Origin of the sequence: Facklamia sp. 7083-14-GEN3, from assembly GCF_024742075.1 — a bacterium.
In the GTDB taxonomy this organism is placed as follows: Bacteria; Bacillota; Bacilli; order Lactobacillales; family Aerococcaceae; genus Facklamia.
Window position 1 is genome coordinate 691,840 of record NZ_JANSGD010000001.1, and the last position, 57,671, is coordinate 749,510.

Below are 57,671 nucleotides of genomic sequence, written 5' to 3' on the forward strand. Positions count from 1 at the left end.
TCGATGGCAAACCTCAAAAAGTTTGGGTTTCAGCGCGAGCATTAAAATCAGGTAAAGTTGAACGTGCTTAATCAGTACATTAAAACCTCCTAGCTAATCATCATCAAGATGAAGTGCTAGGAGGCTTTTTTGTTTGGCTTAATTTTTTTCTTTTAACATAAATTGATTGCCCTTTTCGTCCACTAGATTACCGTCTTCATCGAGTTCAAAACTGAAAAGTTCTTTATCGACAAAAGAAATAGTTAATTTTTGATCTTTTATTCTGTAGGTCGGATTTTGCATCTGGACTCGAATGGCAAATGGTACTTCTCTAGAAAACCTCAAGAAAATTACTTCTTCATCACTCATATCTCTTTTTTCTTCTTCGCCATCAGTACTTACCATCATTAAACGGGAATCCTGACTGATTTCTTCGGTATATATTTTCTGAATTGCATCCGCATAGTCGGCTTCAAAAGCTTCATCACTAAAGTAATTTCGGTTTAAAGTGACTATCAGAGAGTCTTCTTCTATTTCAATGCCTATAATGTTTAAGTTTTCCTCATCCCAATAGCTTCCTTCAAAATCAGCTATCTCCTCTTGGGCTGATACAGTTAGCGGTAACATCAGAAACATAGTCATTATTATAGCGAAAAGCTTTTTCATCTCATCAACTTCCTCTCATAATAAAAAATTTGATTAAATAAACTTTAATCATCGTTTATTTAATCAAATTTTAGCATAATAATGAGAGCGCTTCAATTTATTTGTCATAGAAATCTAATGTTTTTATAATCAACTATTTATTTTCCTTTTCCCAAATAACCATCACTAAACCTTCAGTAAAAGAAAGATTTACTTTCTGCTGATCGATATACTCATTAGACACCAAGGCTCGAGGAAAAGTATAGTCTGTTCGACCTAGTTCATATTTGGCCTGCTTAATCTGAAGTTGCTTAACGGCCGTCATTGAAATAATCGATAAGTAGCGACAATTGTTTAAATCTTCTAGAAAGTAATTACCTGCTTTAAAAAATCGCACCACTTGATCTTTTTCAATAAAGCTTAATCGGGAGATAATTGAGGAATAGCGCTCTTGAAAGACCAGCCAAAGGTTAGCAATTAAATGATCTAAACGTCCCTCTCCATTACCTATTGCGCCATATACTTCCACCGGACTTTGACTGTCTTGTTTAAGAGCGATTTCAAGGCCCAACTCCATATCGGTGTCATCTTTGGCAGCTGGATACTTTAAAACTTGATGACTAGCCGCTTCAATCTTACTTAATTGGGCTGGAGTGACCGAGTCAAAGTCTCCAATTGCAACATTCAATCGGTAGCCTGCCTCCACCAATTGCAGGGCCCCTCCGTCTACTCCAATGAGATAAGTCTGGTCTGTCACCTCAGACAAATGGCTGAGGGCTGGATTAGGAGCCCCAGCACAAATAAGAATCTTATCAACCATACAATTGGCCTTAGGGTCTTAAGGAAGCGATAGCTGCAGCCAGATCTTCTTGCTTAAAGATATAGGAACCAGCGACTAAAACATCTGCACCAGCCGCTATACAGCTTTTAGCTGTTTGATCATTGACGCCTCCGTCTACTTCAATCTCATAGTGATAATGATCATTTTCTTGACGTAGTTTGGCTAGTTTATCTACCTTAGTCATAGTTGATTCGATAAAGGCCTGACCACCAAAGCCTGGATTAACAGTCATCACCAAGACTAAATCCGCTAAGTCTAATAAAGGATAGACCGCTTCAACTGGAGTCCCTGGATTAATAGCCACTCCTGCTTTTTTTCCTAAGGCCTTTATCTGTTGCATGGCTGAATGAATATGTTGGGTAGCTTCCACATGCACGGTGATAATATCTGCTCCCGCGTCAGCCACCATTTCCAGATAACGCTCCGGTTGATCTACCATCATATGACAATCAAAAACCATCTGGCTTTGAGATCTTAATCCTTTAAAAATCATCGGACCAAATGAAATATTAGGTACAAAGCTTCCATCCATAATATCAATATGTAGGTAATCCGCTCCACCCTTTTCGATGGTTTGGATATCCTCTAACAAGTGATTAAAGTTAGCGCTCAACATTGAAGGTGCAATTTTCATGATTATTCTCCTTTAGTAGTAGATTTTTTTGTTTTCAATTTTTTCTAAAATCTGCAGGTAATTCTGATAGCGACTGTTAGTAATTCCCCCACTTGCTACTAACTCTTTTACATGGCAATTGGGTTCGTTCTTATGGATACAAGATCTAAACCGACATTTCGCACCTGCTTGGTGAATTTCCGGGAAACAAGCGGCCAACTCTTCTTTTTCCAAATGATCAAAATCAATGGCTGAAAAACCTGGAGTATCCGCTAAAAGCCCTTGCCCAAAACGATAGAGGGTCACTTCTCGAGTGGTGTGTTTACCGCGGTTTAAATGGCTAGATATCTGATTAGTTTTTATATCAGCTTCGGGTAGCAGTTTGTTTAGGAGGGTGGATTTTCCCACTCCCGATTGTCCGGTCATTACATATATTCCTTCTTGAAAAATAGCTTGAATGGCTTGCATTTTGTCATCCGATTGGTCAAAGAGAAAGACTTCATAACCGATATTTTCATAGATTGTTCGAATTTCATCTACCAAGCTTTTGGCTTTATCCAGTCCTTTTTGATCCACTAATAGATCGTATTTACTTAAGATGATGATAGGTTGAATTCGATGAGATTCCACTGAAACCAAGAAATAATCCAATAAATTATAGGAGAATTCAGGTTCTACCAAGGACATTACGATAAGTGCGTAATCCACATTGGCAACAGCAGGCCGAATCAGGGAGTTCTCTCTTTCAAAAATTTCTTCTATTCTACCTACTTGACTCTCATCCTGTTGGTCCATGACGAACCTAACCCGATCACCCACTAAGGGGTTGGTCTTCAAGTGACGAAAGTTTCCTCTTGGTTTTGTTACAAAGGATTCTCCCTTTGACCATACATAATAGAAGCCGCTCACCGCTTGATAAATAATTCCTTCATGCGAAGTAATAAGCTGTTTCAAATAGTTTCCTCCTTTGGTCTTATATACTTAGAAAAAGAGTTAAGAGTCAGTGGTGCTGCTCTTAACTCTTCAATTTCTTAATTAGGATAGACAGCTGAAGACTGAGCGACAATCTCGCCATCTCTTAAGACACGATACTGCCCAGATCCCCCTTCAGGGATATAAAGGACGATCTGAATTTCACGCGATTCAGTTATTTCAATTTCACGCGCTACTTGAGTGATATTATTACGATCATCCCCTATAAAGACTTCTATTGTATTCGGTAGGGGTTTGCTTTGTTCATAATCATTTTCAGCGTATTTCGGCACGTAATCCAAAAAGATAGTTTCTGTTGCAGTGGAGACATCAGATTTTTCTTCTCCTTGGGAGACAGTCACCTGAATGGTGTCGCCTTGAACGATTGGTGAGCCAGAAAGTGGATTTTGGTCAATGACAATTCCTTCAGGTAAATAATCGTGATATTGATAAGCTTCTTCTACATATAGACCATAAGTATCTGCAAATTTATAAACCATATCAATCGATAAGTTAGCAAAATCTTGCATAGTGGTTTGCTCGGAGTACGATCCAATCACTAAAATAATCGAACTTTCACCAGGAACGACTTCTGTACCAGGTGCAATACTCTGCTCTAAAATTTTACCTGATTCTGACGGACTGGCTGCTAAATATCTTAAATCAACAATAAAACCTGCATCGATGAGTTTTCGACGGACTGGCTCATAATTTTGATTGAGATAATCACCAATTTTTACTCTTGGTTTGCCATCAGAAAAAGTTAGATTGACTTTAGATCCACGATTTATACGATCTCCTGATTGCGGATCGCTTTCAATAATTTGACCGCGCGGAACAAGGTCATCCCAAACAACTGTGCTTTCGCCAATCACTAGATCATTCTCTTCAAGCAATTCAATCGCTTCATTTTGGTCAAGACCAGATAATTCAGGAACAATGACGCTAGCTACGAATAAGCGATAGGCGAAAAAGACAGCTAAAGATAGTAAAGACAAGATGGCAGCAAAGAAAAGAACTTTAAAAATCTTTGAACCAAAACGGTCAGATTTTTTCTCTGGTAAGTCAAAGGTTGGAAACTTTTCTTCGTCTAAAGGCTCAGGTCCTTCGATTTTTTCTGTAAGCACACGGTCAGCAGCTGGAATAGGCTGAATGGATTTAAATTGTTCCGATTCATCTAATTGACTGCTAGGAACAAAAGGCTTTTCATCAATACGTCCAACACTTAGAGAAGAAGATAGATCATTAAACATATCTTGGGCAGAACGGTAACGATCTTTAGCTTGCTTAGACGTGGCTTTTAAGACCACATTCTCTAAACTCTGGGGGACATATTCTAATCGCTCACGGATCGTTGGAAAGGGCTCTTGAAAGTGTTTTAGTGCAATTGAGACGGCTGATTCCCCATCATGTGGAACAGAACCCGTGATTAACTCATATAAAACGACTCCCATAGCGTAAATATCTGATTTAGTAGTTGCGCTTTTACCTTTGGCTTGCTCAGGCGATAGGTAATGAACCGAACCTAGCAAGGTGTTAGTCTGGGTAATCGAAGTATCTGATAAAGCCACAGCAATCCCAAAGTCAGTAATCTTGACCACATTATTTTCAGTAATTAAAATATTTTGCGGTTTAATATCGCGGTGAATAATACGATTTTTGTGAGCAACATCAATAGCCGCTACAATTTGTCCCATTATTGAAACGACTAGTTCAAGCGGGACAGGAGCATTCTTTTTAATGAAGGTTTTAAGGTCTTGGCCTTTAACATATTCCATCACAATATATTGCTGTTTTTCATGTTCATCAACATCATAAACTTCTACAATATTTGGATGTAAGAGTTGACTGGCTGAAATAGCTTCTCTTTGAAAGCGACGAATGGCATCTTGATTATCCTGGAAGTCATAGCGTAAGACTTTGACAGCCACGTCTCGATCTAAGATTAAATCATGGGCTAAAAACACATTCGCCATGCCACCTTGACCAATGACAGAAGTCAGGACATAACGGTCGGATAGTTTATCCCCTATTTCCATGAATGTTTTCGCCCCCTTTGCCTTCCAAATTAAACTCGCTGGCTAGAATAATTGTAATATTATCTAAACCCCCAGCATCATTAGCCGCTGCAACTAACTCATCACCTAAGCGGTCTAAATCTTTATGATTACTTATTATTTGTTCAATTTCCTCATTTTTGATCATGCCATTTAAGCCATCTGAACAAAGTAAAAGAATTTCAACTTTATCTAGAGAAATTTCTGAAAAAGTTGGTTCTAGAACCATAGGTGTTCCGATGGATTGAGTCACCACATTACGACGCGGATGATCCATACTTTCTTCAACAGTAATTTCACCTGTACGAATTAACTCATTAACTAAAGAGTGGTCTTCTGTTAATTGTTTTAATTGGCCTGCTCCATAGGCATAGGCTCTCGAATCGCCAACATGACAAATAAGAATGGTGTTTTCAACAATCGTTGCAAGCACAATTGTCGTTCCCATTCCATCATATTCAGGATTAAGATCTGCTTGATTCAAAATGAAGGTGTTCACTTGATTGACCATTTGGGTCATCCAAGCATGAGCTTGGATTATCGTCATAGGATCATCAATTTTTTCAAAAGCCCGGCCAATAAACTCTGTTGTTTGTTGACTAGCAATATCTCCCGCCAAATTTCCTCCTACCCCATCACATAGAATAAAAAGGATTTGTTGATTTTGTGAATAAAAGTAATCCGCATAATCTTGGTTGGAACTTCTCTTTTTCCCTATGTTTGAATGTATAGTGATTTTCATAACTCACCTCAATCTAATTTTTTAAGAAAACGACTGATAAAAAAGCCATCTGTATCGTATTGTTGAGGCCAAATGCGAAGATATCCTTGGGAAGTTATTACATTGTCTGGTAAAACTTCTTCAGCTTGGATGGACTCAACTTGTAAATCACTATTTTCCTTTAAGATTTCTTCGATTAAATATTCATTTTCCTCATAAGTTAGCGTGCAGGTAGAATAAATTAACCGACCGCCAGCCTTGAGTAGTGAAAGCATGTGATTAAACAGTTGCTTTTGTAATTTTACCAATTCTTGAATATCGTCAGGTGTTTTCTGATATTTGATTTCAGGCTTACGACGCATCAAACCGATACCTGAACAGGGTGCATCTAAGTATATCACATCAAAAGCGATTTGAGAAAGTGGTTGGAAGTCTAATGCATCCGTTACTAGTAAATCCATTTTATCACTTAAAGATAGCCGCTCGGCATGGTCTTTTAAGATGTTTAACTTACGATCGGAGATATCTAAAGCTGTTAAATGCCCATCCGTAAGAAGTGAAGCAATGTGGGTAGCTTTCCCACCTGGTGCTGCACATGCGTCCAAAACATTTTCAGAACCTGTCAATTTCCCTAAAGGCGCTACCAGCATGGATGATTCATCCTGAATGGTAAACAAACCTTCTTGATAAGCTTGACTGTTAAAGACATCCCCTGATGTGATTTTTAGGCCAAAAGGCGAGACTTGACTGTTAGTGACCGTCAATTCTTGCGCTTTTAATTGATCCATAATTGGTGTTCGCATAGCGGCTGGTCCGTTGATCCTAGCGCTTAAATGAGGTACTTGGTTGAGACTAGAAAGGAAGTTTTTAAGATCAGTCTCTGGCAAATGCTGGTGGAAATATTTAACTAACCAAAGCGGAACAGAGTGCTCAATCGACAGTCTTTCCAAAGGATCTGTAATCACCGTCAATGACTTAAGTTCTTGGCGGAAGAAGTTCCGCAAAATAGCATTGACTAGTTTAGCGATTCCTTGATGACCATTTAATTTGGCTATCTCTACCGCTTCATTAACAATGGCGTGCTGAGGTACTCGGTCTAAATAAATAGCTTGATAGATTGATAATCGCAAAAGGCTGTGTACCCAATCTTCTAATTTACCTTTTATGAAATCTTTTAAATAAAAATCTAAGGTCAAGCGACGTTGTACGCTACCATAAACCACTTTTACGATTAAGTTTTTATCTTGACTGCTTCGATCACTGGAAGCCAGATAATTATCCATCACAAGATTAGAATATTGATTTTGATTATCAATCTGGTCAAGTAAAACCAACATGTCCCAACGTAGATTATTTTTCAATTTGGTTTGACTTCTTTGTTTAATTTTCATGATTTACTGGTCCTTTGCACTGTCGAATATCTTACCAATTAAACTATCTGCCGGTGTTCCTTTTAAATACTCTTTGACCTTCATCCGTTTTTTACCCGCCGGTTGGTATTCACTAACTGCTAAGTAGGAATCTTGACCACATCGAACGTAAAAGTGTTCCTCATCAGCAGCGACAATTTGGCCCGGACTTTCTTCTGTCAATTTTCTTTCAACATTAGTATCAAGCTCTTTTAAAGGTTGGGCTCGCCAGACTTTTACTCTTTGACCTTCTAGTAAAGTGTAAGTGGTTGGAAAAGGTCTAAAGGCCCGAATATGGCGGTCAATGACATACGCACTTTGTAACCAATTTAACTGTTCTTCATGCTTTTTAATGGTTGGAGAATATAACACTTGACTATATTCTTGTGGCGTTGCTTCGTACTCTCCGTTAAAAAATTTAGGTAAGAAGTTTAATAATAACTCTTTACCTACCACAGCCAGTTTTTCGAACAGTATACCTACATCATCCTTCTCAGAAATCGGTAAAGCGGTTTGGATAAGAATATCCCCCGCATCCATTTCTTCAACCATTTTCATAATTGTCACACCGGTCTCTTTTTCACCCCGCCAGAGAGCATAATGAATGGGTGCACCTCCACGGTATTTAGGTAAGAGCGAAGCGTGGACATTGATGGACCCATGACTAGGTGCTTCTAATAAATCAAGTGGTATTTTCTGTCCATAAGCAGCTGTTATGATTAAATCAGCTTCGGTATTCAAAAGAGTCTGATATTCCGTAGAACCGGCTAATTCTTCTGGTTGATAAACTGGTATATTAGCCTCTAATGCCGTTTCTTTAACAGGAGGTGGTGTTAAAATACGTTTACGTCCAACTGGTCGATCGGGTTGAGTTACTACAGCGATCACCTCATACTCAACTTGTTGGATTAATCCTTTCAAAATGGTTGCCGCAAAAGGAGGCGTTCCCATAAAAATTATTTTTTGCATTTAATAACCTCTTTCTAAATAAAATACTGGGGTTCATGGTCTATTTGAACAAAGACTCCCTTGGCTTGGCTTTCTTGACTAGAAACAAGAATGGTTTGTAGCTGGTCTTTAACTAAGTCTACTTCTTTATATTTTAAGAGTAAATGGAAATGATAATAATCGTTAATTCGTTCAATTCCCCCTGTTGAGGGACCTAAAATCATTAATTGAGTATTCACTTTGTTCATTAATTGCTCTTTGAGTTGATAAATCATTTTTTGAGCCTTCCCTCTATTTTTAGAAGACACCTTGATTAAAGTCGTATAAAAATAAGGTGGATAATGACTCAAATGGCGTCTTCGCATTTCATAATAAAAGAAATTTTCATAATCATGTTGTTTGGCTAGCTGAATCACATAGTGATTAGGATTATAAGTTTGAATCACCACTTCACCTTTTAACTTGCCACGCCCTGTCCTTCCAGCTACTTGAGTCAATAATTGAAAGGTTTTTTCAGCAGCTCTAAAGTCCGGTAAGTTTAAACCTGTATCTGCGTTTATCACTCCAACCAGAGTTACTTGTTCAAAATCAAGTCCTTTAGCAATCATCTGTGTCCCCAAAAGAATCGAGCCTGGTTGTTCAGCAAATGCTTTTAATAGCTTTTTGTGAGATCCTTTGCGCCGAGTGGTGTCATTATCCATACGGATGATTGGTGTTTGAGGAAAGCGCTGTTGCAAACTTTCGGCTACCTTTTGAGTGCCAATGCCTTGCTTTCTTAAATGTTCAGAGCCACATTGTGGACAATTGGCTGGCAGTCCGACTTGGTAATCACAATAGTGACATTTAAGTTTTTCACCAATTTTATGATAAGTTAAAGAAATGTCACAACGCGGACATTGAATGACATGACCACATGCTCGGCATAATACATAAGAGGCATAACCTCTTCGATTTAAAAGTAAAACCACTTGCTCTTTAGCGTCTAATTTTTCAGCAATCTTATCCTCTAAGAGTTGAGAAAGTTCTAGTGTTTCTTGGTCCAACAAATGCTGAGTCATATCGACAATGGTTACGGGAGGTAAGGACTGTTGATTGACGCGCTTGTCCAATCTTAACAACTGGTACTTACCAACTTCAGCACGAGCACGTGATTCTAAAGAAGGTGTCGCTGAGCCTAAAACTAAAGGACATTGATGATATTCTGAACGCCATTGGGCGACTTCTCGTGCGTGATAGCGCGGATTATCTCCTTGCTTATAGGTAGTTTCATGTTCTTCATCAATAATAATAATACCGATATTTTTTAAAGGAGCAAAGATAGAAGATCGAGCACCTACCACTACTTTAGCTTCTTGTCGAATGATTCTCCGCCATTCGTCATATTTTTCTGTCAGTGATAACGCAGAATGTAAAACAGCAACGCCCTTACCAAAACGTCCAATCACCTGGTCTACCATTTGTGGGGTTAAGGCGATCTCTGGTACTAAAAGAATGGCTGTCTTATCATCTTTAAGAGCCTCAGCTATTAATTGTAAATAAACTTCCGTCTTGCCTGATCCTGTGACTCCCTGTAGTAAAAAGGTCTGCGACTGTTCCTCAGTCATTTGTTTTTTGATTGTATCAAAAGCTTCTTGTTGTTGAGCTAATAAGGATTTGGCTGATGAAGGGAGTGCTTGATCCACTTGATAAGCAGGTCGGTAAACTTCCCTTTCTTCAAGAGTCAACCAACCTTTTTTAACCATGGTATTAATAGTGGCCTTGGAGACTTGGGCAAGATTTGCTAATTGATCGAACTCTATGGATTGCGTCAATTGGTGGTCAATGACGACTGCCAAAACTTGTCCTTGTTTGTAACTGCGTTTATCTAATTGGTCGAGTAAATCTTGGTATTCTTTCAACGAACGATTAAGTCGAACGTATTTGAGCGTCTTATGCGTTTTTTGATCGACCAATTGATAGGTTAATTGAATAATTTCTTCATCTAATAAGGAGCGAATTTGACTAGCTGTCAAACTTTCTTCCAACCATTGGCGAGTAACATTCAACTGCTTTAATTTAGCGGGTGCACAATCAAGCACCTCCGCTAATCTTTCTGGTTGTTTTATTTCCACCACAGTCTGGTACTTGACTCTTAAAATGCTCGGTAACATGGCTTGTAGAACCGAAATCCTAAAAGCGTAGAGACGGTCAGCAAGCACTTGAGAAAGTTCAACCAATTCCTGACTTAAAAAGGATTCATAGTCAATTAAACGTTTAATCGCCTTAAGTTCCCCCTGATAGTTACTACTGTCTTTCAAATTAACAACAAAAGCCATTAGGTTACGATAACCAAAAGGGACTTCCACTCGCATTCCGACTTTAATTAAAGCTTGCATTTTATCATCTACTTTGTAATCAAAAGTATGATTGACTTGTGCAGTGGGTATATCAATGATAACCTCAGCAATCATTCGCTCACCTCCTATTAAAAAGCTACTATGAAATCATTTAAAATGATCTGCATAGTAGCCTTCTTATTCGCCCTTTTATTTTTTAATAGATAATACTCCCGCAACAACTTCTTCTAAAGCCTTGCCTACAGGTTTATCTGATTTATAATCCTGTAATTGCATAATTTTATAATCTTCCATTTCTTTAGCACGTTTACTTGCTAATGTTATTAAAGAATACTTAGATGGTTCTTTTTTTAATAATTCATCAATTGATGGATATAGCATCATGATTGCTTAGCCTCCTCTTCAAAATATGCATTGATATCTGCTTGGATCGAATGCATGACTCTTTCGACCCTCAGATGTTCACTTTTAATTATAGCATTAATTTCATCAACCGCCTCAGAAATTTCATCATTAACTACTACATAATCATAATGACGCATTAATTCAATTTCTTCTTTTGCTTTATTCATACGGCGAGCGATTACTTCTTTGGAATCCGTTCCACGATCGGTTAGGCGTGACTCTAACTCATTCAGACTTGGAGGCGCTAAGAAAATAAAAATCCCCTCTGGAATCTTCTCTCTCACCTTGCGAGCACCCTGAACTTCAATTTCAAGAAATACATCGCGTCCTTGCGCTAAATTCTCTTCAATGGATGCTAGCGGAGTCCCATAGTAATTGCCAACATATTCTGCGTACTCTAACAAGGCTTCTTGAGCAATTAAGTCCTCAAATGATTCTCTACTCATAAAGAAATAGTCTACTCCTTCTAACTCACCTGGTCGACGCTCTCGAGTAGTTGCTGAAACAGAATAAACATAGTCACAATTTGTATCTTCAAAAATTGCGCTGCGAACCGTTCCTTTTCCGACACCCGAAGGGCCTGATAAAACGATTAATAATCCCCTTTGTTTTAACATGACTTCCCTCCATTACTTCATGTCCTCTATAGTACCACATTTAACTCTCTACATAAAGATAAGCTAACAAATAAATAAAATGAAAGGATTCAATGGATACGAAAATTTGTTCGTAAAACAATTGACAAAAAGAACCTTTGTTCGTATAATAAAATTACAAACACATGTTCGACATTAAAGGAGAGGTTATTATGGAATTACCAATCAAAAGACAAACTAACTGGCTTAGCCGTATAAGCCAATCCCTTTTTCAACCCTTTTTTCAACCCACTCCACTTATTAAAGAAAATATCGAAATGATGCCCCTTGCTCGAGTTGAAGGAATGCTTCATCAAGCTTATATCAAGCAAGTTCCCTTAAATATACTAATTGAATACTATTTACCCGATCAAACAATGGAAATGACCGAAATTGAAGCCTATGTCCTAGCTCCTATTGGTTCACAAAATATCGTTAACCTACAAGTAGGACCTAATCGCTTCCACCTAAATTTGAATCAAATTATTAATGTGACTGCCATCACAGAAACTTTAATTGCTTAAGTCCATTAATCGATTAAAGATTTGATTAATACAGCACAATCCCCGCTGTATTTTCAAAAAGCCCTCATCATTTTGATGAGGGCTTTTGTTTTATTCGGTTAATCATTTAACAAACTAGAAGTTTCTTTGCGTGAAAGATATTTACTGCGTTTAGGAATGATCGTCTGTGGCACAAAACGAGCAAGAAGTAATAAAACACCTGCTGATAGTAGCCAAGATATTAAGAGCCCTAGCCAATGGTTAAGATTATTGAACTCAAATAAAAGTTCCTCTCCCAAGGCAAAGGGTACAATCATTTGGCGAATAGCAATAAATAAAATTAATGCTAAAAGACTGCCAGTGAAAATATTCAAATAGGTGGAAGAATAGCGCTTATTGTTCAGAGTCTTTTGCGTATATTTCGCAAACAAGCCTGTAACGCCTACTGCCAACAGAGGAGCCACCCATTGACTAATTAAAACTAACCAATCACCTAATTCCCCATCAACCAAACCTTGGATAATTCCAACAAAGAATCCGCTGATGATAGTAGAGGGTGCACCATGGCGAAATCCTAGCCACATTAAAGGGATTAAGGCAATAATAATCTCAAGTCCAAAAAGATTAATAGCCACTTCATCAGATACGAAAAACAAAATAAGGGATAGGACAAGAGCAATCACTATGTCCCAAAACTGTCTCACACTGCGTTTGTTCATAATTACTTATCACCTTTTTTTACTTGATAATTTGAGGCTTCCATAATAATTGGTAAGATAACCGGACGACGTTTAGTCTCCTTATAAAGATATTTACCAATTTTTTCACGTAGGTCGCCCTTAAGATTGTTCCAATCAAAATCATCTGAAACAATGTGTTTTTCTAAAACATCGAGGGTAATATCTGAACAAGCCTCAATTAAATCAATGGAAGTTTTCATAAAGACGAAACCACGCGATGTAATTTGTGGACCAACTAGGATTTTCTTCAAACGACGTGAAATAGTCGCCACTACAATGAAAATTCCGTCTTCACTTAGAATACGACGGTCTCTTAAGACGACATTTCCAATATCGCCAACTCCAATTCCATCGACTAAAACATCCCCTGCTGTTACCTGACCTGCTTGGATAACTTTTCCATTTTCAAAACTTAATACGTCTCCAATAGATGGTATAATAATTTGATCTTCAGACATTCCCACTTGCAAGGCTAAATCACCGTGTGCTCTTAACATACGGTATTCTCCACTGACAGGAATTAAAAAGTCAGGTTGGATAAAGTTTAACATCAACTTTAAATCATTCGGTGTAGCATGACCCGATGTTTTAAAGTGGTCCGTTACACTCATTACCCGAGCGCCGGCTCGGTATATCATATCTTTTGTACGAGCTACCGTTTTTTCCATTGAAACGGATGGAGTAGTTGCGATATAAACTGTATCATGTTCCTTTAAAGTGACTGTTTTATGCTTGCCTTGAGCCATGGCTTGAATCGTTTGAATGGGTTCTCCAACATCGCCAGTAGCCAAAATAACAATTTGTTCATCTTGATACTTTTTGATATTTTTAAAATCCCCAAAAATATCACGACTTGGAATAGAAATTTTATCTAATTTTAAGGCCACATCCACAATTTCATAAAGATCTTTAGTTGGGAAGAAAATAGTCCGTCCCGATTGGTGAGCAGCTTCTAAGACTTGCTGGATGCGCATAATATTAGAGCCAATCGTTCCCACAATCACTCTACCGCGCGCATTACGGAAGACTTCTGTTATTTCTTCCGTAATCACTCGATCATTCACATTTTCCACTGGGGATTCTGCCTCAGCAGAGTCACTTAATAAAGCAAGAACCTTTTTCTTACCGAGGTCTGTCAACCTTCCAAAATCAGTACGGTAAGCTTGTGAAGCTGAAGGGTCAAAACGGAAATCGCCGGTGAAAACAATCGCTCCTTCTTTAGTATCAATCACGATACCGACTGAATCCGGAATGGTGTGAGTGGTACGGAAGAATGAAACATTCACATCACCAAATTCAATTTCTGTTTCTGAATCGATCACATGGAAATTTTCAATACGATCATCGTGCCCTTGTCTACGTGCAGAAAGTGATGCTAACTCAATCGTTAACTGAGTACCGAAAACGGGCGCATCAATCTTATCTAATAAATAAGGTAAGGCACCTACTGCATCGGCATGCCCATGTGACAAGAAAATCCCCACTACACGCTCAGCATTTTCTTCTAAATAGGTGAAGTCTGGAATCACCATATCAATCCCTAATAAATCATCTTGTGGATACAATAATCCACAATCTAATACAAAAATAGCTTGGTCCACTTCGACCAAATACATACTTTTTCCCTCTTCGCGAATACCACCTAAGGGAATAACTTTAATTTCACTCATAATACACCTCAATTATTATTTTTCATATTTTATTAAACGGCTAGCAGTTTGATCTCTTAACAGAAATCAAAATCTGTCTTATCTCAGCTATTATAACATAGACCACCCTAAATTAAAATTTGAGACGCATGTTATCTTCAATTATCAATGATTGATGAATTTATATAATAAAAAAGCCCTCCATTCTAGGAGGAGCTAAAAATTATTCTGGCTTTTGCATTAGCACTTTACGTGATAAATCAATACGACCTTTTTCATCGATACCAGTTACTTTAACCGTTACAGTATCACCAATGTCAAAGACATCTTCTACATTTTCAATTCGACGGTGATCAATTTGAGAGATATGAAGTAGACCAGATTTTCCAGGTAGGACTTCCACGAAGCAACCATACTTCTCGATTCTAATCACTTTACCTTCATAGATTTTGTTAACTTCAACATCTTCAACCAAGCTAAGCACAATCTCTTTAGCCTTTTGAATCATGGCTAAATCGGAAGAAGCAATGCTAACTTGTCCTTCTTGAGAAATATCAATCTTAACGCCTGTTTGATCAATAATGGAGTTAATGGTTTCGCCCCCCTTACCAATGACCACTTTGATTTTTTCAGGATCGATTTGAACCATTTCAATCTTTGGTGCATAAGGACTCAATTCTGGTCGTGGTTGCGCTAATTCGCTAGTGATATTATCTAAAATTTCAAGACGCGCTTTTTTAGCTTGGGCTAAGGCTTCTTCTAAAATAGCCTTAGTGATCCCTTTAATCTTAATATCCATTTGTAAGGCCGTTATACCTTCGGCAGTTCCCGCTACTTTAAAGTCCATATCCCCTAAATGGTCTTCTAAGCCTTGGATATCAGTTAATACGGTATAGTTATCACCGTCCATTACTAAGCCCATTGCAATTCCAGCTACGGGTGCTTTAATAGGGACACCGGCATCCATTAAAGCCAATGTGCCAGCACAAATTGATGCCTGTGAAGAAGAACCATTAGATTCTAATACTTCCGCCACCAAACGAATAACGTATGGGAATTCTTCTTCTGAAGGAATAACTTGCGTTAAAGCTTTCTCACCTAAAGCACCGTGTCCAATTTCACGACGACCTGGTGAACCCACTCGCCCGGTTTCTCCGACTGAGAAGTTAGGGAAATTATAGTGGTGCATGAAGCGTTTGCCTTCTTCTAAACCAAGACCATCGATAATTTGATGTTCGGATAGAGGAGCCAAAGTAGCAACTGATAAAGCTTGGGTTTGTCCACGGGTGAAGAGTCCGGAACCATGGGTACGAGGTAAGATACCAGCTAGTGATTCTAATGGGCGAATTTCATCAATTTGACGACCATCTGGACGAATACGATCATGGGTAATCAAACGACGAACGACTTCTTTTTCTAAGTCATGCATAGCTGAAGAAACATCTTTCAGCTTCTCTTCTAGATCTTCTGTTTCAGCGTACTTTTCACTAAAGTAAAATTCTGCTTCTTCAGTCAATTGAGTGACTGCTTCATCCCGCGCTTGTTTTTCCTGTGTTTTAACAGCTGTAACCATTTTTTCATTGTATAAGCTATTGACTTGTTCAGTAATTTCGTGATCGATTTTAACTAATTCAAATTCAAATTTTTCTTTACCCACTGCTTGGACAATCTCATTTTGGAAGGCCACTAATTCTTGGATATTGGCATGTCCAAATAATAAAGCTTCTAACATATCTTCTTCAGTCGCTTCTTTAGCTGAAGATTCTACCATGTTGATAGCTGTCGCTGTCCCCGCAACCGTTAAGTCAATCTCAGAAACTTCCTTTTGGCTTGGTGTTGGGTTGATAATAAACTCGCCATCTACACGTCCCACATCCACACCGGCAATCGGTCCGTCAAATGGTATATCTGAAATCGCAAGTGCTAAAGAAGAACCAAACATAGCTGCCATCCCTGGTGAGCAATCTTGTTCAACTGAAAGAACGGTATTGGTAATTTGAATTTCATTTCGCACACCATCTGGGAACATCGGACGGATTGGACGATCAATTAAACGGGCGGTTAAGGTAGCGTTGTCTGACGGTCTTCCTTCACGCTTTAAGAAACCACCTGGAACCTTACCTACCGCGTACATTTTTTCAATATAATGAACCGTTAATGGAAAGAAATTCATTGGTGAAGGATTTTTAGATGCTACAGCCGCCGTCAAGACCACTGTGTCTCCATAACGTACTAAAACCGCTCCATTCGCTTGTTTAGCCATTTGTCCTACTTCAACAATTAAAGGACGGCCTCCCCAATTCGTTTCAAACACTTGTTTAGTTGTCATAACATAACTCCTTTTAATTTTTTATCATTCGGAGTAGCACTAAACAAAAATCAATCGTCTAAAGTTTAAACGCCTCATTTTTGTATAGTGTGAAACTCCGAACAAATCTATTAGTAATATAACAAAAAGGATGGCTAAATGCCATCCTTTAGTTGAAAGGATTAACGACGTAATCCTAATCTTTGAATTAAATCACGGTAACGAGTAACGTCCTTGTTACGTAAGTATGCAAGTAAGTTACGACGATGACCAATTTTTTTCATTAAACCACGGTAAGAATGAAAATCTTTCTTATGTGTTTTAATATGGTCGTTTAAGTTGTTGATGTCTTCTGTTAAGACAGCAACCTGAACCTCAACAGAACCGGTATCACCTTCGTGACGTGCGTATTCCTTCATGATTTCAGTTTTACGTTCTGGAGTTAATGCCATATTATTCACCTCTTTCTCTATTATTTCCTCACGCTAAGTAAAGCGTTGGTGATGCGCTAAACCGAGCGAGGGCTTTGTTCTGAATTTTCATACAGAACAATAACTAATTATAGTTTAAAGCCGTCTGGTAATCAAGATTTTTTCTTAATTAATTGAAAATAAGGTTTAAATTCGGCTGGGGCTTGATCTTCTTCTAATAAGTGAACAGCTAATTCTGATTGAGCGCTCTTTTTTGTGAACCCTTGGAAGTAGTATCTAAAATCTATGTGATAATGAGACCCTTCCGCTTTTTGTGAATTAGCAGGAATGGCAAATAAATTAAGGTCTACCAATTCGGATCGAGTAAGGGAATCAAATTTTAAACCCGTTTCTTCATAGAGTTCACGCAAGGCTGTTGTTTGCGTGGTCTCCCCTATTTCTACATGCCCTGCGGGTAATAAAGTTTTATGCAAGTAAGGATGACGAATAAAAACTAAAGACTGGTCTTGAAAAACCAAAGCAGAAGCTGATAAGTGTAGTGAACTTTTGCGGTCCAAGAGATTACTTTCGGGATATTGGTTTATTATTTCTTGAATCCTCAAAAACTTCTGCTGATTAAAGAAGGGTGAGACTTTGATCAATTCCTCTGCACGATTCAAAATTTCTGCTGCGTTAATTTGTTGCAAACAAATCCCTCACTTTTTTTATCAGATGGAAGGACCCTACAACAATAATAGGACGGGCTTGGTCTTCCATCAATTGTTTTAGGCCTGCACGACTATCCGGATATGAAATCACAGAGCTTCCTTTTTCTTTAAAAAGTTTTGCTAGCTCTTCTGTGCCCATCGCTCGATCCGGGAAATCGGGCTGAGTCACATAAAAATCAGCCGTTAGCTTTAATAATTCAGCTAGAATACTTGGAACGTCTTTATCTTTGAGAAAGCCACACAAAATGCTTAGCTTTTGGTCAGCATATAATGACTGTATGCTAGAGACCAATTCTTGAATCGCATCTAAATTATGGGCAGCATCTAAGATAATGTCGGGATTGCTTTGTACTTTTTCAAAACGTCCAATCATTCTTAAGTCTTTAAATACCTTTGCAATATCAGTCTGTAAGGGGAAAGGATTTTCGTGTTCTAACCATACTTGGTACCATGTAAAGACGGTCTTTAAATTTTCATTTTGAAAAGTCCCTAATAGCGGTAAATAAAGTTCAAAACTTTTGTGATTTAATTCCACTTGGTAATAATGTGGACGCTTGTATACGATTTTCTGATCAGAGCTGTCATAAAAAGTGCTTTTTTGCTCCAAGCTTATTTGTTTAAGACGGTCGACCACCCCTACTTTTTGATTAGGTGCTACAATGACCTGCTGATTAGGATGAACAATCCCGGCCTTGGTCTCTACAATCGCTTGTAATGAATCACCCAATAAATTTAAATGATCCATACCGATTTTAGTAAAGATGGCATATTCTGAGTGGCTAATTGCGTTGGTCGCATCAAGGCCACCACCTACACCACATTCTAAAACCAAATAATCACAAGCCAAGTGGGCATAATAAACCATCGCAATCAAAAAGGTAGTCTCAAATTGTGACAAATCCTTTTGCGGGTCTAGGCCTAAAATAATCGCCGCTTGATGGACTTCCGCCATGATGCGATTAAATTCTGACTGGCTAATCATTTTGTCATTCACTTTAATACTTTCACATTCTGAATATAAATGAGGACTGGTAAATAGCCCTGTGCGATATCCATGAGCGAGTAACAACTGTGAAATCATATTGGCAGTTGACCCCTTACCATTGGTTCCCGCAATGTGGATAATCTTAACGGCTTGATCAGGTTGGCCCAATTGTTTCAACATGGCTTTCAAGACTGCCAAACGATCGCCCTCACCATAAAGAATAGTGGGTAAGTTATCAGTTAGGCTTTCAATCATAAGGCGTTCACCTTAGGTAAAGACTGTAGGAATTCATTCCGTAACTGAACATCTTCATTAAAGGCTCCTAAGTAAAAATTGGTTCGGGTAATTGAATTAACTTTTTGGACGCCTCGCATTTCCACACACATATGCCGGGCATCAACTACCACAGCAACCCCTTTTGCATTGGTAATTTCCATCAAAACATCCGCTACTTCGCGCGTAATATTTTCTTGCACGTTTAACTTTCTGGCGGCATAATTTACCAATCTTGGTATTTTTGATAGACCAATAATTTGTCCATCTTGTGGCAGATAGCCGACATGAACATTCCCAAAGAAGGGTAACATATGATGTTCACACATAGAGTAAAAAGGAATATTATTAACTGCTACCATTTGTTGATTAGGGCTAGCATCGGTTGGGAACATTTTTCCCTCTGTAAACTTCTCTAAGCGTGTTGAAGCAGTGATTTCTTTTAGCGATTTGGCAACACGCTTTGGTGTCTCAATTAACCCTTCACGATCGGGGTCTTCTCCGATTTCAATTAAAAGCTCACGAACTAATTCTTCAATACGATCTAAATTAATTTCTTTCATTTTCATCCACTCTTTCTATTCTTTGATCTTGGGAGTCTTCTAACCGTTCTATTGCTTGCTGAATTTGCTCATATGCAAAAAAATTAGAATCAATAATTTCTTTTAAAGGAATTAACACAAACAAACGATTCATTATTTCAGGATGCGGTATAGTTAACTTAGGGTCTTCACTTTCTAAATGGTCAAAATATAAAATATCCAAATCTAAAGTTCTAGGACCCCAAACCACCAATCGCTTTCTTAATAACTTGGCTTCTATTTCATGTAGGTATTCCAATAAGTCATAAGGGTCCAAGTCCGTTTCAATGGCAAGCGCTTGATTAATAAAGTCGTCTTGCACCACTCCTCCTACTGGAGAAGTCTGATAAAAAGCTGAAGCTTTAATCAAATTAATTTGTGGATGAGCCACTAAAAGTTCTTGCCCCTTTCGCAAGTTAGCCATGCGGTCTCCTAAGTTAGATCCGACACTCAGATAAACAGTCGCCATCTTCTATCCCTCCAATTCAATTTCAGCGGAATCTAAAATACCATCGATGGGCAATTGCAATTTGCGAACGTTGACTTTGACTTGACTAATTAGTTGTGGATTGGATTGTTTTATTAAATCCAAAAGGTCAAAAGCAACTGTTTCAATCAAGTCGACTCGTGTTTTTTGAACATATTCAGCAATTAGATCATAAAAATGCGCATAAGAGACTGTTTCATTTAAATCATCACGTGTGACGCTGGCCTTCATGGTCACCGTCAAATCAACAGCGATGTTTTGACCTAATTTCTTCTCTTCAGGGAAATAGCCAATATGCGAATAAAAACGCATGTTATTTAATTTTATTTTAAACATAACTCCTCCTATTTAAGTGGATAGGCAGCAAAATTTGTATCTGCTAAACCATCAGACAAGCGCAGGTGGTTACCAATCAATGAAGCAATTCGGTGAGAGCTTCCTACATGAACGCGAAGCATTTCGATGCCCATAAAAGCAGCGATAGCTGATAGGGCAGCAGAGGCTTCATCTCTTTGTCTAAATCCTTCTTCCGTTTCAACATCTACATTAAAGCCAGCTTCTTGCAGAGTATTTTGGATGAAACGTTTACGAGAAACCCCTAAGAAACAAGTGAAGCCTTTTTGGTGAATCTGATTGGCTTGGTGAATTAATTGGTAGTTCTCACGTTTAGTCAGACCAAAGCCAATACCTGGGTCAAGTGCAATCCGGTCTTTTGATATGCCCGCTTCACGCGCATACTCTAAAGACTTATCAAAATACTTATCCATCAATTCAACAGCGTCCATTTTTGCAAAGGCGTCCAATTCCTCTTTGGTAAAGACGCCTTCCGCTCCAAATTTAGGAAAAACCTTAGCGGATGGATGGTCTGGACGCACAATCACTGGATTAGCCATTACAATGACGCCAGCTTGAGTAGGCGCAATGACTGATGCCATACGCGGATCCCCTAAAAGTCCGGTAATATCGTTAATAATATCGGCTCCAGCTGCTAGTGCTGCTTGGGCGACCTCAGATTTCCACGTATCGACTGAGATTATTACATCAGATTGAGCTCTTAGCGCCTTGATGACTGGGATGACACGTTGGATTTCTTCTTCAATGGCCACATAAGTCGAACCTGGACGGGTAGATTCCCCTCCAATATCAATCATCTGACAACCTTGGCTAATAAGTTCTATCGCTCGATTATAAGCCGCTTCTAGACCAAACCACTTTCCTCCATCCGAAAATGAATCAGGGGTCACATTGACAATTCCACACAGTATTGTAGGTTCTCCATGCTGAATTTTATGTTGGTTAAAACGAAAAATTGGCCGTCTTCTTTGACTACTGTCCATAATCAACTCTCCCACTTGAATATTTTTAACTCAAAAAAAAGAGCACTCTCCTAAAGAGTGCCCCCACAAGATGAAAACAGCGGAGGCGATTATCCATCGCGTGAGAATCACTTCGTCTTCTAGCGACATCCCATCTAGAAGCACTTTACGTAGATAACCTACTCTGTTTTTGAATTCCTCTATATTGTAAGGGAATACATTAAAAATTACAATGTTAGAATTTTATAGCTTATTTCATCTTGAAGTGCGCTTTCAACTCCATAATTAAGTCACGGGTTTCAGCTGCTTTTTCGAAATTCATTTCTTTAGCATAAGATTTCATCAACATCGTCAAACGCTCCAATTCTTCTTCTCTTTGCATCCGTGAGAGTTGTTTGAAGTCTAACAAAACATTTTCTTGACGATCTTCCGCTTCCACATCATGAGTGATACGAATTAAATCGCGAATATCTTTTTTAATAGTCGTCGGTGTAATGCCATGTTCTTCGTTATAAGCTGTTTGAATTTGACGTCGCCTTTCCGTCTCATCAATCGCTCTCTGCATGGAGTTAGTGATTCGGTCTGCATACATGATTACGCGACCGTTTTGATTACGAGCGGCTCGACCAATGGTCTGAACCAAGGCACGTTCTGATCTTAGGAACCCTTCCTTGTCAGCATCTAAAATGGTCACTAGAGAAACTTCAGGAACATCTAAGCCCTCTCTTAACAAGTTAATACCGATTAGGACATCAAAAATACCTAATCGGAGGTCACGGATAATTTCCGTTCGTTCCAAGGTTACAATATCTGAATGCAGGTATTTAACTTTAATATCTAATTCTCTGAGATAATCTGTTAGATCTTCAGACATTTTTTTGGTTAAAGTGGTCACAAAGACACGTTCATTTCTTTTCACCCTTAAACTAATTTCGGAAACTAAATCATCAATTTGTCCCTTAATCGGTCGTACTTCAATAACTGGATCTAATAAGCCAGTTGGACGAATGATTTGTTCCACATATTCATTATTAGTATGTTCTAATTCATAAGGACCCGGTGTGGCTGAGATATAAATAATTTGATTAATATGATCTTCGAACTCATTGAGTTTAAGAGGACGATTATCAACTGCTGAAGGCAAACGAAAGCCGTATTCAACTAATTGTTCTTTACGCGCTCGGTCACCGTTATACATTCCACGAATTTGTGGCATGGTAATATGGGACTCGTCCGCTACGATTAGAAAATCATCTGGGAAGAAATCTAATAGAGTATATGGTGGCTCCCCTGGCGCACGACCATCCATATGGCGTGAATAATTCTCAATACCTGAACAGTAGCCCATTTCCAATAACATTTCGATATCATAGTTGGTACGTTGTTCTAGTCGTTGAGCTTCTAACAATTTGTTTTCAGAGCGTAAGACTTCCAGTCTCTCCTCTAATTCTTTTCGAATGCTTTCAACTGCTCTTTGCGTTTGATCCTGATTGGCTACGAAGTGGGTAGCCGGATAAATGGGATAGTGTTCAACATCATTTTTTATTTCACCCGTTAATACATCCACTTCACGGATACGATCAATCTCATCTCCAAAAAATTCAACCCGAATGACTTCTTTATCTCTTGAAGCTAAAAAGATTTCTAAGACGTCCCCACGTGCTCTAAAAGTTCCACGTTGAAAATCAATGTCATTGCGGACAAACTGCATGTCGACTAAGCGAGCCATCACTTGGTCACGGCCAATTTCTTGACCTTGGCGTAAAGAAAGCACATGCTCACGATACATGTCCGGGTCAACCAATCCATAAATACACGACACTGATGCGACTACAATTACATCGTCTCTTTCTAATAACGAAGAAGAAGCCGAATGACGCAACTTATCAATTTCGTCATTGACACTGGATTCTTTTTCGATATAGGTATCAGAAGATGGTACATAGGCTTCTGGTTGATAGTAATCATAGTAGGATACAAAATATTCGACAGCATTATCAGGAAAAAATTCTAATAATTCGGAATATAATTGACCGGCCAAGGTTTTATTATGGGCTAGGACTAGAGTTGGCTTGTTGACTTCTTCAATAACTTTAGCGACCGTATAGGTTTTTCCCGTACCGGTAGCCCCCAGTAAAATCTGTTCTTTTTTTCCTTCTCTTAAACCAGCCGCTAACTCTTTAATTGCTTGGGGTTGATCACCAGCTGGTTCATAAGGAGATACCACCCTAAATTTATTACTCTTCAAAAACTCGCCTCCATTTGTACGTGTGTTCTTAATAAGTTACACAAATTAAGCTTGTCTCACAAGTTCAATGCTTGATAAGTAAGCTGACTTAAATTTTTTATTGCAAGTTGACTTTGTCTTCTGTATAATGTTTCATGTTGACTAAGTTTTCAGACTTAGACTAGATTTATTGAAAAGAGGTGACCATTCATGGCCAACACAGCATCAGCAAAAAAACGTACACGTCAAACTGAAAAAGTTTCTAGCCGTAAACGCACTCAAGTTTCTGCTTTAAGAACTGCAATGAAAAAAGTTCGCGTAGCAGTTGAAACTGGCGAAGGTGATGTTCAAGCATTATATCAAGCAGCAGTGAAATCAATTGATTCTGCCGCATCTAAAGGCTTAATTCACCACAACAAAGCAGCGCGTGATAAATCACGTTTAGCTAAATTAATTGCATCTGCTAAATAATAATTGAGCTTCCATTGGGAGCTTTTTTATTTTGTCTAATAATCAAACCAAGCATCCTTATTAATTTTTATTTCCTTATAGTCATCACAATAAAGCTCTGGCTTTTGTGCTAGACCATATACGGATGAGAGATAAATAGGGATGCTTTTTTATAATCTCACTTTATAAATACTTATCCAGTAATTCTTGTCGAGTGTATTTACTTAAATAAGATACTGGAACATCTAATTGCGTCAAAGCTCCTGCTCTTCCTTCACTAGCTAGACGGTAAACCGCTCTAGCATAAGCTAGCAGTAGATTGGCTTGATTAAGTCTTGGCTGGTTAAAACTTAAGGTTAAATCATAAATAGTAACCTCTTCGTTGGCGATTGCTGTTCGAATTAAGCGTCCGGCTTGAACTTCTTTTGAAAGTTTGGCCAATTGATCGCTAGTTGTAAAATGCAGTCGCATTTCAGCTTGGGAAAGAAAATTAGGTAGTGCCTGTAATTGATCCTCAATCCTGTCAGGATCAACTCCTTCTTCTAAGACTAGGTAAGCCACTCTTTCTTGATAATCAGAAAAACCTAAATCAGGTTGTTCTCCATCCAAGACAGATTGAAGGCTTTGAGGAGAGGCTTTTAAATAAACATTGGCTTCCGCCACTCCTTCCAAACTAAAAATTGTTTCACTCATTTTTTGACTCCATTCATTTTCAACAAAATGATAGTTTGTCGCTTGCGGCATAACAGCTTCTGCCAACAATTGGTTAACAGTATATAAACCAGGATTCCACCCCACGCCAATGACGGCTAATTTGTGATGGACTTGACTGATGGAGTCAATCGTTTTTAATAAGAGAGCTGGCTTGGCATAAAAATTATAAGCATCTACCAGATTAAAATCAGCCGCATATTCTGATAGATTTTCGGGATTGTCATAAGTGGATCCGCTACAGACTATCAAAACATCAATTGACTCTTTAAAGTTAATTATTTGTTCCATTGAGTGAATAGGCAAGGTCTGCAAATATTTTGGTAAGTCCTGCTTACTTTGACGGCTAAAAATATGTTGGATAACTAAATCTTCATGTTGTTCTACCGCTTCCATTAGTGACTGACCCACTTGATCAAAACCTACGATAGCTAAACGTACTTTTCGCATAGGAACCTCCTTAAATTAAAGTTGCATGATTTTTGTAAGTATAAGGTAGAAAGAAGTATCCTTATTTCCCAATCCTGTTTTCATTTGATAATCTGCTTGGATAAGTTGTAAATAAAGCTGACTGAGTTCTTCTATCTGCATTTGTCGACTAGACTGAAGTGCTAACTTTACTCGATAAGGATGGACAGATAATATTTGAGCCATCTCTTCTTGCTGCATTCCTTGCTGTTGAAGCAATTTGACTTGTATAAACAATCGGAATTGAGAAACAATTAAGGCATGTAATTGGATGGGCTCGTGCTTCATTAAAATTAAATCTTGATAGATTTGAATCGAGCGATCAATCTTACGAGCAAGGATGGCATTAGTTAATTCAAAGACATCCGATGCTAGACTGCGAGTGACCAAAGAATTTACAACCTCCAAAGTCACTTTTTGACCACTTTGAGCAAATTGTTTCAGCTTCTCTAATTCGGCTACTGCTTGACTTAATTGATAATCTACACGTTTTAACAAGGCCTTTTGAGCTTCTGTTGTCATCTCAAAGGAAGCACTTTGAATATAATTTTGAACAAAGGCTTGAACGTCAGATTCTTCAAGTGGTGAAATATTAATATAGTTTGTCTCTTTAAGAAAAGTTTTGGTTAGCTTTCGCCTTTTATCCACTTGATCATGGGGAACGATAAAAAGAATACAGGTCGAAGGGTTGGGATCCTTCAAATAATCTATCAAGCGTTTTGTCTGACCATCCGTCATTTTCTGTTGAGGTTGACTAATTAAAAAATCCACTTGATCGACTATGATTAAACGTTGGTCGACAAAAAAAGAATAAGTTTCCGCCTCGTCTAAAATGGTATCAATGGATACTTCGCTAGCATCAAAGCTAGAAAGATCTAATTCACCGGCCAACGTTTCAATTTTTTGGGCCAAAGCTTGTCGAAAACTTTGCTGAAGATAAACTTCACTACCTTGGAGACAGTAAACATTCTCAATCTCCCCTTGGGCCAAGGCTTGTTTTGCTTTTTGAAAGTCCATAATACCCCTCCTTTCCCTCTCAAATAAGTGTACCAAATAAATTATGCTTTGTATCCTTTAAAGTCTTTAAACTTGCCGACAGTTTCTTGTATAATAAAGTTATTATTATAGTCTCAGAAAGGAATTTATTATGCAACCAATTATCGCAATTACCGGTAGTATTACACCGATTCAAAATGATCCAAATTATGCGGCTTTCAATGCCACATACACACCCCATTTTTTTGTGGAAGCTGTAATTGAAGCTGGAGGAATCCCACTTGTTCTTCCTATTAACAATCACTATCCTATAGAAGCTATTATTGACCGCGTAGATGGTCTACTATTAACTGGTGGACAAGATGTAGATCCGCGTTTTTATCAAGAGGAACCTCATTTAAAATTAGGTTCTTTAAATCTAGATCGTGATCATCATGAATTAAAATTAATTAAGCATTTTATGCAAGCGGGAAAACCGATTCTAGGTATTTGTCGTGGCATGCAATTAATTAATGTTTATCAAGGCGGTAACCTCTATCAAGACCTCAGTTTGTATCCAGATTGGGCCATTCAACACGTTCAAAAATCAGAATTAGACCGCGTCACTCACCGGGTAAAAATTGCTGCCGATTCACGATTAAGTAAATGGATGGGAACAGGGGATTACGTCAATAGTCTTCACCATCAAGCCATTAAAGAATTAGGTAAAGACTTAAAGGCTATTGCATGGTCTGGTGATCAATTAGTTGAAGCCTTTGAGTCCACTGATCCAAATGTCGACATCTTAGCTGTTCAATGGCACCCTGAACTTACTCACAAACATCAAGAGAGCAGTCGAGCTATCTTTAAGGATCTAGTGGAACGTGCCAAAAACAAAAAATAAATCTTTATATATTAAACAAAAAACGAATCCTTTTAAGGATTCGTTTTTATTTTTAGAATTGACTGCGATCACCGTACATATATGGCTCATCTGCTGAGAACATGTAGGATCGATGATGATAACGCATGGAAAGTATTAGACCTACCCCGACCATATTAGATAGTATTGCTGATCCCCCCTGGGAGATAAATGGTAATGGTACTCCCGTTATTGGAAGTAAACCAATAGTCATGCCAACATTCTCTAAAACGTGGAAAAGAATCATAGTAATGACTCCTGCAGAAATATAGGTATAGTACTCATTTTGAGTCTCAAAACAAGTTTGAACCATTTGATAAATCAAAACAAAATAGATTACCAGAATAACCGCCGCACCGAAAAAGCCAAAATTTTCACCTATGGTAGTGAAAATAAAGTCTGATTCCCGAACCGGAACAGGCACTTCAGAAATGCCAAATCCTTTACCATAAAGTTGTCCGGAGCCAATGGCTAAAATTGATTGAACGAGCTGATATGATTCACCCCTAGTATCTGAGAAAGGTTCTAACCAAGTGGTTATCCGCCCTAACTGGTATGGTTGGAAACCAATTTTGAGTAAAATATCTGGGAAGAAGACTGCTAATAAGATTAGTCCCCCTCCAACAAGTAAACCAACTGAAAAAACTGGAAATAGAATTTTCCAAGATACACCTGATAAAAGAATCAAGCCAGCAATAATCGACAACATCACTAAGTTGGTTCCCAAATCATTTTGCATTTGAACTAATAGTAAGACAGGGGCTGAAGTCAATAACAGTTTACCAATTAAGATAAAATCACTTTTGATCGTCCGATTAGTATTTTGACTATTGTGTTCTGTTACCAAGCGCGACAGATAAATAATCAAGGCAGGTTTCATCAACTCTGAAGGTTGAAAAGACAAAGGTCCTAATTTGAACCAAGACTTGGCTCCAGTCATCATTGCCGTTTGTCGGTCATGGAAAAAGAGAACAAGCACTAATAGAAAGAGTCCAATTCCATAAAGATAGATGGATAACTTCCAATACTGTTCACTGTCAAACTGCATAACAATGATAACCACTAAAGATCCTAAGGCATACCATAAGGCTTGTTGTAAAGTTGGCCCTATTCCTTGATTAGAAATCATTGCAGTAGTGGCATATACTATTGCTAAGCCCATTAAGCATAATAATAGGACAGTTAAAATAATACCATAATCGATTCTGTTTTCCTGATAGCTAGCAATTCTTCTATTTATTTGCATTAATATTTCTTCCTCCTTAAGGATAAGACATATTCGATGAATTTACTGAATGAAATTATTTCATTAAAGTCCCTATTTTATCTGACTTTAAATCTAAAGTTAGAACATTTACAAAAGCTCCAATAAAGAAAATGAGACAATTCAAATAAATCCAAAACATGATGACTAAAATAGCACCCAAAGCAGTATTGCTATTGAGCGACTGGTTAAACTGAACAATGGTCCCAAACAGTTTACCCAACAGTGTGAAAGCTATTACAGAGAAAAGCGCACCCGGAATAGCCTTGTTATATTTTAAATGATGATGTGGTAAATACGAATAAACAATCACTAAGAAAGCAAAGAGGACGAAAATGGATCCCCAACTTCCCCCTCTCAACCAAGTAAACAGAAAGCTCAAATCGCTTCTTAGGTACTGATCAATCCAGGTCAGTAAATACTCACCAAAAGTAAAAACAAATGTCGACACCAATATAACTAAGACACTAACTAAGGTAAAAAGATAAGCAAATAAACGTTGAATTAAAAAGTGTCTTTTACTCTCTACACTATAAATATGATTGAGTATTCTTTGCAAGGCATTAAAAACGTTGGAAGCTGGCCATAAAGCTAGGGCTAAACCGATTGGAACCCAGCTAGTAGAGGCTGTTTGATAGTATTGTTGAATCATTGGAATCAAGGACTTAGCTACTTGTCCGGGCAAGGAAGTTCTCAAAAACCCAATGACTTCTTCATAAGAGTAAGGCAAGAGCACAATCAAATTAGAAAAGGCTAATAGTATGGGAATAACCGCTAAAAGAATATAATAGGATACTTCTGCTGCATATGAGCCAAACGCAAGACCTTCAAGTCGCTTTTTAACTAGGTCCACCACTCTTTTAACTTGGTCTTTAGACTTGGTATTTAAAAAAGCCATTAACGATACTCTCCCTTCTTATAACTTCTATAGATTACCATAATCATCGACTAAATGCACTTGAATGTCTAAGCTAAATCGACAAAATCAATGGGATAGCTTAGACAATAATTGGCAATAAGGGTATAATTAAAGAGAATAAAGAACGGAGGGAATTTATGTCTAACGGTGTTACTTTTTACTTTATGCGGCACGGTGAAACGATATTTAACCACAACGGTCAAATGCAAGGTTGGTCCGATGCCCCCCTAACTGCTAAGGGAATTGAGCAAGCAAGAGCTTCTGGTCGTGGCATTGCAGATATCCATTTTGATGCGGTTTATTCCAGTGATCTACACAGAACGCAAGAAACTCTCCGCTATGTTCTGGATGAAAACCATCATAAAGACCACTACGAAGTCCAATTGATGAAAGAATTAAGAGAAGTTTTTTTTGGGTCATTTGAAGGTCAACCCGCTTCAAATCTCTTTGGTGCAGTAGATGAACATCTATTGGCCGCTGGTATCGATGTTAAAAAAATGGATAAACCAATTGAAATGCCTAAGCTTTTAAAATTAGTAAAGCACTTAGACCCAGAACATTTGGCTGAAAATTATCTTGAATTTTGGGATCGTATCGAGTCGGGACTTTTAGTTCTATTAAATAAACATGCTGGGACGAATCAAAAAATATTAATTATGAGTCATGGCATGGCCATAAGTAATCTGATCCACGGCTTGGTAGCTGATTTTGAGGGCAACCAACCCTTAGCTAATTGTTCTTTATCTATTGTGGAATATCGTGATGGACAATTTCGTTTGAATGCTTTTAATCAAACCAATCATTTTATCTACGATAAATAAAAGAAACACTAATTTATATTTAAATTATTAATAAAACACCGGGTACAAGACCCGGTGTTTTTTTTTTTTAGGAACTTAAATATTAGGACACTTTAGCCTGCATCCGATACATTTCAGCATATTGTCCATTTAAGGCCATTAATTCATGATGGTTACCCTGTTCTTTAATTTCACCATTATCCATTAAAATAATTTGGTCAGCATGCTGGATAGTCGACAGGCGGTGGGCGATAATGAAGGTCGTCCGGCCCTTTTGTAATACTTTCATAGCTGCTTGAATGATATTTTCAGTCTCGGTATCAATATGCGAAGTCGCTTCATCCAAGATTAAAATCTTTGGATCAGAAGCCAGAGTCCGGGCGAAGGAAATCAACTGCCGTTCGCCTGAAGAAAGGGATTGACCTTTTTCAACCACCACTTCATCGATTCCTCTGTCTAATTTAGCAATCATCTCTTTTGCTCCAACTTGTTCGATGGATTGCATGATTTTTTCTTGACTTATTTTAGGATCATTCATAGAGATATTACTAGCAATGGTTCCTGAAAATAAATAAGGCTCTTGCAGGACAATTCCCATATCAGCTCGGACACTCTCGCGCGAGAAGTTTTGAATATCTTGGCCATCAATTAATATTTTGCCCTCTTGAGGGTCATAAAAGCGGAAAATTAAATTAATAATGGAAGATTTTCCTGAACCGGTATGGCCTACCAAACCAATGGTCTGGCCCGGTTGAACCTCAAAATTAATATCCTTTAAGACTTTTTGATCACCCTTATAAGCAAAGCTAACATTTTGAAAACTAACACGGCCTTCACCCATTTCAAATTCAGCTTCTTGGTCTTTCTCACTTGGATGATCCATCAAGGAAAAGACCCTAGAGGCTGAAACTAAAGATTGTTGTAACATAGTCATTAAACGCACAATTTGAGTAATCGGATCAAATAGGCGAGATACATAATTAATTAAAACATATAACTTACCAACAGAAATTCCTAAAACACCATCCAGGTATTGCGTCCCAAGGTAAGTGACCACAAGTAAAATCCCAATATTTTTCAATAAGTCAGCCAGTGACCAAGAGAGTCTTGAATCGATTTTTTGGGATTGTAATCTTGATTGATACCATTCCTCATTGGTAGCTTCAAACTCCTCACTTAACATTTCTTCTTGTCCAAAAGCTTGAACAATTGTTACCCCTTGAATAATCTCAGCCGTCTTACTATTTAATTCAGAGATACTCTCACGCCATTTAGTATTAACTGGCGTAATTTTACGCATATAAATGATTTGCCAAACGATAAAAATAGGAATAAATAAGAGAAAAGCTAAACCAATTTTTAAATTGACATAGAGTAAAGCGGCATAAATACCAATGACCGTCATTAAGTTGATCAACATACGATTACAAAAGTTTTGATAGAAAGACTGACGTAAAACTTCCGTATCATTAACAATGCGAGCTGCAATTTTACCAGCTGGCTTATCATCAAAATAAGAAACCGGTAAAGTTTGCATATGTTGATGAGCTTGGTCTCTGACCTTCTTACTCAACTGATTGGCCACAAAGGACATTAATATATAAGCCGAGTAAGAAAGGACAGCGGATGAAAGTAAAATTAAGACATAACGGATAAAGAAGCTAATCACTTTGGACTGTTCAATGATTTGATTACTAGTGACTTGATTGGCTGCATAATCGATTAAATCTTTAGCCAATAAGGGAGCATAAACAGAAAGACCAACCGAAGCAATCAGAAACAAAACTCCTAGTAAAAATTTCCATTTAGCATATTTCAGATAGGACAGTAGACGCTTAAAGGTTTCCATTTTCGCCCTCCTCCTTTAATTGATTCAGATATTGTTGGTGATACCAACCCTTACTTTCTAAGAGTTCTTCTGGTTTTCCTCTTTCAATGATTCGCCCGTCTTCTAAAACTAGCACTAAGTCTGCATGAGAAACAGCTGAAAGTCGATGGGTTATGATAATATTCGTTTTTCCTTGACGCGCGGCTTGAATATTTTTAATAATAGCTGTTTCGGTCTTCGCATCCACTGCAGATAGCGAATCATCCATAATTAAAAGCTCTGGTTTACGAATTAAGGCTCGGGCAATCGCAACCCTTTGCTTTTGTCCACCTGAGATGGCTACCCCTTTTTCACCGATTAATGTTTCTAGCCCATTACTCATATGGTCTATATCTTTAGTAAAATCAGCTGCTTCAATCGCTTCATTCAGTTCCGTTTCTGTTGCATCATTTTTTCCAAAAAGGATATTGTCTTTAACAGAGCGAGAGAAAAGCACATGATCTTGAGGAACATAGCCGATTAGACTAGCTAGTTGATCAGAATGGTATTCAACGATTGAATGACCATTAATTTTTAAGGATTCAGGATCAGCGACTGGGTACTGACGTAAGAGTTGACGAACTAAGGTCGACTTGCCTGAACCAGTTTTTCCAACAATTCCTAGTGTTTGTCCGGCTTTTAGAGAAAAATCAATGGCTTGAATAACCGACTCTTGATCATCAGGATAGGCAAATTGAAAGTCTTTGAAGTCAATTTGTTCAATATTATCAATTGATAGATTTCCTTCTTTACCAAAAAGATCATCGGCTTTTTCTATTTCTTGAATCTTACGGTGTGAAACCTGACCCTGTTGATAGATAGCAACTAATTCAGACATTCCCCAAATTACTTCATTAAACATTCCTAAATAAATTTGGAAGGTAATCAATTGACCAATTGATAGTTGTCCTTGATTGACATAGTACGCTCCTAAGGCCAGACCGATACCTGTTGAAAGGCCAGAAAAAATACGAGCAGAAGGTCCGAAAAAACCAAATAAGAAGTTCATTACATTGGTTTGTTTGACAACATCTCTGGTTCTTTCCTGAAAACGCACTTGCTCTAGGTCTTTCTTACCGTATGCACGAATGACTCTTACACCATCCACTGTTTCTAAGACTTCGTTCGATAATTTTGCAACAGCATCACGACTAGCTTCGTAACGTTTATCTGCTTCTTTTCCTAGAAAATGGATAAGCACTCCAAAAATAATTAAAGGAATAATTGAAATCAATGTCAGTTTCCAGGAAATAGTGATAAACATGACGAGAAGAATTGAAATCAGCCAAGATCCATCAGAGATAATAATTAAGAAGCCGTAGGCTAATGTTTCCCCTAAATGGTCAATATCTGAAGTCATCCGAGTCATTAAATCCCCCGACCGGTAATTTTCATAAAATGGTAATTTTAAATAGGTCAATCTTCGGAATAGTTTTTGACGAACTTGTTTGGTAAACAGTGACGATCGGCCAAAAAGAATCACTAACCAAGAAGCTTCCACTAAGTAATTTGATACTGCCGCTACTGTGAAGACAGCTAAATAGAGTATTAAGGCCTTAGAATCCAATGATTTTTTGACAATCGCATCAATAAATAATTGAATGATATAATTAGGAACAATGGCTAATAGACCTGATAAAATAGCTAATAGACCACCAATAAAATAAGCCATTTTATGTTCCTTAATAAATTGATATAAAGCAGCTAACATTTCTCCCCTTCTTCCTACTTTCTTTCATAATAAATTGGCACAAAAAAAAACCTATTCAAGAGACTCCTTAAATAGGTGTAATCGTTATGACTGCAGACTTCTAGCCTTGCTAGAAAGTCTTCCTATTTATTATGAAAGGAGTTTTATTGGACTTTGAATCATAATTTAAAAGATTAAAGTTAATCATTTTATTTAAACTCCTTTCTTAATTTGATGAATCTATTGTATACCTTTTCATGTAAACTGTAAATACTGATTTTGTTTTATTTGCAATTAAGCAAGAATAGAGTATCGTATAATTAGAGATAATATTTTATTAGGAGGGTTTTTTATGAAAATTGTAGTGCTTGAAAATTTAAAAGTCCCACAAGAACGTATTGAAGAAATGGCGAAGCCTTTAGTCGAAGCTGGCCACGAGTTTAAATATTACCCAGAAAAAACCACCGATTCAGATGAAATGGTTAAAAGATGTCAAGGGGCAGATATTATCACCTTAGCAAATAATCCCTTACCTGAAGAGGTTCTAGACCAGTTAGACCAATTAAAATACATCAACGTAGCTTTTACTGGGGTTGACCATATTCCATTGATCAAGGCTAAAGATCGGGATATTTTAGTATCCAATGCAGCAGGTTATGCCAATACAGCAGTCGCTGAATTAGTCATCGGTATGACCCTCAACTTGTTACGTCAATTAAGGGCAAGCGACCAAGAAGTACGACTCACCGAAGATTTCCCCGGCATTCGTCAAGGCTCTGAGATCAAAGGTAAAACAGTGGGGATTATCGGTACCGGTAAAATTGGTAAAGAAACCGCTAAATTATTTAAAGCTTTTGGAGCTAATTTAATGGGCTTCAACCGCAGTCGTGACCAAGAATTGATTGATATGGGGATGGATTACTCTTCATTAGAAGAACTCTTAGCTCAGAGTGATATTATTACCATTCACCTACCACTTAATCGAGAAACACAACAATTTTTCGGTGAAAATCAGTTAAAAGCAATGAAAGAATCAGCCATCTTAATTAATTGTGCCCGCGGTCCTATTGTTGACGCCAAAGCCTTAGCTGAAGCTTTAGCTGAAGGAGAAATTGCTGGGGCAGGAATTGATGTCTTTGATAGTGAAGCGCCTTTACGTGAAGATCATCCGCTTCTGTCAGCACCTAACACTTTACTTTCTCCTCATATCGGTTACTTCACTCATGAGGCTATGGATATTCGCGCTCAAATAGCTTTTGAAAATATCTATCAATACCTTAAAGACCAACCTCAAAACCTAGTCTAATACTCCTTATAATAAAAGCATCCTAACATTAGTTAGGATGCTTTGTTCTTTCTATTAATAATTTTTGAGAGAATTAGTATAAATCATAGACCACATCAAAAAGATCTTTATCTTTTTCGATTTTAGCTTTATTCCCTATGACAGCCAGCGAATAGTCTTTAAGTGATTTTTCTAAACCAACTGCCAATTCCTTCAACTGCTCATTAGTTACAGCAATCATTTCTTCTTTTAATTGACTAATCATTTGATGATCTAAGCCGGTCAAATGTAAAGTGAGAGCTTCTACACCTTTTTCATGGGCAGATTTTGGACGCTCTAATGGTGAAAGACTACCTATAATGTTCTTAAGTAGTTCACTTTCTGAAAGATTTAATTGTCGCACATAATCAGGTATAGCCAAATAACTTTCTACTGATTGACGAATATTGGGATCGCGATAGGACATCATGTATAAAGATCCCATGCGATCATGGCCATAACCTGAACCATAAGCTCCACCTTGTACCCGAATGGTATTCCATAAATAGCCCAAATTCAATTCATTAGCCAAGACCTTCGAAACACCTGAATACTGTAAATTTTCACTAGCATCTGTAGCAAGTCCAACATAGTTGACGTCTTGAGCTGTGACAAAGGCTTCATTCTGTTTCTTACCACTTGGATAAGTTTGAATAGGCCCAAGATCTTTAATTGGAAGTTGTTCAAAAGCTTTGAGCACTTTATTTTTAATCAAAGTTGCCCGCTCTTGATTACCAGTATATAGAATATTTAAACGATTAAAGTTAAGGACTTTTTGATAGCTGGTATTTAATTGGTCTAATAAAATATCGGCTTTTCCTTCTTTAAGTAAATCACGACATTCTTTTAGATAATTAAAGAAATCGATTCCTGAAGTCATTTGTTCTAATTTAAGGGCAGGTTTATATTGGCTGAGGGCTCGCTTAAGTGCTAAAACATGCGCTCCAAAGTTTATACGATTTTCAAAGCCTGCAATTAATTCTTGGATAATGCGTAAAATTTCTTGCTGGTCTTCAATCAAGGTCGAAACCATAATTTCTTGCATCAATTCAATTAAATGATCGGATGAAGCTTCTAGCGCTTTCCCATTTAAAGCAAAGTAGGTTTGAATACTGCCGTCCAATTTTGGAACGATATCTACCGAAGCTAAGATGCCGCCGGTATGTGTATCGATTTGACGCTGCAGTTGATCGGAAGAATATTTTTTTGTTGCTAAAGCTGACATCAGCTTAGCCAATAATGAGAGACGTGAGTAATCTTCTAATTCAAGGTCACGAATATCCCAATAAAGCGATAAATAATCAATGCCAGAAGTAAATTGGTTGGCATGATAGAACTTACCTTTACCCTTTTCAAGCTCACTAATTGCTAGAGGTAATTCTTCTGTTTTTGTGGTTAAATCTTCTTTAGTCAACATTGGTATTTTGGCCAAATCTTCCGGCTTATCGGCTGATACTTGTCGCTCAATCAGGGCTTGAGTTGAAGCTACCAAGTCTTCCACTTCTTGTTGAGAGAGTTGAGACTTGTAATCTTGCAATTCTTGATGTTGTTTAGCTTCTTTTTGATCATTTAGACCCGGTTGTGCTTCTAATGTAATGGCTACACGATAATTGTTATCTAATAATTTTTCTGTGATTAATTTTTCGAAGTAGCCCTCTTTACCTAGCTTTCTCAATTCTTCTAAACGCTCAGAGAAGGAAAGAATCTCAAAAGGTGAAAAGTCGTACAACCAGGTTTGATAGGCTGATAAGGTATAAAAGAGACCACGAGGACGTGATTCTGAAATGACTCTTTCTTTCAAGCGGAAGCTGATTTTATTAATGGAAGCTTGAATGATTTCAGGATCGATGCCTTCTTCAATCAACTTAGCTAAAGTTTCTTTGACAACCTTTTTAAAGTCGTCCATCTTATCAGCGGATGAGTATTTAGCTAGGATCATAAAGACTTCCGTATAACCAGGGAAATCATGACCTCCACTAATGTCGCCCCCAATTTCTGCATCAAGCAGGGCTTTCTTCAATGGGGACTGATTATTACCAAATAAAATTTCTTCCAAAATTTCGAACCCCATAGCTTCTAGTAAGTTATCAGCCGTTGAAACATGCCAAGCTAAACATAGATAGTCTTTGTCAGCTGGGTCATCTCCTTCAGTAATCGAATAAGCTTGCTGAATATCTTTTTCTTTAGGCTCTTGGATATTGAATTTCAAATCGACTGCTGGTGTTTTACCCTTACCATCAAAGTATTCTTCTAACATTTCGAAAGCATGATCAATGTCCAAATCACCGTATAGAACGGTTAGTGAATTACTTGGATGGTAATATTCTTGATGGTAGTCTACAAATTCTTTTTGGGTCAAATCTGTGATAGCTGATGGTAGTCCGCCTGATTCATATTGATAAATAGAGTCCGGATATAAAGATTGATTCATGATATGATACATTTGATCATCCGGTGATGCCGTTGCCCCTTTCATTTCATTATAGACGACCCCTTTATAAATCAGGTCATCCTCAGCCTTTTCTAAATGATAATGCCAGCCTTCTTGCGCTAAAATCTGAGGATTTTGACGGAAATTCGGCTCAAAAACGGCGTCTAAATATACGCTCATCAAGTTACTAAAATCTTGGTCATTAGTTGAAGCAACAGGATAAATAGTCTTATCCGAAAAAGTCATTGCGTTAACAAAAGTATTCATTGAACCTTTGATAATCTCTACGAAAGGTTCTTTAGATGGATATTTTTTAGACCCATTAAGGACGGAATGCTCAATAATATGCGTTATCCCATTGTCACTATACGGTGGTGTTTTAAACCCGATGGTAAAGGATTTATTCTTATCCTCATTTTCTAAATAAAGGACTTGAGCCCCGGTTTCTTCGTGGACATATAAATGACCCATCGAGTGTATATCTGTTATATTTTGACTTTCTATTTTTTTAAATGGCATGTATTAACCTCCTAGTTAAATGTTTACTTCCTCATTATGGCATACTTGTAAGCCCTTTTAAACTATTTAGAAGTATTTAGAAGCGATTATTTCTGCTATAATAAGACAAAAGGAGTGATTAAATGAAAAATATTTTAACAACCACATTAGTTGTTCTTGTTTTAAGTTATATAATTCCAGGAATAGTTGTCACTAGTTTACTTTCTGTCATTATTTTTTCTATTTTACTTGGTCTAGTAAGTGGAACTTTAGGACGTTTATTAAAGGTCGCTGGCTGCGCCCTTAATTTACTGACCTTTGGTTTTTTCAATTTAGCTATCAATGCTTTGATGATTCAATTAGTAGATAGCATGTTAGATGGTATTCTAGTGGAAAACTTCTGGTATGCTGCTTTACTAGCGATAGCAATCAGTCTCTTCTCTACTCACAACCAGAACGAAGACCTTAAACATAAAAGACTTTAATTCTATATAAACTTAAAAGACAAGGCCTACTATAGTAGGCCTTGTCTTTTTTGAAGGTTAAATAATTTCTATTAGTTACCACGATTAGCCATAATAACTTCAACTTCATCTGGGTTCAAGCCAACCATGGCTTCGCCCAAGTCTTCAGAAACTTCAGCGATGACTTTAGGATCTTGATAATTCTCAACGGCTCTAACAATGGCTTTGGCTCTCTTTTCAGGATTGGCTGATTTAAAAATGCCTGATCCAACAAAGACACCTTGGGCACCTAATTGCATCATTAAAGCGGCATCCGCAGGAGTCGCTACCCCACCAGCAGAGAAGTTAACCACTGGTAATTCACCTGTTTGATGAACTTTTTTAAGTAAATTGTATGGCACTTTTAAGTCACGTGCTTCAACATATAATTCATCTTCATCCATGGCTTGAATACGTTTAATGCCCGCTTGAATCGATCGCATATGGGTCACAGCTTGAACCACATCTCCTGTTCCGGCCTCACCTTTAGTACGAATCATTGAAGCCCCTTCTTGGGTACGACGAAGCGCTTCACCAATGTTTCTAGCACCACAAACAAAAGGTACTTTAAAGTTTGTCTTGTTAATATGATGTTCATTATCAGCAGGTGAAAGCACTTCAGACTCATCAATATAATCAACATCAATAGCTTCTAAAATTTGCGCTTCAACAAAATGACCAATACGCACTTTAGCCATGACCGGAATTGAAACAGCCTCTTGAATAGATTTTATTAAGGCTGGGTCTGACATCCGGCTCACACCACCCGCTTGGCGAATATCTGCTGGAATACGTTCTAAAGCCATAACAGCCACTGCACCCGCTGCTTCTGCAATTTTAGCTTGCTCTGGATTCATCACATCCATAATAACACCACCGACAAAAGTTTTTGGATCAATAATTTCTTTAGACATAAAATCATTCCCTTCTATAGCTTTATCTTAATTGATTTTGGTACTATATAAAGTACCAAATCAAAATAAAGTGAGGGTACCAGTTTGTTATATTTACAACTTTATAATGAAATCAAACAAAGAATTCTACAAGGTCAATTAAATCCTGGCGAAAAGCTACCGAGCAAGAGGCAAATGGCTAAAGATCGAGGAGTCAGTCTCAATACAGTGACTGCTAGCTTGGACCAATTAGCGGCGGAAGGTTATATTGAAGCCATCCAACGCAGGGGTTATTTCGTTCTCAGTCAAAAATTGAGTTTAAAAGAACCCAATCAATGGCAATTAAGTGAATTTCAAGCAGACAGTCGACCCGCTATTGATTGGCGTTACAAGGGAGTCGATCCTGAATTCCCAGTGGCCACTTGGAAAAAAATTACAATGGAGTGTCTCAATCAAGATGCAACTTTTCTGACCGAAAAAGGGCCTAAACTCGGTGAACACCGCTTGCGCGAAACGATTGCTACTTACTTATGGAATGCCAAAGGAATTAAAGCCTCTCCTAGTCACATTATCATTGGTTCTTCAACTGAGAACCTACTTTTACTCTTAGTTAAATTGATTGGTAAAGCTAAAATCGGAGTCGAAGATCCGGGATTTCATCGTTGGGGGGATTTTTTAAAAGCCAATCAAATCGAACAAATCCCCATTCAATTAGATTATGAAGGCGCAAATCCTCATCTAATGGATAAGCAACGAATGGACTTACTTTATATAACGCCTTCTTACCAATTTCCTACAGGTTCAATTATGACCATCGGACGCAAGCAAGAACTATTAGATTGGGCTAATCAAGACGAAAAATGGTTAATTGAAGACGAATATAACGGTGAATTTCGTTATCAAGGTAAACCCATCCCTCCATTAAAGTCCATCGATTCCCATGATCGCGTCATCTATTTGCAATCTTTTTCATCTTTAATTAGTCCCGCTTTAAGAATATCTTTTATGCTTTTGCCAGACTCACTCTTACAAAAATTTAAAAAATACCCTTATTATTTCTCATGTCCTGTCCCTCGATTGACGCAAAATGTTTTAGCTCAATTCATGGCTGGTGGTCACTTTACGCGTCATGTTAACCGCATGCGCCGAAAATATGCTAAGAAAAGACAATTGTTAGAAGAATGGGCCAAACACTTCGATAATCTAAAAATTATTGGAACAAATGCGGGGCTTCATCTATTATTAGAAGTTCACTCCACTACTCTTAGTGAAAGTGAGATTGTTGAGACAGCAAAGAGAAAAGGCATGGCGCTCTCTCCTTTAACAGACTATGAATTGAATAAAAAAAGAAGGCCAGTTAGTTTAGTAGTCGGTTATGCCAGAGCTAATTTTGATGAATTAGCAGCGGGCATGCAGCTTTTAGAACAAATTTTAGATCTTAAAGAAAGATAAAAATTCAAAGTCATTATAATTGACTTTGAAGGGTATTGCTTTAGAATAGTTCTCATGGTAACTAATCGGAAAGGAGATCTCTATGCTCTACCATTTGAAACATACGATCCATCAGGCTGAACAACTTAAAATACGTTACGCAAACGTCTATGATATTCAGCATCTAGATGGACCACAAGGACATGCTATTATGTACCTATACTGTCACCAAGACGCACCCGTTTTTCAAAAGGATATTGAAGACCATTTAAATATTTCAAAATCTGTGGCCAGTCATTTAATTCAGCGTATGAAACGCAATGGTTTCATCGAAACCTTTCCTTATGCTGAAGACAAACGCCATAAAGTCATTCAATTAACGAATTTAGGACTTAAAAAATGTAGTAAAATTGAAGATTTTATCCTGATGACTAAACAAACGGTTCTTGATGGAATCTCACAAGATGAAATTGACTTTTTACATAAAATATTTCTAAAAATTGACCAAAATATACTAAAAGCCAATGAATTATTGGATCAAAAGGAGGATACTCATGATTAAAATATTTAAACGATTAACCGCTAAACAAGTGGTCATGATGATCACTGCAATCATCTTAATCATTGCTAGCGTTTGGATTGAATTACAGGTACCTGGTTATATGTCAGAAATTACGCAAAGACTCCAAAATCCAGAAGTAGCCGTTTCAGATCTCTATGATCCTGGTTCTAAGATGATTAGCCTTTCAATTGTTGGACTTGGTTTATCTTTGATTGTGGTCTTCTTATCAGCGCGGGTAGCAGCCAGCTTTGCTTCCGGATTAAGACGTGATGTTTTTGATTCCGTTATGGATTACTCGACAGCTGAACTTCAAGACTTCTCAATTCCTAGCTTACTTACGCGAACAACTAATGATATCGTGCAAATTCAAGTCTTCTTAGCTATGGGCCTACAAATTATCGTCAGAGGACCGATGATGGCTATTCTAGCCGTTGGTAAAATTTCTACAAAGAATGTGGAATGGATGTGGGTAACTTTTGCCGCGGTTGGCTTAATGTTAACTACGATAATTATTCTCTTATCCATTGTTTTACCAAGACAAAAGCTAGTCCAAAGTTTAACCGACCGTTTAAATCGTATCATGCGAGAGTCTTTATCCGGTATGCGCGTGATCCGTGCCTATAATGCGGAAGACTATCAAACTGACAAATTCTCAGATGCTAACCAAGAACTCACCGGTTTGAACTTAGTCATTTATCGAACCATGAGTTTCATGAATCCTCTAATGATGCTTGTTTCAAACGGCTTAACCTTAGGCGTTTATTGGGTGGGAGCCTATCTAATTGCTGCCGCTGCCTTCCAAGAAAAAATTGTTTTATTCTCCGATATGATTGTCTTTTCATCCTATGCCATGCAAGTAGTGATTGGCTTTATGATGATGACCATGATTTTCATTATCATGCCAAGAACCATGGTTTCAGCTAAAAGGGTCAGTGAAGTGTTAGATACTAGATCCAGTCTCGTTTATCCAGCAAATGCTCCTCAAGAAATTGATAAAGGCTCACTGGTATTCCAAGATGTTAGTTTTGCCTACCCAGGTGCTTCTAAGCCTGTACTTGAAGATATTTCATTTGAAGCAAAAGCAGGCCAAACTCTTGCCTTTATCGGGTCAACCGGATCTGGCAAGTCCACTTTGATTAACTTGATTCCGCGTTTATTCGATGCCACTGAAGGAGAAATTTTGATTAATGGCCATTCGATCAAAGACTATCCACGTGAACGTTTAAACGAAATTGTCGGCTATGTGCCCCAAAGATCCGTGCTATTTTCGGGAACCATTGAGTCAAATATCGCCTTTGGTGATTCTAGTCAAAGCCCGCTCAGTGAAAAAGAAATATGGGAGGCCATCGATATCGCTCAGGCCAAAGATTTCGTCACTGAAAAAGAGGAACAATTACAAAGCCATGTGGCCCAAGATGGCACCAACTTTTCAGGCGGTCAAAAACAACGTTTAGCGATAGCTCGCGCAATTGGTAGAAACCCACAAATTCTTATCTTTGATGATTCTTTCTCAGCGCTTGACTATCAAACCGATCGTAAATTACGCCAAGTTCTAGCTGAGGAAACCAAAGAAATGACTAAAATTATTGTCGGCCAAAGAATATCCACCATCATGGATGCTGATCAAATCATGGTTATTGAAAAGGGCCGAATTGTTGGTAGAGGTACTCACCAAGAATTACTGACATCCAATAAAGTCTATCAAGAAATCGCATATTCACAATTAAACAAGGAGGAACTTGATAATGGAAAATAAAGCAGTTAATTTAAGAACCTATAGCAAGGGCTTCCGTTTAATCTTTGTCCTCGCTATCCTTTTCTCAATTGCCGGATCTTATATTTCAGTGATCGGACCGGATCGAATTCGGCGAATCACCGACTTAATCGCCCAAGGTATGATGACCGAAATGAATCTAGATAAGATCAGTCAACAAGCAAGCTACCTGGCTATGCTTTTTGCTATGGGAGCGGTAGCAAACTACGGTGCTTCCTTTATTATGGCAACCATCTCGCAACGCTTAACGCAAAACTTGCGTGAAGGAATTGGTCATAAGGTAAACCGTATGCCCCTTAATTATTTTGACCAGCATTCACAAGGTGATACCCTTTCAAGAGTAACCAACGACTTAGATACTTTAGGACAAACACTTAACCAAAGTATGTCCACCCTTGTTTCTGCTAGTACCTTATTAATCGGTACATTAATTATGATGTTTCGAACAGATGTCACCTTGACTCTAGTATCTATTGCAACTGTTGTGATAGGCTTTGGAATTACCATATTTCTAATGATTAAATCAAGAAGCTTTTTTAAACAACAACAAAACTACTTAGCCGATATTAATGGTCATATTGAAGAAATGTATACTGGTCATGCCATTGTACGCTCATATAATGCGGTTGATTTTGCCAAAGAAACATTTCGGAATATTAATGAAGATTTAGAAACTAGCATTTGGAAAGCCCAATTTCTCTCGGGGATTGCCATGCCTTTAATGATTTTCATTGGTAACTTTGGTTATGTATTGGTATGTATCTTCGGAGCAGCCTTAGTTATTGAAGGACAAATTACAATCGGTGTCATTGTCGCCTTTATGATGTATATTCGGATGTTCTCTCGTCCTATTCAGCAATTGGCTCAATCTAGTCAAGCTTTAGCTCAGGCTCGAGCTGCTATGTCGCGTGTCTTTGATTTTCTAAATGAAGAAGAATTAGAAAATGAAGATCATAAGACTCGTCAATTAAAGGATGTCGAAGGTTTAATTGAATTCGACCATGTGCAATTTGGTTATGATTCGGAAGAAATGATTATTCACGACTTTTCTGCCTATGCCAAACCAGGCAAAAAAATTGCCATCGTCGGTCCAACCGGTGCTGGTAAGACCACTATTGTGAACTTACTGATGCGCTTTTATGAAATTGATAGTGGGGAAATTCGTCTAGACGGTAAAGATATTCAAAAAATGAAACGTAGTGAAATTCATGAATACTTCTCTATGGTCTTACAAGATACCTGGCTATTTGAAGGTACCATTCGTGATAACCTACTGTTTAACAAAAAAAATGTGGGAGAAGCTGAAATGGTTTCTGCCTGTCAAGCCGTTGGAATTGACCATTTCATCAACACCCTTCCGGATACTTACGATACAGTCTTAGATGAAAAAGTCACCTTGTCCGTTGGACAAAAGCAATTGCTAACAATTGCCCGTGCACTTATTAAAGACGCACCATTATTAATTCTTGATGAGGCAACTTCTTCAGTGGATACACGGACAGAAGTACTTATCCAAGAAGCCATGGATAAATTGACTGAAGGACGCACTTCCTTCATCATTGCCCACCGTCTATCGACTATCCGTAATGCCGATTTAATTCTTGTTCTAAAAGATGGGAATATTATTGAACAAGGAAACCATGATCAATTAATTGAAGCACAAGGCTTCTATGCTGACCTATATAACAGTCAGTTTGAAGCTGCTTAATTTAAGCTTATCTACACAAAAAGCTCGCCCTAACAGGCGAGCTTTTTTAGCTATTTATTTACTTATCATCTAATTTAAGAGTGATAGCATTAATAGCCACAATTACGGTAGAAATAGACATCAAGACGGCTCCTACAGCTGGTGATAAGGTGAAACCTATAGGAGCTAAGATACCCGCTGCTAGAGGAATAGCAAGGAAGTTATAACCTGCTCCCCAGGCTAAATTTTGTTTCATCTTATGAGTGGTTTTATTAGATAATTCAATAAAGGACTCAATGTCTCCTGGTTCTGATTGAGTCAAAATAACATTGGCCGAATCTAATGCGACCTGAGTTCCTGCTCCAATGGCGACACCGACATCTGCTAAGGCTAAGGATGGCGCATCATTGACACCATCTCCTACCATAATAACGGTCTTTCCTTGTTCTTTTAGGGATTCGACTAAGTCATGTTTATCTTGAGGCGATTGGTTAGCACGGTAGTCAATGCCTAATTCTCCCGCCACTCCCTTAGCAGCTTGTTCATTATCTCCAGTTGCCATAATGGTTTGAATGCCTTGATCCTTTAAGACCTTAATTAATTCTTTACTGGTAGATTTCAACTCATCGCCTAAGGCTACTGCTCCAATGACTTGATCTTCTTTTGTTAGATAACTAGCAGTCGCTCCTTGAGGGATTTGGAAATCAGCTTCTTTACCCCAAGCTTTTTGACTAATCAATTGATAATGGTCGCCTTGATAATCCCCTTCTACTCCCTGGCCAGAAATAATATCTATCGAATCAAAGCTGACTTTATCGACTGACTCTTCTCCGGCATGGCTTACGATAGATTGAGCAATGGGATGACTGGATCCTGCTTCAATGCCTGCCATTAAACTTAAAACGTGATCTCTATCATAGTCTGAATCAAGAGACTCTACTTGCAAGACTTTAAATTCACCAGTGGTCAAGGTTCCCGTCTTATCAATAATCAAAGTATCTGCTTTAGTCGTTAATTCTAAGGTTTCACGGTCTTTAACAAGTAATCCACGATTGGCGCCTAAACTGGTTGAGCGCGCAACGACCAGTGGAATGGCTAAACCTAAGGCATGGGGACAAGCAATAACCAGTGTAGTTACGGCGTAGCGAATGGCCGTTTCTAAATCTGTTAAGAAAAACCAGACAACAAAAGCAACCACAGCCGCTCCCAGCGCGATATAAAAAAGAGCGCTAGCCACTTTATTAGCAATATTTTCAGCGCGTGAAGGTTGGCTTTGCGCCTCACTGATCAGCTTTTGAACTTGAGACATGAAAGATTTCTCGCCAATTTGTTTAACTTCTATATAAAGAACTCCCGTATTATTGGTTGACCCTCCAATTACTTGGTCGCCTTCGCCTTTTTCAACCGGTTTTGACTCTCCTGTTAAAAGGGCTTCATTCACTCTAGAGTTACCCTTTACAATGACACCGTCGGCTGGAATGTTTTCACCCGCTTGCACACGAATTTTATCGCCAACTTGTAATTTAGTAACAGGACGTGACTCAATCGAGTCGTCGTCTGAAACAACATCAGCATCCTTGGGCATCAATTCAGCCAAAGCCTGCTGAGCGTTACCCGCTTCACCGACCGCCTTCATTTCAATCCAATGACCTAGAAGCATAATTAATAATAAAGAAGCAAATTCAAAAAAGAAATCCATGATAGACTTGTCCATTAAGTAGCGGGCAATGACTGCATAGAGACTATAGAAATAAGAAACCCCTAGACCCATAGTCACTAGAGCCATCATGCTGGGTTTCTTTTGCTTGAATTCATCCACAGCTCCCTTATAAAAGGGTTTGCCGCCATAAACCATTAAAACAGTTGCTAAAACAGCCACTAAAATATCAGAGTATTTAAAAGTAAATTGAAAAGGTAAAGTCATTCCCATCATAGGTGAGAGAACCATAATTACTATCCCTAAAGGCAAGCTTGTAAAAAATAGTTTTTTAAAATTTCCATGATGATGATGTTCATGACCACTGTGTTCATGATGATCATGCCCTTGATGGTGGGAATGGTCATGATGCTCTGGATGATTTGAAGAATGAACCATAATTATCTAGCTCCTTTGTGTTTTTTATTTTTGTTAACGAATTACTGACAATCATATCTTATCACTATTTTGTAAAAGACCCCAATCAAATCCGCTTTTTATGAATGTGTATTTTCAGTGTTTATATTAAAAAGCCTTCAATAAGTGAAGGCTTAAGTTACTTGTCTTTTACATTTGATCCACTAGTAAGTCTCATCAACTTTATCAAAAATGATTTCATTATTTAAAATCGATAAGACCAGTTCATCATCAGCAGCCGGATTTACTAAGTTGAAAGTATAATCACCATCTAATTCTTTGGCAATTTCGTTATAGGCAGATTTTAATTCGTCTTTCATTTCTTGCCATGCTGGCAAAATATCTGGATTTCCTTCCACTAATAACTTAATTGAATCTTTGAAATCTTCATCCGTAGGGGTAATGGTGAAGGTCTTATTCGCTTCATCAAAATCAACCGCTGCAAAGCCTTCATAATTGTCTCTTAAAACAAGTAAGGCTGTTTGCTCCTTCAACTCATTACTTAAAGCTTGGGTGCTCTCTTCGGTAGTGGTTACCGTAGTTCCCAAGTTTTCTGACGAAGCAATCGATTCTGTTTTTTGAGTGACAACTCTATCTTGGGTAGTCGTTACATTGGTAAATAGATAAAAAGGGGCTATAACCAGAATGATTAGTAGGATGACGACCCCAAAAAACCATTTCCAGCAGCCAGGTAAATTTTTAGAAGGTTGAGTGTTTTTCATATAAATAGCTCCTTTAATAATTAAAATTTAACAGCAATACGAATAAGTTTATAAATTAATTCGCATTTAAGCTCATATATAATTACTATCTAATTATAAATATTCTATCACCAATGTACAAAGTTATTTAATAAAAAACCCTAATCGTTAGTAAATTTACTAACAACTAGGGTTTTTAAGAAATAAATAAATTTCTTTAATTAAAATACATACTTTCAATTATAATTATAAGACTATTCACTCATATGTAAGTAATCCCAAGCAAATTGCGCATGAAGAGCTGCTCCAAATTTTAAATAATCTTCGTCAATATTGAATTTCTCATGGTGAGGGAAATAAATAGTGTCTTTCTCTTCATTTCTATATCCCATCAAAGCGTAGGCTCCTGGTGCCTCTTCGAAATAATAAGGCATATCTTCTGAACCCATCATAATAGGGCCTTCAACATTTTTTCCTGGTCCAAATACTTTTTCAGCTGATTTTGCCGCAACTTCTGTAATTTTTTCATCATTATACATACTAATGGTACTTTCTTCTATTTCAACTTTAATTGAAATATCATAAATTGTTGCTAAACCGCTTGCTAAATCCTTAATTTTATTATGAATAACTTGTCGAGTTTCTTCATGTAAATAACGCATAGAAATATCTAATTGAGTATATTTAGAAATCACATTCGCTTTGGTCCCGCCGTCAAATTTTCCGACGGTTAAAACAATAGGAGATTGAGAATTAACAAATTTTGTAATCATTGCATTTAACTGAGTAACAAATTCAGCAGCTGGTAAAATAGTATCTTTGGCTTTATGAGGCATTGATCCATGACCAGACACCCCTTCAAAGCTCACATAAATAGTGTCACAACCTGCCATTCGATAGCCTGGATTCAAATCGTAAGTTCCGACATCTATAGGCATTCCGTGCATACCGAATACCGCGTCAACACCTTCCATTCCGCCATCTGCTACTACTCTTCTTGCTCCGGTAAAGGTCTCTTCAGCTTCTTGAAATAATAAACGAACTTCACCCGGTAATTCATCCTTAATCTCGGTCAACATTTTAGCAGCTCCAAGTAACATTGACATATGTCCATCGTGACCACAAGCATGCATTTTGCCATCTTCTTTTGAAGAATAAGACGCACCGGATTGTTCAAGAATTGGCAATGCATCAATATCTGACCGCAAGGCTACTGTCTTGCCAGGTTTTCCACCTTTAATGTGAGCTACCAAAGAAGTTATACCAACCTTTTCATAAGGGATATTTAATTCATCCAGTCTCTTCATTAAATACTTTTGCGTTTCAAATTCTTGTTCACTTAGTTCCGGATGTTGATGTAGGTATCTTCTTGTTTCAATTAATTCACTCTCTATATTCTTAACTTTTTCAATAAAGTTCATTCATTTCTCCTCCTAAAAGTTTGACTGATTCATTAAAATCTTTATTTAATTATCTTTTGACTCTATATCTTTTTTGGCCATATATAAGGAATAAGCAATTCCTAACAAAGCGACTATCCCTACATCAGCTGATGAAATTAATTTGTATATACTTTCTGGTAAAAAATTAGGCGAGAGTCTAATAAAAATCATAGTTGCTAAAGCAATAAAGATCAACACCACTAAATTGTTTTTCTTCACCTTCGATCCCATCATGACCATCATCGCTCCTAGAACACCTGGCAAGGCAAAATCAAAGGAAGCTAAAACTGAAGCAGGCAAACTACTTATAATTGCCTGACCAGCTACCATCACTATTCCTAAAACTACCAGGTTGGTAATTGTTGAAGAGATAATAGCAAAAATTCCTGCTACTTCAGATTCTTCTGTTCCTGGTTTTAATTCAAGAGCATCTTGCGTAGCCGCTATAACGGGCATACGCATATTCCCTATATTTCCTGATAAAAAGGACATATAAGTTCCAGCCGGACCTAATGTAGGAAAATAAGATATGGGTTCTACGAACCAGATAACCCCTACAAAACCAACAATTGAAATTAAACCTGAAATAATATCCGTAATTTCTGGATAGTGTCCTAAAACAAAGGTTAGATAAGATGGAATCATAAGCGTCGCAATCAAAGCAATTGCAATGGTCAATCTTCCCCAGAAATGTATTGATTTTTGAAAATTATTAAATAGTTTTTCACTTTTTTTATTTTCCATATTTTTCTCCTTAACTTAAGATACCACCAACAATCATCGCAGCAATTACTGAGAATCCCATTGACCATTCCTTCAACCATTTTTTTGAATGATCCTTTTCCACAATTTTGTTAATGATAACGGTTGATATAGCACCCGCAATGAGTGCCGCCATAGGAGCAATCGAAGGATTATCTTGTAAAAACCCTTTATTGATTACTTCTTTATATCCAAGCGTGAAAAAGATGATAAAAGGTGCAAAAATAGACATATAAGCTATTGTTAAAGGATTTGCTTTTTTCATCTTTTCTTGAATACCATCAATTCTCTTAGTAGCGAAAAAGACGACAATTAACCAACCAGCACCCCCTAATGTCATAACCCATGCGGCCGCTGATAACATTTTTGGCATGAATTCTGGTGTTCCAGCTGTTCCCCCACTCCCTATTTGGGCTGAAATAATTTCAAAAGCAGCGGATCCAATGATTCCTATTCTTGCTAATGTAATGGGACCGCCTATTCTTGAGATTAAAGCAATAGCTACTGCAAAGACGGCAAAAGCTGGGCCTATCGTCCCTATGACTCCTATTTTAAAAGCTTTTTTCACTTCTTCATCACTTAATAATTGCGTATCGTTTACATGGTTTCTTGCCAAACGATAAAAGATAAAGGATTGAAACATTACTGTTGCCACAATTAAAATAGCTAAAATCCACATCATCCAACTATTAGCAAGTTGCATTGTTTCGTTCATATAATTACTCCGTTCTAATTAGATTTTAACTTTAAAGCGCTTCATAAAGTAATATTAAGTTTACCTTAGATGCTTTTATATAGCATTGCTAAAATATACAAAATCAAAAACCTTATGTTGTGCATATTTAACAAAAATTAAATTCACATACATAAAAATAAATAGAAAAAACCTTTTCTATTTAATTAGAAAAGGTTTTTTTTACTATTTTTTAATGCGAGCTTGTTTGATACCATTACACCTATTTGTCTAAAAAGTCGACTAAATAATTGATAAAATCAATAGTTCTTATTACATTTGAGTCTTCAACCACTCTATCGCATCTTCCATCGGATGTTCAGTCACTACATCAGGTTCAATCGGTTCTTCATTGAAGATTTGACCATCTCTGGATTGCATCATACCATTTGTTAAATTTAAGTAATATTCGCTAGATAATCGATAGCCTTGCATTATACTATTATATCCTCCAGTAGGTTGACCAAAACTTCTAATATTTTCTAATCCCATTAAACTCATATACATAGCTTCACCAGAACTCGCTGTATCTTCACTCAATAAAATCGCTATCGGAGTATCCATGACATCTTCATGATCATACAAAAAAAGATCTTCATTTTTCTTGAATATTTTTCCATTGATTAAATAAGCATTCGCAGTTCCTCCCTTTAAGTTTTCAGAAAAAACTTCTCCGTCTTGTAAAATTGGCATGAGAGCAGCGAACATTGGCATTACATGGCCACCCACATTTTCCCTTAAGTCGAGAACAATACCTTTCATCCCATGAGCTTTGCCATACTCAAAAGCATCTAAAATACGATGTATATATTGATCTGACTTGCTTGGATCATTATTAAAATTAATAAAGCCAGGCATATAAAGATGTAAAATTTTATGATTAAAAGTAAAATAAGGTCGCTTAGTTAACAGATTCCCGTTTCCTAATGACGATTCTTCTAATAGATCTGTATTAAATGCTTTCCCTACTGTATTCTCAAAACTCACATCTGCTGTATCAGACATTCGCATAGGCAAAAATGTACTATGTTTGCCACCCGCTAAAGTAAGAAGCGGTTCCAATGCTTCCATTGCATCTTCAATGGATTCAAATTGATTCTTTTTGTGCTCAATTTGATCGAGCTCTTCGGTAATTTCATTTAAATTGTCTTCATAAAAATAGCCAAATTTTAAAAGGGCTAGCGTTCGGTCGATAAAGGCTTTTGGCGTTTCAGCTGGATAGGGATATTGTTGGTTAATTTTTTCATATTCCTCATCTTGCTGATCAGCAAAAATAATTTGAGGAAACACACACATTATCGTAATTAATATAAAAAATGTTTTCATAAATTTATTCATAAAACACCCTACTTTCATCATAAAATGTCATAAATTATTATATTAAAAAATGAAAACACTTACAAATCTATTTATCAAGATTCAGACTAAAGTCTCATTAGAATTGAACAGTAGACCAATTCTAATGGGACTTATATTGAGCTATTTAATTTTGATAACAATTTTACCCTTGGCATGATGGCTTTCACTGATATCATGGGCTTGGCGTAATCCTTGAGCTGTTAACGGAAATTCATGACCGACATAAGGTGTAACTTGTCCTTTTTCGATTAAATCTGCTAACTTATCTAGGTGATCACCATTCGACTTGGCTGAAAGAGATTCGACAGTAATTCCTCTTTCTTTGGCTTTTTCTTCATCCGGCTGACCCACGGTGGAAACAAGTCGTCCGCCGTCTTTAACTAGGTCTAAACTTTTAACTAGGGTTTCGCCACCTAAGGTATCTAAGACTAAATCTAAATCCTTGGCTACGTCTGCAAAATCAGTCGTTTTATAATTAATGAACTCATCAACTCCTAGTTCTTTAAGCATGTCTTCATTCTTGCCACTTGCAGTGGAATATACATAAGCACCAAAGCTTTTAGCAATTTGAATAGCAAAACTTCCTACGCCACCTGATCCAGCGTGAATAAGCACTCGGTCGCCTTCTTTGACTTGACCAAACTCAGCCATGGCTTGCCAAGCAGTGAGTCCTACCATGGGAACAGCAGCAGCTTGCTTAAAATCAATATTTTGTGGTTTGGCAACAACCAGACTTTCTTTAACCGCTACGTATTCCGTATATGTTCCGCTTTTTAAGGAAGAGTTGGCAAAAACTTCATCACCGACCTTAAATTGAGTAACATCTTTTCCTACCTCAACAATTACTCCGGCAGCATCTAATCCTAAAATTATAGGGAAATCAAAAGAAATAACTTTGGCCATTTCACCTCGACGCACCTTAGTATCAAAGCGGTTGATGGATGTGGCATGCAATTCGATTAAGACCTGATTATCTTTAAGCTGCGGTTTAGGGACTTGTGTTTCAACAAATTGATCCGTATCGCCGTATTGATTAATAACAATTGCTTTCATCTTTAACACTCCTTTTACTTATAAATTCTTTTCGAGCCACTCTTTAAGAACCAATGCATGATTATGTTTCTCATTCTTAGACCCGTAAACCAACATCACATTGTGTTTTTTTAGTTGTTTTGCAAATTTTTCAATTAGTTCCACCTTCATGGGATAATGATCCAATTCTTCTAAATAAGCATTTTTAAATTCAGGAAATTTTTCCGCCTCATGATTGAGGTCTTTTCTCAGTAAAGTGCTAGGTGCTAATTCTTTGGCTCACCAAGAATAACTCAAGTCTTCTTTTTTTAAGACCGCTTGGCTACAAACGATCAACAAGCATATGGTCGCCATCCTCTTGACCCTTTTGATCATAAGCGCGCCTTAGTTTAATTTCAGCCATATTATCTCCTCTCCTTAGACGATTTCGTTTATTTGTTAATACCATGCTACTGCTAAAAGGAAAGTCAGACAATTTTTTTGCCTAAAAAACCGACAACAAAGTGTCGGCGTAAAATTAATGATTATGACGAACAATATCCAATACATGGTTACTTGCTCCGACTAATTCCTGTCTTTCACAAATAGCGTAGTGATAGTTAAGATAATGGTTGAAAGTTTCTGAATCGTAATTGTCGACAGTACTTGCGATATAATGAGTGAATAAATCCGTTGCCACTAATTTTTCTTTTTGCAAATGACAGCTGTCATTTAAGGCATTTATTTCCTCGAGTCGAATCATTTGGAAAATATCTTTTTCTTGAGAGAGGCAGTGAAAATCCTCTGTTAGCATCCCCTTAGCTAAAATTTCTTTAAAATTACTGCCGTCTCCTTTCAAAGCCCATTGAATAATCGTCGATTCGTTCATAATATAAGCAACCATCATGATACCTTTCGGCTTTAGTCGTTTTTTAGCTTGCTCGAGCGCTTGGACCCTATCGGCTTGACTATATAAATGGTACATAGGACCTAGAAGTAAAATCAGGTCATAAGCCTCTTTTGAGAGGAAATCCAGCTTCAAAGCATTGCCTTGTTCAATCCGCAAATTATCTTCTGCGGTTAGCTTAGACTTTAGAACGTCGATATTCCTTTGCACTAATTCTACGGCTGTCACTTCATAACCTTTGCGTGATAGGTAGAGTGAATATTGGCCCGTCCCGGCACCTATCTCTAAAATCTTGGCATTGGGTTTTAGGTAATCTTCGATATATTTTAAAGTAGTTAAAAATTCTACTTTACCAGATTGACTGCAGAATCGCTGTTCTTCCGCTATGATATCGGTGTAATATTCTTCTAAAAATGAGGTCATTCTCCACCCTCCTATTGCATCGAATTTTTTCATTTAAATTTTATATAAAGAAATATAAATTATAGTTTACACTCGTGTATTCTAAATTTCAATCATAAATTAAAAGCGGCAACTCTTATGAGCGCCTCTTTAATCACTTAATTATTTTTGTGGCTGAAGTGTAAGTGTATGGTCTACTTGGATAGCTTGTAAATCGACTTCCGTATACTCGCCCTCAATCCAATGATCGACTTGGTTTTGGTAGTAATCACTCATAAAGTGACCACTCTGACCGGGTGCAACAATATGCTCTCCTAGACCGCTAGATACATCGTAGACAAAGCGCCAGCTGGCTCCATGATTGACTGAATCCTCTTCGTCTTCTCTGGCAGCCATGACAGTGTATTTAGAACCTGATACTTCTACCTTTTCCGGTGAAAAGAAGCGATCTAAAATCGGACTGGCCCCAGCTAATGGGTGCTTAAAGTAAAGTTTATGCGACTGACCCCACTTCCAATTGGCTGGATTGTCTCCTTGCTTTTCTTTTAACGCTTCAATGGTTTCTTTGTAGGAATTTTCAAGTACCGTTTGAATACCGCCTAAACGCTCAACTAATTGACTTTCTTGGCCGTCAAAAACTTTACGTAAAATATTATGGGCATAATGGTCCTTATATTTCATGAATTCGAAAGCTTCTTCACTCATCACATTCTCAAAAAGATAGGACTGGGTCTTGTACAACCACTTATTAAATACAAGGGCTGCTAAACTATCCTTGCTGTCCTTCCTATCCCAGTCTTCTAATTCTTTTAAAATATTCGCATCAATGATTGAAGTATCCATATTATCTAAAAAGTTGGTTAAAAATTCTTCAGCTGCTAGATTTTGAATATCCATCTGCAAGTCCTTCATGTCTTGAACCGTAAACTGCTTGTCTTGAGATAGAATTTGGTCAATGCGGTTCATACGGTAAGGCTCTGCATAAATATTAGAGGTGTGATAATCTAACTCATTATCCGTTTGCACATTGGCCGTGGCAAGATAGCCCTTTTCAGGATTAACTTCTCTTGGTAATTGATCAAAATCAATGTAACCGTCCCAGCCAAATCCACTATCATATCCTGGCACTAATAAGATACCGTTACCCTTCTTACGAATAGGGATATTCCCATTGGACTTCATCGCAATATTGCCTTCTTTATCGGCATAGACGAAGTTTTGGGCTGGGGTTTTAAAATTTAATAAACCTTCTTCAAATTCTTCCCAATTGCTAGCCTTGTTTAGGGTAAGGATAGCATCTAATTCATTGGATGCTTCATGGGCCGTCCACCTCATGGAAACACTGGTATTTGGGTTTTTGATTTTGACTAAATCATCCACAATAATCCCGTTTTTACTGTATTCAATTTTATAATCAATAGGGTCTTGTCCTTTGACTTTTATTTGGTGGTTCACCACTTCGGCTGGATAATACTCTCCATCCAGCTCAAACTGACTAGGGGCATTAGGGTTGCGCTTTTCAATATAGAGGTCTTGAACATCCGGACCATAATTAGTCACGCCCCAAGCAATATCCTCATTATTGCCTAGAATAATCCCAGGAATTCCGGCAAAAATGACACCAGAAACACTTTGAGTAGGTGATTTAAGTACCATTTGGTACCAAACCGAGGGCGTCGAAAGACCCAAATGCGGATCGTCGGCTAAAATGGGCTGACCACTTTTTGTTTTATCACCTGCAAGCACCCAATTGTTACTACCGTTATAGACATCTGGCAATTCTAGAGCAGCCATTTCTTCATTAACTCCAATTTGGTATTGTTTATTAATGGCGATGATTTCTTCAATATCTTCATCTTCAGCAACGGCTGCTTCATTCAGTTCGGTAAAAATTTCTTCTCCTAGATCATTGAGAACCCAATTATTAAAGGCCTGATAGTCAAAATGCCCGCCCAAGTCATAAGCCATGTATTTACCGATAGTCAGTGAATCCACCACCGTCCATTCTTCGGGTTGATAACCTAGAATTTTAAATTCATAAGGCAAGGTGTTATGTTCTTTAGCATAATCAATGTATTGATTGACACCAGCTGTGTAGGCTTCAATCACATCCATTGATTCTTCTGAATAAGCTTTTAGAGAGCGTTCAGCTGCTTGACGCAGATCAAAGAGTAAGAACTTTTTGTCGTTTTCAATAGCCGCTTCCCCCACCACCTCTGATAGTCGTCCACTAGCTTGTCGGCGTGCCATATCCATCTGGAAAAGACGGTCTTGAGCTTGCACAAAGCCTTGAGCAAAATAGAGATCTTGGTCATTCTTAGCAGTAATGGTCGGTATGCCTACTTCATCTCTAGTCACCACTACTTCTTCTGTCAGTCCAGCAAGTTGTAAATCACCGTCTAACTTTGCCATGCTTGATCTTGCAGTGACATAAAGGAATGCTAAGGCAAGCGTGATGATTAACACTAGACCGATGGAAATTCTTTTGAATAGTTTCTTTTTCATAAATACTCCTCATTAAGTTTATTTAATATTACTAAAGCCTTTTTGCTTAATAATCTGTTCAGATAATAAACGATAAGCAAAAGCGATGGTCATGGTTGATAGACCAATGGTTTCATCCTGCACTACAAAGCGATCGAAGATAATTTCTTTTTGAGCTTTTTTTACGACCGGTCCAAATACGGATTGGATCGATTGTTCGAGTTGCTCAGCAAAAAGGTCATAGGCTCCGGAGTAATCCATCAATTTGTTTTGAAGCCTGGCCCCTTCTACAATCTCTCGAATGGAGATGACTTGTTTAAAGATGCAAATGACGATGATAAAGCCAATCTGTTCGCGCGAATATTTTCTGCCTTTGGGAGATTCAATCATCTTCCATTTGACGTAATTGCGAATCATGTCTTGAGTAAGTCTTTCATTATCATTCAAAAGCATACGGAAATGGTGATTAAAAAACTCAACAATCTCAGAACTAAAGACACCATCCGGTAAATCCTGCCAACGCGGGCATGAAAACTGATAAATGTCCTCTAAGGTTTTATTCATGAGAGCCTCCTATCTAGTTAGATTAACTCAATACAGTATAGATTAAAATGGATTGTCTGACAAGGAGAAGCAAAAAAGAATACTCCATTCAAAAATATAGAGCGTTTAACTTTCCATTGGACACTGTACTAAGTTTAAAGTCTCTCTATTTGATTTTATCCAAATCTCGTCTTATACTATAGGTGTATATAAAGGTGGGAAACCATTTTGTTATATTTTTTTCGCTTCAAATAGTTCGAATTCAAACTAAATGAAA

52 protein-coding genes, 1 pseudogene and 1 riboswitch (1 of these 54 running past the window's edge) are annotated in these 57,671 nt (G+C 37.6%); of the genes and pseudogenes, 11 read left to right on the forward strand and 42 right to left on the reverse strand.

The window, feature by feature from the left end; translation table 11 throughout:
• Positions 1 to 71, forward strand: partial view of a 50S ribosomal protein L28 gene (rpmB, locus tag NW240_RS03225; RefSeq protein ID WP_258436016.1) — the final stretch only. It extends 118 nt beyond the left edge of the window; the window shows 71 of its 189 coding nt (coding positions 119–189); the start codon falls outside the window, past its left edge; the stop codon is at positions 69 to 71.
• A 67-nt stretch (positions 72 to 138) separates the two neighbouring features.
• Here rpmB and NW240_RS03230 read toward each other — a convergent pair whose 3' ends face one another.
• The 11 genes from NW240_RS03230 to gmk all read right to left on the reverse strand — a co-directional run bounded on the left by NW240_RS03230 (position 139) and on the right by gmk (position 11,543).
• A complete protein-coding gene (locus NW240_RS03230) occupies positions 139 to 621 on the reverse strand; it encodes a hypothetical protein (protein WP_258436017.1) in 483 nt (160 codons plus the stop codon).
• 157 nt (positions 622 to 778) lie between these two features.
• On the reverse strand, positions 779 to 1,444 hold the full coding sequence (locus NW240_RS03235; RefSeq protein WP_258436018.1) for a thiamine diphosphokinase: 666 nt from the start codon (positions 1,442 to 1,444) through the stop codon (positions 779 to 781).
• Between the two features lie 10 nt (positions 1,445 to 1,454).
• Entirely contained in the window at positions 1,455 to 2,105 is a 651-nt protein-coding gene (gene rpe, locus NW240_RS03240) for a ribulose-phosphate 3-epimerase (RefSeq protein WP_258436267.1), read from the reverse strand.
• Positions 2,106 to 2,111: 6 nt separating this feature from the next.
• A complete protein-coding gene (gene rsgA, locus NW240_RS03245) occupies positions 2,112 to 3,032 on the reverse strand; it encodes a ribosome small subunit-dependent GTPase A (RefSeq protein WP_258436019.1) in 921 nt (306 codons plus the stop codon).
• Between the two features lie 77 nt (positions 3,033 to 3,109).
• Positions 3,110 to 5,089, reverse strand: coding sequence for a Stk1 family PASTA domain-containing Ser/Thr kinase (gene pknB, locus NW240_RS03250; protein ID WP_258436020.1), 1,980 nt, complete (start codon positions 5,087 to 5,089; stop codon positions 3,110 to 3,112).
• Positions 5,073 to 5,849 (reverse strand): Stp1/IreP family PP2C-type Ser/Thr phosphatase, encoded by a 777-nt coding sequence (locus NW240_RS03255; RefSeq protein ID WP_258436021.1) that lies wholly within the window; start codon positions 5,847 to 5,849, stop codon positions 5,073 to 5,075. Before NW240_RS03255 ends, pknB begins: the two co-directional genes overlap by 17 nt.
• 8 nt (positions 5,850 to 5,857) lie before the next feature.
• Positions 5,858 to 7,219, reverse strand: coding sequence for a 16S rRNA (cytosine(967)-C(5))-methyltransferase RsmB (gene rsmB, locus NW240_RS03260; protein ID WP_258436022.1), 1,362 nt, complete (start codon positions 7,217 to 7,219; stop codon positions 5,858 to 5,860).
• A gap of 3 nt (positions 7,220 to 7,222) precedes the next feature.
• Entirely contained in the window at positions 7,223 to 8,206 is a 984-nt protein-coding gene (gene fmt / locus NW240_RS03265) for a methionyl-tRNA formyltransferase (RefSeq protein ID WP_258436023.1), read from the reverse strand.
• Positions 8,207 to 8,220: 14 nt separating this feature from the next.
• Positions 8,221 to 10,635, reverse strand: coding sequence for a primosomal protein N' (priA, locus tag NW240_RS03270; protein ID WP_258436024.1), 2,415 nt, complete (start codon positions 10,633 to 10,635; stop codon positions 8,221 to 8,223).
• Positions 10,636 to 10,710: 75 nt separating this feature from the next.
• Positions 10,711 to 10,905 carry a DNA-directed RNA polymerase subunit omega gene (rpoZ, locus tag NW240_RS03275; protein ID WP_258436025.1) on the reverse strand — a complete coding sequence of 65 codons (195 nt, stop codon included), beginning with the start codon at positions 10,903 to 10,905 and terminating at the stop codon, positions 10,711 to 10,713.
• Positions 10,902 to 11,543, reverse strand: coding sequence for a guanylate kinase (gene gmk / locus NW240_RS03280; protein ID WP_258436026.1), 642 nt, complete (start codon positions 11,541 to 11,543; stop codon positions 10,902 to 10,904). Before gmk ends, rpoZ begins: the two co-directional genes overlap by 4 nt.
• A 191-nt stretch (positions 11,544 to 11,734) precedes the next feature.
• On the opposite strand from gmk, the gene NW240_RS03285 reads away from it, so the two are divergent.
• A complete protein-coding gene (locus tag NW240_RS03285) occupies positions 11,735 to 12,085 on the forward strand; it encodes a hypothetical protein (RefSeq protein WP_258436027.1) in 351 nt (116 codons plus the stop codon).
• 98 nt (positions 12,086 to 12,183) lie between these two features.
• Here the strand turns inward: NW240_RS03285 and NW240_RS03290 are convergent, their stop codons facing one another.
• From NW240_RS03290 to uvrB, 11 genes are all read right to left on the reverse strand, one after another.
• Positions 12,184 to 12,783, reverse strand: coding sequence for an energy-coupled thiamine transporter ThiT (locus NW240_RS03290; RefSeq protein WP_258436028.1), 600 nt, complete (start codon positions 12,781 to 12,783; stop codon positions 12,184 to 12,186).
• A 2-nt stretch (positions 12,784 to 12,785) separates the two neighbouring features.
• Entirely contained in the window at positions 12,786 to 14,474 is a 1,689-nt protein-coding gene (locus tag NW240_RS03295; protein WP_258436029.1) for a ribonuclease J, read from the reverse strand.
• Positions 14,475 to 14,676: 202 nt separating this feature from the next.
• Positions 14,677 to 16,782 (reverse strand): polyribonucleotide nucleotidyltransferase, encoded by a 2,106-nt coding sequence (gene pnp / locus NW240_RS03300; protein WP_258436030.1) that lies wholly within the window; start codon positions 16,780 to 16,782, stop codon positions 14,677 to 14,679.
• Between the two features lie 161 nt (positions 16,783 to 16,943).
• Positions 16,944 to 17,213, reverse strand: coding sequence for a 30S ribosomal protein S15 (gene rpsO, locus NW240_RS03305; protein ID WP_258436031.1), 270 nt, complete (start codon positions 17,211 to 17,213; stop codon positions 16,944 to 16,946).
• Between the two features lie 131 nt (positions 17,214 to 17,344).
• Entirely contained in the window at positions 17,345 to 17,878 is a 534-nt protein-coding gene (locus NW240_RS03310; protein ID WP_258436032.1) for an NUDIX domain-containing protein, read from the reverse strand.
• Positions 17,865 to 19,139, reverse strand: a complete 1,275-nt coding sequence (locus NW240_RS03315; RefSeq protein WP_258436033.1) for a folylpolyglutamate synthase/dihydrofolate synthase family protein — start codon at positions 19,137 to 19,139, stop codon at positions 17,865 to 17,867. The genes NW240_RS03310 and NW240_RS03315 overlap by 14 nt, the downstream gene beginning before the upstream one ends.
• Positions 19,136 to 19,720, reverse strand: a complete 585-nt coding sequence (gene folE, locus NW240_RS03320) for a GTP cyclohydrolase I FolE (protein ID WP_258436034.1) — start codon at positions 19,718 to 19,720, stop codon at positions 19,136 to 19,138. The genes NW240_RS03315 and folE overlap by 4 nt, the downstream gene beginning before the upstream one ends.
• Positions 19,707 to 20,207 (reverse strand): 2-amino-4-hydroxy-6-hydroxymethyldihydropteridine diphosphokinase, encoded by a 501-nt coding sequence (folK, locus tag NW240_RS03325; protein WP_258436035.1) that lies wholly within the window; start codon positions 20,205 to 20,207, stop codon positions 19,707 to 19,709. Before folK ends, folE begins: the two co-directional genes overlap by 14 nt.
• A gap of 3 nt (positions 20,208 to 20,210) precedes the next feature.
• The gene (folB, locus tag NW240_RS03330; RefSeq protein ID WP_258436036.1) at positions 20,211 to 20,561 is read right to left on the reverse strand and encodes a dihydroneopterin aldolase; all 351 of its coding nucleotides are present in this window, start codon (positions 20,559 to 20,561) and stop codon (positions 20,211 to 20,213) included.
• A gap of 8 nt (positions 20,562 to 20,569) precedes the next feature.
• The gene (gene folP, locus NW240_RS03335) at positions 20,570 to 21,562 is read right to left on the reverse strand and encodes a dihydropteroate synthase (RefSeq protein WP_258436037.1); all 993 of its coding nucleotides are present in this window, start codon (positions 21,560 to 21,562) and stop codon (positions 20,570 to 20,572) included.
• Between the two features lie 75 nt (positions 21,563 to 21,637).
• Positions 21,638 to 21,730: riboswitch (THF riboswitch) on the reverse strand.
• 61 nt (positions 21,731 to 21,791) lie between these two features.
• The gene (gene uvrB, locus NW240_RS03340) at positions 21,792 to 23,789 is read right to left on the reverse strand and encodes an excinuclease ABC subunit UvrB (protein ID WP_258436038.1); all 1,998 of its coding nucleotides are present in this window, start codon (positions 23,787 to 23,789) and stop codon (positions 21,792 to 21,794) included.
• A 189-nt stretch (positions 23,790 to 23,978) separates the two neighbouring features.
• On the opposite strand from uvrB, the gene rpsT reads away from it, so the two are divergent.
• Entirely contained in the window at positions 23,979 to 24,239 is a 261-nt protein-coding gene (gene rpsT, locus NW240_RS03345) for a 30S ribosomal protein S20 (protein WP_258436039.1), read from the forward strand.
• A 162-nt stretch (positions 24,240 to 24,401) separates the two neighbouring features.
• Here the strand turns inward: rpsT and NW240_RS03350 are convergent, their stop codons facing one another.
• A complete protein-coding gene (locus NW240_RS03350; RefSeq protein WP_258436040.1) occupies positions 24,402 to 25,379 on the reverse strand; it encodes a diaminopimelate dehydrogenase in 978 nt (325 codons plus the stop codon).
• Between the two features lie 15 nt (positions 25,380 to 25,394).
• Positions 25,395 to 26,414, reverse strand: a complete 1,020-nt coding sequence (gene holA / locus NW240_RS03355) for a DNA polymerase III subunit delta (protein WP_258436041.1) — start codon at positions 26,412 to 26,414, stop codon at positions 25,395 to 25,397.
• A gap of 130 nt (positions 26,415 to 26,544) precedes the next feature.
• Here holA and NW240_RS03360 point away from each other — a divergent pair, with 130 nt between their 5' ends.
• Positions 26,545 to 27,276 (forward strand): gamma-glutamyl-gamma-aminobutyrate hydrolase family protein, encoded by a 732-nt coding sequence (locus NW240_RS03360; protein ID WP_258436042.1) that lies wholly within the window; start codon positions 26,545 to 26,547, stop codon positions 27,274 to 27,276.
• Between the two features lie 52 nt (positions 27,277 to 27,328).
• Here the strand turns inward: NW240_RS03360 and NW240_RS03365 are convergent, their stop codons facing one another.
• The gene (locus tag NW240_RS03365; protein WP_258436043.1) at positions 27,329 to 28,540 is read right to left on the reverse strand and encodes an FtsW/RodA/SpoVE family cell cycle protein; all 1,212 of its coding nucleotides are present in this window, start codon (positions 28,538 to 28,540) and stop codon (positions 27,329 to 27,331) included.
• Positions 28,541 to 28,595: 55 nt separating this feature from the next.
• Entirely contained in the window at positions 28,596 to 29,456 is an 861-nt protein-coding gene (locus tag NW240_RS03370; RefSeq protein WP_258436044.1) for a YihY/virulence factor BrkB family protein, read from the reverse strand.
• Positions 29,457 to 29,614: 158 nt separating this feature from the next.
• Between NW240_RS03370 and NW240_RS03375 the strand changes: the two genes are divergently transcribed.
• The gene (locus NW240_RS03375; protein ID WP_258436045.1) at positions 29,615 to 30,298 is read left to right on the forward strand and encodes a histidine phosphatase family protein; all 684 of its coding nucleotides are present in this window, start codon (positions 29,615 to 29,617) and stop codon (positions 30,296 to 30,298) included.
• Between the two features lie 82 nt (positions 30,299 to 30,380).
• On the opposite strand, the gene NW240_RS03380 is transcribed toward NW240_RS03375, so the two are convergent.
• Complete coding sequence (locus NW240_RS03380; protein ID WP_258436046.1) at positions 30,381 to 32,126, reverse strand: ABC transporter ATP-binding protein; 1,746 nt, start codon at positions 32,124 to 32,126, stop codon at positions 30,381 to 30,383.
• Positions 32,113 to 33,855: an ABC transporter ATP-binding protein gene (locus NW240_RS03385; RefSeq protein WP_258436047.1), complete on the reverse strand. Its 1,743-nt coding sequence runs from the start codon at positions 33,853 to 33,855 to the stop codon at positions 32,113 to 32,115. Before NW240_RS03385 ends, NW240_RS03380 begins: the two co-directional genes overlap by 14 nt.
• A 331-nt stretch (positions 33,856 to 34,186) precedes the next feature.
• On the opposite strand from NW240_RS03385, the gene NW240_RS03390 reads away from it, so the two are divergent.
• Positions 34,187 to 35,140, forward strand: a complete 954-nt coding sequence (locus NW240_RS03390; protein ID WP_258436048.1) for an NAD(P)-dependent oxidoreductase — start codon at positions 34,187 to 34,189, stop codon at positions 35,138 to 35,140.
• A gap of 73 nt (positions 35,141 to 35,213) precedes the next feature.
• Here NW240_RS03390 and NW240_RS03395 read toward each other — a convergent pair whose 3' ends face one another.
• A complete protein-coding gene (locus tag NW240_RS03395; protein WP_258436049.1) occupies positions 35,214 to 38,108 on the reverse strand; it encodes an insulinase family protein in 2,895 nt (964 codons plus the stop codon).
• Positions 38,109 to 38,230: 122 nt separating this feature from the next.
• Here NW240_RS03395 and NW240_RS03400 point away from each other — a divergent pair, with 122 nt between their 5' ends.
• Positions 38,231 to 38,572: a phage holin family protein gene (locus NW240_RS03400; protein WP_258436050.1), complete on the forward strand. Its 342-nt coding sequence runs from the start codon at positions 38,231 to 38,233 to the stop codon at positions 38,570 to 38,572.
• 71 nt (positions 38,573 to 38,643) lie between these two features.
• Here NW240_RS03400 and pdxS read toward each other — a convergent pair whose 3' ends face one another.
• Positions 38,644 to 39,504 (reverse strand): pyridoxal 5'-phosphate synthase lyase subunit PdxS, encoded by an 861-nt coding sequence (pdxS, locus tag NW240_RS03405; RefSeq protein WP_258436051.1) that lies wholly within the window; start codon positions 39,502 to 39,504, stop codon positions 38,644 to 38,646.
• An 84-nt stretch (positions 39,505 to 39,588) separates the two neighbouring features.
• On the opposite strand from pdxS, the gene NW240_RS03410 reads away from it, so the two are divergent.
• From NW240_RS03410 to NW240_RS03425, 4 genes are all read left to right on the forward strand, one after another.
• Positions 39,589 to 40,935, forward strand: coding sequence for a PLP-dependent aminotransferase family protein (locus tag NW240_RS03410; RefSeq protein WP_258436052.1), 1,347 nt, complete (start codon positions 39,589 to 39,591; stop codon positions 40,933 to 40,935).
• An 82-nt stretch (positions 40,936 to 41,017) separates the two neighbouring features.
• On the forward strand, positions 41,018 to 41,476 hold the full coding sequence (locus tag NW240_RS03415) for a MarR family winged helix-turn-helix transcriptional regulator (RefSeq protein ID WP_258436053.1): 459 nt from the start codon (positions 41,018 to 41,020) through the stop codon (positions 41,474 to 41,476).
• A complete protein-coding gene (locus NW240_RS03420; RefSeq protein ID WP_258436054.1) occupies positions 41,469 to 43,232 on the forward strand; it encodes an ABC transporter ATP-binding protein in 1,764 nt (587 codons plus the stop codon). Before NW240_RS03415 ends, NW240_RS03420 begins: the two co-directional genes overlap by 8 nt.
• Complete coding sequence (locus NW240_RS03425; RefSeq protein ID WP_258436055.1) at positions 43,222 to 44,958, forward strand: ABC transporter ATP-binding protein; 1,737 nt, start codon at positions 43,222 to 43,224, stop codon at positions 44,956 to 44,958. The genes NW240_RS03420 and NW240_RS03425 overlap by 11 nt, the downstream gene beginning before the upstream one ends.
• Positions 44,959 to 45,016: 58 nt before the next feature.
• Here NW240_RS03425 and NW240_RS03430 read toward each other — a convergent pair whose 3' ends face one another.
• From NW240_RS03430 to NW240_RS03485, 12 genes and pseudogenes are all read right to left on the reverse strand, one after another.
• A complete protein-coding gene (locus NW240_RS03430) occupies positions 45,017 to 47,032 on the reverse strand; it encodes a copper-translocating P-type ATPase (protein ID WP_258436057.1) in 2,016 nt (671 codons plus the stop codon).
• Positions 47,033 to 47,214: 182 nt separating this feature from the next.
• Entirely contained in the window at positions 47,215 to 47,772 is a 558-nt protein-coding gene (locus tag NW240_RS03435; protein WP_258436058.1) for a hypothetical protein, read from the reverse strand.
• A gap of 233 nt (positions 47,773 to 48,005) precedes the next feature.
• A complete protein-coding gene (locus NW240_RS03440; RefSeq protein WP_258436060.1) occupies positions 48,006 to 49,172 on the reverse strand; it encodes an amidohydrolase in 1,167 nt (388 codons plus the stop codon).
• A gap of 45 nt (positions 49,173 to 49,217) precedes the next feature.
• Positions 49,218 to 49,937 carry a hypothetical protein gene (locus NW240_RS03445; RefSeq protein ID WP_258436061.1) on the reverse strand — a complete coding sequence of 240 codons (720 nt, stop codon included), beginning with the start codon at positions 49,935 to 49,937 and terminating at the stop codon, positions 49,218 to 49,220.
• A 10-nt stretch (positions 49,938 to 49,947) separates the two neighbouring features.
• Positions 49,948 to 50,670, reverse strand: coding sequence for a DUF5058 family protein (locus NW240_RS03450; protein WP_258436062.1), 723 nt, complete (start codon positions 50,668 to 50,670; stop codon positions 49,948 to 49,950).
• Positions 50,671 to 50,961: 291 nt separating this feature from the next.
• Positions 50,962 to 52,026, reverse strand: a complete 1,065-nt coding sequence (locus tag NW240_RS03455; protein ID WP_258436063.1) for a S41 family peptidase — start codon at positions 52,024 to 52,026, stop codon at positions 50,962 to 50,964.
• A 141-nt stretch (positions 52,027 to 52,167) separates the two neighbouring features.
• The gene (locus NW240_RS03460; protein ID WP_258436064.1) at positions 52,168 to 53,100 is read right to left on the reverse strand and encodes an NADP-dependent oxidoreductase; all 933 of its coding nucleotides are present in this window, start codon (positions 53,098 to 53,100) and stop codon (positions 52,168 to 52,170) included.
• 18 nt (positions 53,101 to 53,118) lie between these two features.
• Positions 53,119 to 53,343, reverse strand: a pseudogene (locus NW240_RS03465) (DUF488 domain-containing protein); the annotation flags it as partial.
• Between the two features lie 58 nt (positions 53,344 to 53,401).
• Positions 53,402 to 53,527 (reverse strand): hypothetical protein, encoded by a 126-nt coding sequence (locus NW240_RS03470; protein ID WP_258436065.1) that lies wholly within the window; start codon positions 53,525 to 53,527, stop codon positions 53,402 to 53,404.
• Between the two features lie 69 nt (positions 53,528 to 53,596).
• The gene (locus NW240_RS03475; RefSeq protein WP_258436067.1) at positions 53,597 to 54,388 is read right to left on the reverse strand and encodes a bifunctional 2-polyprenyl-6-hydroxyphenol methylase/3-demethylubiquinol 3-O-methyltransferase UbiG; all 792 of its coding nucleotides are present in this window, start codon (positions 54,386 to 54,388) and stop codon (positions 53,597 to 53,599) included.
• A 141-nt stretch (positions 54,389 to 54,529) separates the two neighbouring features.
• Positions 54,530 to 56,872 (reverse strand): penicillin acylase family protein, encoded by a 2,343-nt coding sequence (locus NW240_RS03480; protein ID WP_258436068.1) that lies wholly within the window; start codon positions 56,870 to 56,872, stop codon positions 54,530 to 54,532.
• Between the two features lie 18 nt (positions 56,873 to 56,890).
• Positions 56,891 to 57,415 (reverse strand): DUF1836 domain-containing protein, encoded by a 525-nt coding sequence (locus tag NW240_RS03485; RefSeq protein ID WP_258436069.1) that lies wholly within the window; start codon positions 57,413 to 57,415, stop codon positions 56,891 to 56,893.
• Positions 57,416 to 57,671: the final 256 nt, after the last annotated feature.

Coding starts and splice junctions, on each gene's coding strand:
- NW240_RS03230 (WP_258436017.1), bottom strand. CDS start 621: ATGACTATGTTTCTGATGTTACCGCTAACTGTATCAGCCCAAGAGGAG.
- NW240_RS03235 (WP_258436018.1), bottom strand. CDS start 1,444: ATGGTTGATAAGATTCTTATTTGTGCTGGGGCTCCTAATCCAGCCCTC.
- pknB (WP_258436020.1), bottom strand. CDS start 5,089: ATGGAAATAGGGGATAAACTATCCGACCGTTATGTCCTGACTTCTGTC.
- NW240_RS03255 (WP_258436021.1), bottom strand. CDS start 5,849: ATGAAAATCACTATACATTCAAACATAGGGAAAAAGAGAAGTTCCAAC.
- rsmB (WP_258436022.1), bottom strand. CDS start 7,219: ATGAAAATTAAACAAAGAAGTCAAACCAAATTGAAAAATAATCTACGT.
- fmt (WP_258436023.1), bottom strand. CDS start 8,206: ATGCAAAAAATAATTTTTATGGGAACGCCTCCTTTTGCGGCAACCATT.
- priA (WP_258436024.1), bottom strand. CDS start 10,635: ATGATTGCTGAGGTTATCATTGATATACCCACTGCACAAGTCAATCAT.
- rpoZ (WP_258436025.1), bottom strand. CDS start 10,905: ATGATGCTATATCCATCAATTGATGAATTATTAAAAAAAGAACCATCT.
- gmk (WP_258436026.1), bottom strand. CDS start 11,543: ATGTTAAAACAAAGGGGATTATTAATCGTTTTATCAGGCCCTTCGGGT.
- NW240_RS03285 (WP_258436027.1), top strand. CDS start 11,735: ATGGAATTACCAATCAAAAGACAAACTAACTGGCTTAGCCGTATAAGC.
- NW240_RS03290 (WP_258436028.1), bottom strand. CDS start 12,783: ATGAACAAACGCAGTGTGAGACAGTTTTGGGACATAGTGATTGCTCTT.
- NW240_RS03295 (WP_258436029.1), bottom strand. CDS start 14,474: ATGAGTGAAATTAAAGTTATTCCCTTAGGTGGTATTCGCGAAGAGGGA.
- pnp (WP_258436030.1), bottom strand. CDS start 16,782: ATGACAACTAAACAAGTGTTTGAAACGAATTGGGGAGGCCGTCCTTTA.
- rpsO (WP_258436031.1), bottom strand. CDS start 17,213: ATGGCATTAACTCCAGAACGTAAAACTGAAATCATGAAGGAATACGCA.
- NW240_RS03315 (WP_258436033.1), bottom strand. CDS start 19,139: ATGATTGAAAGCCTAACTGATAACTTACCCACTATTCTTTATGGTGAG.
- folE (WP_258436034.1), bottom strand. CDS start 19,720: ATGAAAGAAATTAATTTAGATCGTATTGAAGAATTAGTTCGTGAGCTT.
- folK (WP_258436035.1), bottom strand. CDS start 20,207: ATGGCGACTGTTTATCTGAGTGTCGGATCTAACTTAGGAGACCGCATG.
- folB (WP_258436036.1), bottom strand. CDS start 20,561: ATGTTTAAAATAAAATTAAATAACATGCGTTTTTATTCGCATATTGGC.
- folP (WP_258436037.1), bottom strand. CDS start 21,562: ATGGACAGTAGTCAAAGAAGACGGCCAATTTTTCGTTTTAACCAACAT.
- rpsT (WP_258436039.1), top strand. CDS start 23,979: ATGGCCAACACAGCATCAGCAAAAAAACGTACACGTCAAACTGAAAAA.
- NW240_RS03350 (WP_258436040.1), bottom strand. CDS start 25,379: ATGCGAAAAGTACGTTTAGCTATCGTAGGTTTTGATCAAGTGGGTCAG.
- holA (WP_258436041.1), bottom strand. CDS start 26,414: ATGGACTTTCAAAAAGCAAAACAAGCCTTGGCCCAAGGGGAGATTGAG.
- NW240_RS03360 (WP_258436042.1), top strand. CDS start 26,545: ATGCAACCAATTATCGCAATTACCGGTAGTATTACACCGATTCAAAAT.
- NW240_RS03365 (WP_258436043.1), bottom strand. CDS start 28,540: ATGCAAATAAATAGAAGAATTGCTAGCTATCAGGAAAACAGAATCGAT.
- NW240_RS03370 (WP_258436044.1), bottom strand. CDS start 29,456: ATGGCTTTTTTAAATACCAAGTCTAAAGACCAAGTTAAAAGAGTGGTG.
- NW240_RS03375 (WP_258436045.1), top strand. CDS start 29,615: ATGTCTAACGGTGTTACTTTTTACTTTATGCGGCACGGTGAAACGATA.
- NW240_RS03380 (WP_258436046.1), bottom strand. CDS start 32,126: ATGGAAACCTTTAAGCGTCTACTGTCCTATCTGAAATATGCTAAATGG.
- NW240_RS03385 (WP_258436047.1), bottom strand. CDS start 33,855: ATGTTAGCTGCTTTATATCAATTTATTAAGGAACATAAAATGGCTTAT.
- NW240_RS03390 (WP_258436048.1), top strand. CDS start 34,187: ATGAAAATTGTAGTGCTTGAAAATTTAAAAGTCCCACAAGAACGTATT.
- NW240_RS03395 (WP_258436049.1), bottom strand. CDS start 38,108: ATGCCATTTAAAAAAATAGAAAGTCAAAATATAACAGATATACACTCG.
- NW240_RS03400 (WP_258436050.1), top strand. CDS start 38,231: ATGAAAAATATTTTAACAACCACATTAGTTGTTCTTGTTTTAAGTTAT.
- pdxS (WP_258436051.1), bottom strand. CDS start 39,504: ATGTCTAAAGAAATTATTGATCCAAAAACTTTTGTCGGTGGTGTTATT.
- NW240_RS03415 (WP_258436053.1), top strand. CDS start 41,018: ATGCTCTACCATTTGAAACATACGATCCATCAGGCTGAACAACTTAAA.
- NW240_RS03420 (WP_258436054.1), top strand. CDS start 41,469: ATGATTAAAATATTTAAACGATTAACCGCTAAACAAGTGGTCATGATG.
- NW240_RS03425 (WP_258436055.1), top strand. CDS start 43,222: ATGGAAAATAAAGCAGTTAATTTAAGAACCTATAGCAAGGGCTTCCGT.
- NW240_RS03430 (WP_258436057.1), bottom strand. CDS start 47,032: ATGGTTCATTCTTCAAATCATCCAGAGCATCATGACCATTCCCACCAT.
- NW240_RS03435 (WP_258436058.1), bottom strand. CDS start 47,772: ATGAAAAACACTCAACCTTCTAAAAATTTACCTGGCTGCTGGAAATGG.
- NW240_RS03440 (WP_258436060.1), bottom strand. CDS start 49,172: ATGAACTTTATTGAAAAAGTTAAGAATATAGAGAGTGAATTAATTGAA.
- NW240_RS03445 (WP_258436061.1), bottom strand. CDS start 49,937: ATGGAAAATAAAAAAAGTGAAAAACTATTTAATAATTTTCAAAAATCA.
- NW240_RS03450 (WP_258436062.1), bottom strand. CDS start 50,670: ATGAACGAAACAATGCAACTTGCTAATAGTTGGATGATGTGGATTTTA.
- NW240_RS03455 (WP_258436063.1), bottom strand. CDS start 52,026: ATGAATAAATTTATGAAAACATTTTTTATATTAATTACGATAATGTGT.
- NW240_RS03460 (WP_258436064.1), bottom strand. CDS start 53,100: ATGAAAGCAATTGTTATTAATCAATACGGCGATACGGATCAATTTGTT.
- NW240_RS03470 (WP_258436065.1), bottom strand. CDS start 53,527: ATGGTATTAACAAATAAACGAAATCGTCTAAGGAGAGGAGATAATATG.
- NW240_RS03475 (WP_258436067.1), bottom strand. CDS start 54,388: ATGACCTCATTTTTAGAAGAATATTACACCGATATCATAGCGGAAGAA.
- NW240_RS03480 (WP_258436068.1), bottom strand. CDS start 56,872: ATGAAAAAGAAACTATTCAAAAGAATTTCCATCGGTCTAGTGTTAATC.
- NW240_RS03485 (WP_258436069.1), bottom strand. CDS start 57,415: ATGAATAAAACCTTAGAGGACATTTATCAGTTTTCATGCCCGCGTTGG.